The organism is Streptomyces sp. URMC 124 (assembly GCF_051386455.1).
GTDB lineage: Bacteria > Actinomycetota > Actinomycetes > Streptomycetales > Streptomycetaceae > Streptomyces.
In genome coordinates this window covers 1-52,786 of the sequence record NZ_JBPQTS010000029.1, presented here as the reverse complement: position 1 = coordinate 52,786, position 52,786 = coordinate 1, and the positions used below count along the sequence as shown (strand labels likewise).

Here is a 52,786-nt window from a genome sequence, read left to right as displayed (position 1 = left end):
CGAGGGGACCGGTGGCGGGGACGGGCCCCGGCCGGGGCGGGGGTGCCGGGGCACGGTGCGCCCGTGCGCCCCCGTGCTCAGACGGCCATGCCGTAGACGATGGTGAAGAGGGTGCCCAGCGAGCCGATGATGAAGACGCCGGTGAGCCCGGCGACGATCAGACCCTTGCCCTGCTCCGCGCTGAAGGTGTCGCGCAGGGCGGTCGCGCCGATCCGCTGCTTCGCCGCGCCCCAGATCGCGATGGCGAGGCACAACAGGATCGCCACGGCCATGATGACCTCGATCATCACGCGAGCCTCGTTGCCCAGGCTACCGAACGGCCCCCAGTTGGGGGCGATTCCGCCAATAATGGTGTTGATGTCGCCCTTGCCGGCCGCCAAAAACATGTGTAACTCACCGCCCCTAATGGGTTGTTGTCATCGCCCTCACCGCTGGGCAAAGGTCGGGACCTATCTTCGCCGAAGATCCCGCCCCAGCATGTCGACTTGGCGGCATTTCTTGGCGGAACTCGTACGCATGCTCCCCGTAGGCCTCTGACCTGCGACGCAAGGCGATGTCAGTGGGTACTCCTAAGGTGACTCTGTGTATCACGGGTGTCGGCGGCGGGCAATCGTCGGCGGAGCGGGGGAGCGTGGGGATGTTCGGACGACTGTGTGTTCGGTCGGTACGCTGTCCCGAGCGCCGCCCGGGTGCGGATCGCACCTCGGGGCCGTCGGGCCGGCTCGCGCGCTACGGGGGCATCGAGATCAAGGGTGGTACGGGTGCTGGTTGCCGATCGCTACCGGCTGGAGGAGCTGCTCGGCCGCGGTGGCATGGGCGAAGTCTGGCAGGCGCAGGACGAGGTGCTGGGCCGTCAGGTGGCCGTGAAGCTGCTGCTGGGCGACGACGGCGACGAATCCGCCGCCTCCCGCTTCCGGCTCGAGGCGCAGACCGCCGCGCGCCTGAATCATCCTCAGGTCGTCGCCGTCTACGACTTCGGCTCCTGGGACGGGCGCTTCTATCTGGTGATGGAGCTGGTCAGGGGGCCCAGCCTGGCGCAGGAGCTGTCCTCGCGCGGCCCGCTCGCCCCGCGCCGCGTGGCCCGCATCGCCGCGCAGTCCGCGGCCGGCCTGGCCGCGGCGCACCGCCAGGGCGTCGTCCACCGGGACATCAAGCCGGGCAATCTGATGCTCGACGCCGACGACACCCTGAAGATCGGCGACTTCGGCATCGCCCGCTTCGTGGACGAGACCTCCGCCGCGTTGACGCGCGTCGGCCAGATCGTCGGCACGAGCACCTACCTCGCCCCGGAGCGGGCCCTGGGCCGCGTCGCGGGTCCCGCCTCGGACGTCTATTCCCTGGGCTGTGTGCTCTACCAGCTCCTGGCCGGCCAGCCGCCCTTCTGGGCGGACAGCCCCACCGCCCTGCTCTACCTCCACGTGGACGCGCCGCCCGTGCCGCCCCGTCAGCACCGGGCCGACCTGCCGGCCGCCTTCGAGGCGTATCTGCTGCGGATGCTCGCCAAGAAGCCGGAGGACCGGCCGTCGGCCCAGGAGGTGGCCGACTGGTTCGCCGGGCCTTCGTGGGAGGAGCCGCCCCGGCCCGTGCGGACGCCGATGCCGGCCCCCGCGTCGGCTCCCGCGCCCGCGCCCGCAGCTTCGCCCGGTGGGCTGGGCGCGCCCGGCGGCGCGGGAGCGCCGCCCATGCCCTCGGCGCAGCCTTCCGTGCCGCGCGGCGCGCCCGCGGCCGGCCCCTCACCCCACGGCATGCCGCCCCGGGGGCCGATGCCTCCTCCTTCGCCCGCCGTTCCGGTGCCGGGTCACCGCCGGAGCTCCGGCGGCGGCAGGGGCCCCCGCGGCGCGGGCGCCCGGGCCTCCCGGGCCACGGGCATACGCAATCCCAAGGTGCTGCTCAGCGCCGTGGCCGGCGTCGTGGCGTTCCTGGTGGCGGCGTTGATCGGCGCGTCCTTGTTCGGCGGCTCGGGCGGCGGCACGGGCTCGCAGCGGCCCGAGGCCCAGCCGTCGGAGTCGGCGGAGCGCGCGCCGGGCGGGGAGCCCGCGCCGCCGAAGGTCGTGCCCGCCGAGGCGGTGCCGCCGTCGGCCCGGCCGTCGCCTTCCGGCTCCCGCAAGCCGAAGAAGGAGCGCAGCAAGAAGTCGTCCAAGGACAGCAGCAAGGACGACAAAGACGGCAAGGACTCCGGCGAAGACGACGACTGAGCCCGGCTCGCCGGCGGCCGGAGTCACCCGGCGGCGGCTGCCCTCACGGCCCGGCGACGTCCTCCACGAAGTGGTCGAACTCCCCGGCCCTGACCCCCAGGACGAAGGCGTCCCACTTGGCGGCGGTGGTCGTCACCACGGTGCCGGGTTCGGTGTTCGTCCGCAGGTGGACGTTGCCGTCGTCACCGAAGGCGATCTCCAGGTACTCGGTCTCGTCGCCCTCGGTCACCGGAATCCAGTTGAGCTCCGCCATCGGCCCTCCTCGTCACTCCCGTCACGGTCTCACGGTAGCGCGTCCCCCGTGACCGGGCGTGGTCTGCACGCTCGTTGACGGATCGATAGAAATTGCGGATACGCATCGGGTCGTTGGGGGAGGATGGCGGGGTGCGGAAGCTCTGGGTGGCCATGGGTGTGGGCATCGCGATGTGCCTGTGTTTCATCGGGCTGCTCGTGATCGGCGTGTACACCGCGGCGTCCCATCTGCTCGGGGGCGGCGGCGGAGGCGGTTCCGTGGGGCTGGCCAAGGGCGCCGTGCCGGATCAGTACCAGAGCCTGGTGACGAAGTGGGGCAGTCTCTGCCCCGCGTTGAACCCGGCGATCCTGGCGGCGCAGATCTATTCGGAGAGCGGCTGGAACCCCAAGGCCGTGAGCCCGGCGGACGCGCGCGGGATAGCCCAGTTCATCCCGGGCACGTGGGACGCCCACGCCATCGACGCCAACAACGACGGCCGGAAGGACATCTGGGACCCGCAGGACGCCATTCCCTCGGCGGCCGTCTACGACTGCGAGCTCTCGAAGTACGTCAAGGACGTCCCCGGCGACCTCTCGGACAACATGCTCGCGTCGTACAACGCCGGTTCGTACGCGGTGATCCGGCACCGGGGCATCCCGCCCTACCGCGAGACGCAGGGGTACGTCCGTTCCATCCGCACGCTGGAGAAGAGCTTCGCCCGGCCCGTCGGCAGGGTCGCGCCCTCACAGCAGGCCGCCGGGGCGATCTACTACGCCCAGGAGAAGCTCGGCACGCCCTACTTGTGGGGCGGCGACGGCACCAAGGAGGACAACGGCCGCTTCGACTGCTCGGGCCTGACCAAGGCGGCCTACGAATCGGTGGGCATCACCTTGCCCCGCGTGGCCAACGACCAGTGGAACGCGGGCCCGCACCCCAAGCGGAATGAGCTCCTCCCAGGTGACCTCGTGTTCTTCGCCAACGACCTGAAGGACCCGCGCTCCATCCACCACGTGGGGATCTACGTGGGCGGGGGGCAGATGATCAACGCCCCTTACACGGGGGCCGTGATCCGCTTTGACAAGATCGACATGCCGGACTACATCGGGGCGACCCGGGTCACCCAGGATGGCGCGAAAGCATTGCCCGCGGCCAACGCCGCATGAACGCTCCAGGACGAACTGCGACGATGGGTCACCCTTCCATAACGTCCTGGTGATCATTGGGAGAAGAGTGGAACGCCCGGCCGGAGTGGGGCGTTCCATGAGAGTGGGAAAGCAGCGCCACTGGGCGGGGGCTACAGCGACGCACGGACCACGGGGGTCGGCAGCTGGACGTAGCGACAGGCGACAGATAAGGGGCCACGGCACATGGCTGGACTCGCGATGGGGTACCCCATGACGGAGGCCAGGGGCAGCTCGAACCCCGACACCAGCACGCTGTACGACATCAACGGCCTCGCCAAGGACGCGCCCGGCTGGCTCGACCGCACGGTGGAGTTCATCGGCGAGTACGGGATCATCCTCGGCCTCGGCGTCCTCATGCTCTTCGCCTGGTGGAGCATGCGCCGCCGGCCGGACGCCCCGGCCGCCGTCGCGGCGCTGCTCTGGGCGCCGCTCGCCGCCGGCATCGCCCTCCTCGTCAACATCCCGATCCGCGGCTTCGTCAAGCGGCCCCGGCCCTTCCTGGACCACACGGGACTGGAAGTGCTGGTCAAGGGCAAGACGGACTACTCCTTCGTCAGCGACCACGCGACGCTGACGATGGCGATCGGTGTGGCCCTCTTCGTCGCCCACCGCAAGTACGGCCTGATCGGAATCGGCCTCGCCCTCCTCGAAGGCTTCTGCCGCGTCTACATGGGCGTGCACTATCCGACGGACGTGATCGGCGGGCTCGCCCTGGGCACGGCCGTCGCCCTGCTCCTCGCGCCGCTGGCCATGATGCTGCTGACGCCGCTCACGCGCGGGGTCGCGCGGTCGCGCGCGGCCCGGCTCGTCCGCTCGGACCGGCCGCTCGCGGCGCCCCTCGCGGCGGCGGAGACCCCGGTCCCCGGAACCGCCGACTCCGAGCGCGGCCTGCCCCGGCACCGCGACAACGACCTCGCGGCCTAGCGCCCGCGCCTCGCCGGCGGCTCACGGGGTACGCACTCGGTGCGGGTGCTCCCGGTTCCGCCGGTCCGTCGCCGTCGTGGCTGCGCGCCGCGGCGGCGGTTTTTTGTTGCGCCGCAACGGGTCGGTCGAGCCGGGTCGCCCCAGTATCGGGACCGGGAGCCGGCGTCGGCTCACAGCGCCTGAGGGAAGTCGAACAGGCGGTTCGGGTCGTACTGCTGCTTGAGTTTGGTCAGGCGGCCCTCCGCGCCGCCGTAGTACGCCGTGCGCCAGTCCTTCAGGCTCGCGTCCGCGTAGTTCTGGTAGGCGGCGCCCGAGGCGTGCCGGCGCATCGCGGCGTGCGTGCCGTCCAGCCAGGACGTCTGGGCGCTGCCGGAGCCGTTCGCGGCCCAGTGGGTCAGGTACTGGGCGAGGAAGCGCGAACGGCGGTGGACGAAGGCCGTGGCCAGCGGCTGGACGCGGTTGACCGCGCCGCCCAGCGCCGTCAGCTGGACCGAGACGCCACCGCTGCCGCCCCCTCGGGCGAAACGTTCCACCTGGCCGGTGAGGGCCTGCAGGCCCGCCGCGTTCAGCGAGCGGTCGTAGAAGTCGGAGCGCGCCGCGTACGTCTCGCGCTCCAGCGTCCCGGCCGTCTCGCGGCCGGGCGTGCGCCCCGGGAGGTGGCACTGCGCCTGGGACCTGTCGGAGCAGCCCGCGTACGCGCGCACCATGTCGAGGTGGGCGCGGCGGCGCAGCCGTACGCCGTTGGACGGGCTGCCGCCGACCTTGCTCACCAGCAGGTCGAGGGCGTTCTCGAGGTCGCCGTGGGTGCCCAGGGAGTACGCGGAGACGGAGATGCGCGGGGTGCCGCCCGCGGCGGCGGACAGGTCGCAGGAGGACCAGATCTCGTCGGGCCGGCTCGGCCCCCACTCCTGCCAGGCGCGGATGACGTCCGCGGCCCGCGCCCAGGGCCAGGAGACGTAGCCGGTGACGCCGTCGGCCGCCTCGCGCGTGCGGAAGCGGAGCTCGGTGACCACGCCGAAGTTGCCGTTGCCGGCGCCGCGCAGGGCCCAGAAGAGGTCGGCGTTGCGCTCGGCGCTTACGTCGAGGACCTTGCCGTCGGCGGTGACGAGGGTGGCGCCGGTGAGGCTGTCGCAGGTCAGCCCGTACGCGCGGGAGGTGACGCCGTGCCCGCCGCCGAGGGCGAGGCCGGAGATGCCGACCGTCGGGCAGGAGCCGGAGGGGAGGGTGACGCCGTGTCCGGCGAGCCCGGTCTGGACGTCGATGAGCTTGGCGCCCGCGCCGATCACGGCGGAGCGCGAGTCCGGGGTGCGGACGGTCTTCAGCCGGGAGACGTCGACCACGAGCCGGTCGGTGCCGCTGGACCAGCCGGCGTAGCTGTGTCCGCCGTTGCGTATGGATATGAGGGTGCTGTAGCGGCGGGCGAAGGCCAGGCACGCGCGGACGTCCTGGACGTTTGCCACGTAGGCGATGCCGGCCGGGCGCAGGCCGTCGAAGCGGGTGTTGTAGAGCTGCCGGGCCGTGGCGTAGTCGGCGTCGCCGGGGCGGACGAGGCCGCCCGAGAGGCCTTTGCCGAGGGCGGCCCAGTCGGCGGCGGCCGGGCGGGGGCGCGGTGCGGCGGGCACGGCCCGGCCCGAGGTGACCATGCCGCCGGGGCGCTCCTGGCCGCTGCTGTCGGTGCAGGAGGCCGCCCAGGTGCCGGCCGCGGCCAGCCCGGCGCCGGCGGTCAGCAGCTTCCGCCTGGCCGGGAACCCGCGTGCGCCGCCCGGCCGTGCGCCGTCGCCCACCCGGGCGTCGCCCATCCGTTCGCCCGCGCCCGTGTTCGTTCCCGCGTTCGTGCGCGCGCCCGTCGCCATGTCCTGCGCGCCCGCACTCGTCCCGTTTTCGTCAACGGACATGCCCGCCCCCGTCACCCGATGTGCTGCCGGTTTCCCCCCGTCGCCCAGACAGATGGCGCGGGGGTGGCGGTGGTTCCGCCTACCCGGGCGGGGCGGGTTCAGGCGTCGGGGAGGGCCGGCCGCTCAGGCTCTGCCGGCCTCGGCCTCGTGGCTCGCGGCGTCGTCGCGGGCCAGGGAACGGGCGCGGCGGGCGGGGCCGCGCCAGCCGCACGTACAGCGGGCGGAGCAGAAGGACCCCCGCTCGCTGGTGCTCGTGAGGTGGGCCGCGGACGGCTCCACGGGCAGGCGGTCGGATACGCGGTCGGACACGTGACCACGCTACCGGGCCGTGACGGCCGCGCCCACGCCGTCGTTGGCAGTAACGGGTTCCACAGCGGGTCGGTGGCAGGGGGCTGGCAGGGCATGGTGGCGCGGAGAGAGAGACGCGGGAAAGAAGGACGCGGCGGACGGGTGCGCGGCAGGGGCGCGGCGGCCGGCCGCGCGGCGGCGGCGGGCCTCGTCCTCGGCCTCCTGATGTCCGGCTGCACGCTCCGCGGCCCGGCCGCCGGCGAGGCCCCCGAGCTCCGCGACAGCCTCAAGAGCCTGAGCGGCCAGGCCCGGCAGGCCGGCGACGGCGCCGACCCCGGGCAGGCGCGCGCCGTGGTGCGTGGTGCCGCGCGGACGCTGGCCCGGGCGGGCCGGGCGCTGGTGCGCACGTCCATGGAGACGGTCAGCGGCGGCACGCGGCTGACCATCCACGGCTCCGGCGGGTACGACTTCGCGCGGCCCGCCGGGCGGCTGACGGTCCTGGTGCCCGAGGACGCGGCGGGCGCGGCCGAGCACCGCCCGATCACGGAGGTCTTCGCCCCGGGCGAGCTCTTTATGAAGAACCGTGGCGCGGGCGTCCCGGCCGACAAGTGGGTGCGGCTCGCCACGGCCTCGCTCGCCGACGGGAATCTCCTGACGAGCGGCGCCACCGACCCCCTCGCCGCGGCCGAACTGCTGGGCGGCGCCCGCGAGGTGACGTACATGCGGGACGAGCGGGTCGGCGGGGTGCGGGTGCGGCACTACTGGGGCACGATCGACCTGGGGCAGGCGGCCCGTTCCGCCCCGGTGCGCGACCGGGAGCCGCTCGCCACGGCGGCCAAAGGTTTCTCCAGCGGCACGGTGGCCTTCGACGCCTATCTGGACGAGCAGGGCAGGCCGCGCAGGCTGCGCCACCGCTTCAGCGTGGAGGGCACGGGCCCGTCGGCGCCGCCGGCCCCGATGACGGTGGTCTCGACGGTCGAGCTGTACGCCTTCGGCACGGATGTGGCCGTGGACCTACCCGAAGCCGCCGATATCTATGCGGGGAAGGTCGGATCGCCGCGGAAATGACGCGGCAGGGCGTAGTTGGCCATGGAAATGGTCCTTCTGTGCCATGCGCGCCATGTGTACCGATCACTACGCTGGTAAGCCGAGGAATCGAAAGACCCAGACCCGAGCGAAAGACCCGAGGAGGTGAATCACGTGGTTTCGCGACGCGGTTCGTCGGGCGGGCCGGATCCCGTGGCCCTCATCGAGATCGATCTCTACGGTGATTTGATGATCGCCGCGTCCAGTGCGGATGAGGATCGGCTGAGCGCCGATCGCATCGACGAGGTTTTGCGGGTCGTCCCCGCAGGGGGAAAGCGCGAGGACTGACGGTCCCGGTGCGTCCGGCCCTGCCGGGCCGGACGGGCTCCGGCGGGGCGCCCGAGCGCCTCGAGGCCCCCGGGGCCCTTCGGGCAGGCAGCCCCTCAGGTCCGCAGCAGGCGTGCGATGGCCGCGCTGGCCTCCGCGACCTTGGCGTCGATCTCGTCCCCGCCCTTGACCGCCGCCTGGGCGACGCAGTGCCGCAGGTGCTCCTCCAGCAGCTGCAGGGCGAAGGACTGCAGGGCCTTCGTGCTCGCCGACACCTGGGTGAGTATGTCGATGCAGTAGACGTCTTCCTCGACCATGCGCTGGAGGCCGCGGATCTGGCCCTCGATCCGGCGCAGGCGCTTGAGGTGCTGGTCCTTCTGGTGGCTGTAACCGTGGGGGCCGGGGTGTCCGGCCCCGGCGGGCGCCTCGGCGTGGCAGGCGGCGGGCGCGCCGGCCACCGGTGTGTCCTCACCGCCGGCCGGCGGGGCTTCCGTGGTCGTCATGGCGTCCGTCCTCCTACCGTGCGGGCGGGCCTGCGGCCCGGGGATTCGCCCCTGCTGCTGCGTATACCCCACTCGTATACCCCCAGCGGGTATATGGTACCGAATTTTGCCCGCTGTGGCGGTACCTGGCTTCGTGAGCACTCTGCCCGATGGGCGACACTGAGGGAATGCCAGTTAGCTGTGGCTGGATGATGCGCCTAGCATCAACGAGACCGAATCCGCTGCACCCCGAGGATCCCACGTGCGCTTTCGTCTGACCCCCAGGGAGACGAGCTTCTACGACATGTTCGCCGCCTCCGCGGACAACATCGTCACGGGCTCCAAGCTCCTGATGGAACTGCTCGGAGCGGATGCGTCCGCCCGGGCCGAGATCGCCGAGCGGATGCGCGCAGCGGAGCACGCGGGTGACGATGCGACGCACGCGATCTTCCACCAGCTGAACTCTTCGTTCATCACGCCGTTCGACCGCGAGGACATCTACGCCCTCGCCGGCTCGCTCGACGACATCATGGACTTCATGGAGGAGGCCGTCGACCTGGTCGTGCTGTACCAGATCGAGGAGCTCCCCAAGGGCGTCGAGCAGCAGATCGAGGTCCTCGCGCGGGCCGCCGAGCTGACCGCCGAGGCCATGCCGAACCTGCGCACCATGACCAATCTCACGGAGTACTGGATCGAGGTGAACCGTCTGGAGAACCAGGCGGACCAGATCCACCGCAAGCTCCTGGCCCAGCTCTTCAACGGCAAGTACGACGCCATCGAGGTGCTGAAGCTCAAGCAGATCGTGGACGTGCTGGAAGAGGCGGCGGACGCGTTCGAGCACGTCGCCAACACCGTCGAGACCATCGCGGTCAAGGAGTCCTGACCCCCGGTGGACACCTTCGCTCTCGTCGTGACCATCGGGGTCGCGCTCGGCTTCACCTACACCAACGGCTTTCACGACTCCGCGAACGCCATCGCGACCTCGGTCTCCACGCGGGCGCTGACCCCGCGCGCGGCCCTCGCGATGGCGGCCGTGATGAACCTCGCCGGTGCCTTCCTGGGCAGCGGAGTGGCCAAGACCGTCAGTGAAGGACTGATCGAGTCGCCGGTGGGCGACAAGGGGATGGGCATCCTCTTCGCGGCCCTGATCGGCGCGATCGCCTGGAACCTGATCACCTGGTACTTCGGCCTGCCCTCGTCCTCCTCGCACGCCCTCTTCGGCGGCATGGTGGGCGCCGCGCTCGCGGGCGGCACCGGCGTCATCTGGTCGGGCGTCGTCGAGAAGATCGTCATCCCGATGTTCCTCTCGCCGTTCGTCGGCCTGATCCTCGGCTATCTGGTGATGGTCGCGATCATGTGGATGTTCCGCAGGGCCAACCCGCACAAGGCCAAGCGCGGCTTCCGCATCGCCCAGACGGTCTCGGCCGCCGGCATGGCGCTCGGCCACGGTCTGCAGGACGCCCAGAAGACCATGGGCATCGTGATGATGGCCCTGGTCATCGGCGACGTGCAGCAGAAGGGCGACGCCATCCCGGTCTGGGTCAAGCTCTCCTGCGCGATCATGCTCTCGCTCGGCACCTACGCGGGCGGCTGGCGCATCATGCGCACGCTCGGCCGGAAGATCATCGAGCTGGACCCGCCGCAGGGCTTCGCGGCCGAGACCACCGGTGCGTCGGTCATGTTCACCACGGCGTTCATGTTCCACGCGCCGATCTCCACCACGCACGTGATCACCTCGGCGATCATGGGCGTCGGTGCGACCAAGCGGGTGAACGCGGTCCGCTGGGGCGTCGCGAAGAACATCATCCTCGGCTGGTTCATCACGATGCCGGCCGCGGCGGCCGTCGCCGCGCTCAGCTACTGGGTGGTCAACCTCGCCTTCGGCTAGCCGGAGGCGCACGAACGCGGACGGGCCCGCCCCCTGGTACGAACAGGGGGCGGGCCCTTCGCCTTGCGGCGGCACCGCCATGCAGCGCCGTAAGGCGGCTCAGGGGGAGGCGGCTCAGGGGGAGACGGCTCAGGAGGAGGCGGCCTAGCCGAACCGGCCCGAGATGTAGTCCTCCGTGGCCTGGACGGAGGGGTTGGAGAAGATCCGCGCCGTCTCGTCGATCTCGACCAGCTTGCCCGGCTGACCCACGCCCGCCAGGTTGAAGAACGCCGTGCGGTCCGAGACACGCGCGGCCTGCTGCATGTTGTGCGTGACGATCACGATCGTGAAGCGCTCCTTCAGCTCCCCGATCAGATCCTCGATCGCCAGCGTCGAGATCGGGTCGAGCGCCGAGCAGGGCTCGTCCATCAGCAGGACCTGCGGTTCCACCGCGATGGCCCGGGCTATGCACAGCCGCTGCTGCTGACCGCCGGAGAGGCCCGCTCCCGGCTTGTTCAGCCGGTCCTTGACCTCCTTCCAGAGGTTCGCGCCCTGCAGGGACTTCTCGACCACCGCGTCCAGCTCGGACTTGCGCACGCGCCCGCCGTTGAGCCGGATGCCCGCCGCCACGTTCTCGTAGATCGACATGGTCGGGAAGGGGTTCGGCCGCTGGAAGACCATGCCGACCGTGCGGCGCACGGAGACCGGGTCGACGCCCGCGCCGTAGAGGTTCTCGTCGTCCAGCATCACCTTGCCCTCGACCCGGCCGCCCGGGGTGACCTCGTGCATGCGGTTCAGCGTGCGCAGGAAGGTGGACTTGCCGCAGCCGGAGGGGCCGATGAAGGCGGTCACGGAGCGGGGCTCGACGGTCATCGAGATGTCGTCGATGGCCTTGTGGGTGCCGTAGTACGCGGAGAGGCCGCTGACGTCGATTCGCTTGGCCATGGGGATCACTACTTCTTTCGGGGAAACCGCGTCAGCGGCCGGTCTTGGGGGCCTTCCAGCGGGCGATGCCGCGGGCCACCAGGTTGAGGATCATGACGAAGGCGATGAGGACGAGCGCGGCCGCCCAGGCGCGGTCGTAGCTGGCGTCGTTGCCGGCCGCCCACTGCTCGTAGATGTAGTACGGCAGGGAGGACTGCGCGCCTTCGAAGGGGTTGTTGTTGATCACCTGGGAACCGAAGACCAGGAGGACGATCGGGGCGGACTCGCCGGCGATGCGGGCGATGGCCAGCGTGACGCCGGTGGCGATGCCGCCGATCGCGGTGGGCAGCACGACCTTGAGGATCGTGCGCCACTTGGGCACGCCCAGCGCCAGCGAGGCCTCGCGCAGCTCGTTGGGGACGAGCTTGAGCATCTCCTCGGTCGAGCGGACCACGACCGGCATCATCAGGATCGCCAGGGCCATCGACCCGGCGAAGCCGGAGTAGCCGAAGTCGAGCATGAGGATCCAGAAGCTCAGGACGAACAGACCCGCGACGATCGACGGGATGCCCGTCATGACGTCCACGAAGAACGTCACCGCCTTGGCCAGCCGGCCCCGGCCGTACTCGACCAGGTAGATCGCCGTCAGCAGGCCGACCGGGGCCGCGATGGCCGTGGCGATGCCCACCTGCTCCAGGGTGCCGATGATCGCGTGGTAGACGCCGCCACCCGGCTGGATGGTGAGCACCCCGGCCATGGAGTGCGTGAGGAAGTTGCCGTCGAGGACCTTCGCGCCGCGGGCGACGGTCTCCAGGACCAGGGAGACCAGCGGCACGACGGCGAGCAGGAAGCACACCCAGACGAGGCTGGTGGCCAGGCGGTCCTTGGCCTGCCGGCGGCCCTCGACGCGGGCCGCGAGCGCGTACATCACGAGGACGAAGAGGCCGGCGGCTATCAGGCCCCACTGGATCCGGCTGCTCAGCTCGGCGCCGAGGCCGATGCCGCAGCCCGCGGCGATCGTGCCGGCGGCGACGGCGGCCGGGGTCCAGCGCGGCAGGCGCGGCTGGTGCAGGGAGACCGGGCGCGGCTGCGGGGCCTTGTCGGCGACCAGCGGCTGGTCGATGGTCACGTCGCTCATGCCCCGCTCCTTTGGTTCGCTTCTCCGCCCGCCCGGCGCAGAGGTGCGCCCATCAATGTCGTCTGCGGCCCGGCGGCCGTGCGTGCGACGCTCACGAGTACTCCTTGCGACGCGCGATGATCAAGCGAGCTGCGCCGTTGACCAGCAGGGTCAGGACGAAGAGGACGAGGCCGGAGGCGATCAGGGCGTCCTTGCCGATCTCACCGGACTCCTTGAAGCTGCTCGCGATGTTCTGCGCGAACGTGCCGCCGCCCGGGTCCAGCAGGCTCGTGCCGATGACGAAGCTGGGGGAGAGGACCGTGGCGACGGCCATCGTCTCGCCGAGGGCACGGCCGAGGCCCAGCATCGAGGCGCTGATGACTCCGGAGCGGCCGAAGGGCAGGACGGACATCCGGATGACTTCCCAGCGGGTGGCGCCGAGCGCGAGCGCGGCCTCCTCGTGCATCTTCGGGGCCTGCAGGAAGACCTCGCGGCTGACGCTGGTGACGATCGGCAGGATCATGATCGCCAGCAGGATGCCGATGGTGAACAGGGAGCGGGCCGCGCCGTCGTGGTACTCGAAGATGCCGGTCCAGCCGAGGTAGTCGTTCATCCAGCTGTAGAGCCCGCCCAGGTGCGGCACCAGGAAGAGGGCGCCCCACAGGCCGTAGACGATGGACGGCACGGCGGCCAGCAGGTCGATCACGTACGAGAGCGGGGCGGCGAGCCGGCGCGGGGCGTAGTGCGAGATGAACAGCGCGACGCCGATGGCGACGGGCACCGCGATGAGCATCGCGATCAGCGAGCTGACGATGGTGCCGAAGGCCAGGACGCCGATGCCGAAGGCCGGCGGTGTGGCGTTGGCGCTCCACTCGAAGGTGGTGAAGAAGTTGCCTTCGTTGTGGCTGAGGGCGTTGGTGGCCCGGACGGTGAGGAAGGCCGCGATGGCGGCCATGATCACCAGGAGCAGGAGGCCGGAGCCGCGGGAGAGGCCGAGGAAGATCCGGTCGCCCGGGCGGGTGGCGGCCGACGGCCGCTCCTTGTCCGGGGGAGGCTGCGGTCCGGCTGTGGTGGCTGGGGTTATGTCCATGGGGTTCTCCGGTCTGCGGGGCCGCCTGCCGGCGGGGAGGCGGCCCTGGTGCGGCGGTGCACCGGATGGTGCGACCGGGCTCCGGCGGCGGAACCCGGTCGCGCCCGGGTCAGGAGAGGCTCGCGACCGTCTCGCGGACCTTGGTGGCGATCTCGGCGGGCAGCGGGGCGTAGCCCATGTCCTTCAGGACCGACTGGCCGTCCGCGCTCGCGATGTAGGTCAGGAAGGACTTGACCGCGGGGAGGGTCTCCGCCTTGTTGCCCCGGTCGCCGACGATCTCGTACGTGACCAGGGTGATCGGGTAGGCGCCCTCGGCCTTGGTGGTGTAGTTGAGCTTGAGGGCGAGGTCCTTGCCGGAGCCGGCGATCTTCGCCTCGGCGATGGCCTTGGAGGCGTTGTCGGAGGTGGCCTCGACCGGGGCGGAGGCGCCGGTGTTGAGCTTCACCGTCTTGATCGAGTTGGCCGTGGCGTAGGACAGCTCGAAGTAGGAGATCGCGCCGTCGGTCTGCTTGACCTGCGAGGAGACGCCGGCGGAGCCGTCGGCCGCCTGGCCGCCCTTGGCCTTCCAGGCCTTGGCGGGTTCGTACGGCCAGGACTTGTCGGCGGCGGCCTTGAGGTACTTGGTGAAGTTGTCGGTGGTGCCCGACTCGTCCGAGCGGTGGAACGCCTGGATCTTGAGGTCCGGGAGCTTGGCGTCCGGGTTGAGCTTCTTGATCGCCTCGTCGTTCCACTTCTCGATCTTCGAGTCGAAGATCTTGGCGAGGGTGTCGGCGTCCAGGACCAGGTTGTCCACGCCGGGCACCTTGTAGCCCACCGCGATCGGGCCGCCGAGCAGGGGCAGGTTGATGCCCTGACCGCCCTTGACGACCTCCTTGGACTTGGCGACCTCCTCCGGCTTGAGCGCCGAGTCGGAGCCCGCGAAGGCGGTCTTGCCCTGGAGGAACTCCTGGATGCCCGCGCCCGAACCGGTGGGCTTGTAGTTGATCTGGATGTCCTTGCAGGCCGCCGTGAAGTTCTTGACCCACAGGTCCATGGCGTTCTTCTGCGCGGACGAGCCCGAGGCCAGGAGCTGGCCCTTGCCGTCGCACTTGATGTTGCCCGCGGCCTTGGTGGAGCCGCCACCGGTGGAACCGCCACCGCTGTTGTCGTCGGAGCCGCACGCCGTGAGGACCAGGGCACCGGAGACGGCGATGGCGCCGAGAGCGACGGCGCGGAGCCGGTTCTTGCGCTGAAGCTTCACTTTCGGGTGTTCCTTCCGGGAGCCGCCGCTCGGGCGGCGTGCGAGAGGTGATCGGCGCGGGCGTTCCTGCCCGCACCCTCATTGGCGAAATTAGGCAGATCAGGTGAAGCGGTCGATGGGGCAGGGTGAACGGAGGGTGAACCTCATCCGTCAGGGTGGTGGCCCTCCAAGGGATCTTGAAACGACCCCATTCCGCCGATCTTCGCGAGTGTGACGCAGATCTCTGTCGGTTTGAGGGAGGTCATGGCAGCATCCCTTCCTCGCGTGACGGTATGTCAGACGTGGGGGCGGTAGCCGCGGAGGTGGCCTGTGGGGCGGAACGGCTGGAGTGCGGGCACGGCGAACACTGGGAGCATGGCGGTCGGCAGAGACGAGGGCTGCGGAGGCAAGCGCGTGATCTCGGTGACCGCACTCATATGCGTCCTGGCCGTGGCCGGGGTGGTGGCGACCATGCCCGGCACGGCCTACGCGGAACCGAAGCCGCCGCGCACTCTGGAGGACGTCCACAAGGAGGTCGAGGGCCTCTACCGCCAGGCGGAGGCCGCCACCGACGCCTACAACGCGGCCGGCGAGGCCCAGCGCCGCCAGGAGAAGTCGATCACCGAGATCGCGAAGTCCGCGGCCGAGGCCCAGGAACGGATGAACCGCCTGAAGAACCAGGCCGGCTCCCTGGCCCGCGCCCAGTACCGCGACGGCACCCTCCCGCCCCAGGTCCGGCTCCTGCTCTCCGGCTCCCCCGAGGGCTTCTTCGACGGCGTGGCCCTCACGCACAAGGGGCAGGCCGCCACGCGCGGCCTGATCACCGAGGTCGCCGCGGTCCAGAAGACCCTCGACGGCTACGCCAAGGCCGCCGGCGAGCGCTGGAAGACCCTCGACGGCGAGCGCCGCAAGAAGGAGGGCGCGAAGAAGGAGATCGAGGCGAAGCTCGCGGCCGCCAAGGAGCTGGAGTCGAAGCTGGAGGCGAAGGAGAAGGAGCGGCTGCGGCTGCTGGAGGAGGAGCGGGCCCGCCAGGCCCAGCAGAAGTGGCTCGCCTCGGACGCGGTCAAGGGCGCCGCCCTCAAGGGCTCGGGCGCGGCCACGGGCGACGGCAAGCGCGCGGTCGAGTTCGCCACGGCCCAGATCGGCAAGAACTACGTCTGGGGCGCCGAGGGGCCGGACACCTACGACTGCTCCGGGCTCACCCTCAAGGCGTGGGCGGCCGCCGGCCGCCCGATCCCGCGCACCTCGCAGGACCAGTGGCGGCAGCTGCCGAAGGTGGACCTGAAGGACATGCGCCCCGGCGACCTGATCATCTACTTCGCCGACGCGAGCCACGTGGGGATGTACGTCGGCGACGGGGCGATCGTGCACGCGCCGCGGCCGGGCCGGCAGGTGACGGTCGCGGGCGCCGGGTCCATGCCCGTGCTGGGGGTCGTACGGCCCGGATAGCGCCCGCCCGCGTGTGACGCGCGTCGCGTGGAGCGCCCCCCGGCGGGGTGATGTTTGTCATCGCCCGTCCCTCCCCGCACGCACCAAAAGCCGCCCTGGCTGGGGCATATGACAGCGGCGAGTGGCTCCGCTCCATTCCGTTGGGCAGTGCCCTGCCGCTATGGTCGCGTTCGGTACCCGCCGGGCGGCGGGGCGCCATGCCTTCAGGGGGGCGGAGGCACCTCCGGCGGTCGCCGGGGGAGGAAGGAAACCGTGACCATGTCCGTACCCGCGCCGAGGGCCCCGGAGCAGGCTGCCGCACCGGCACCCGACGCCGGGCTGAACCTCCTGGTGATCGAAGGCGACCCCGCCGGGCCGCTGTCGATGCCGGACATCACCGAGATGTCGGGGGCCGAGGGCAAGCCGGTCCGCATCCGCACCGCCCGCAACCTCACCGAGGCCGAGCGGCTCCTCACCGACGACGTCCACTGCATCCTCCTCGACCTCGCCGACGCCGGAGCGGCCGCGGGCGGCCCCTCCGGCGGCGTGCCCGGCCGCCCCGACGAGCTGGACACCCTGCGCCGGGTGCTCGAGCTCGCCCCGGACCACGCCGTGCTCGCCCTGACCGCCGAGACCGACACCGACCGCGCCGCCGAGGCCGTGCGCGTCGGCGCCCAGGACTACCTCTCGCGCGACGAGCTCGACGGGCGCGTCCTCGGCCGGGCCATCCGCTACGCCGTCGAGCGCAAGCGCGCCGACGTCGCCCAGCGGCAGCTCACCGAGTCCCGGCTGCGCGCCCAGGAGAACGCCCGCCTCGAGCGCGGCCTGCTGCCCACCCCGCTGCTCGCCGGCTCCGGCCTGCGCTTCGCCGCCCGCTACCGGCCCGGCCGCAGCCGCGCCCTGCTCGGCGGCGACTTCTACGACATGGTCCGCACGCCCGACGGCACCGTCCACGCGATGATCGGCGACGTCAGCGGCCACGGCCCCGACGAGGCCGCCCTCGGCGTCGAACTGCGCATCGCCTGGCGGGCGCTGACCTTCGCCGGGCTCTGCGGCGACGAGCTCCTCGCCACCCTCCAGCAGGTCCTGGAGCACGAGCGCGCGGACGACGAGACCTTCGCGACGCTGTGCGCCGTCGACATATCGGCGGACGGGCGCCGGGCGGGCCTCAGCCTCGCCGGCCACCCCGCCCCGCTGCTCGTACGCCCCGGCGCGGCCCCGCACCTGCTGCCGCAGGAGGACGGCGGCCCGGCGCTCGGCCTGCTCCGGCGCGCCCGCTGGCCGCGCCGCCAGGTCGAACTGGGCGGCCTGTGGAGCCTGCTGATGTACACCGACGGCCTGATCGAGGGCAGGGTCGGGGCCGGGACGCGGCGCCTGGGCCAGGAGGGCATGGTCGAGCTGATCGGCCGCCGGCTCGCGGAAGGGCTGCGCGGCGAGGAGCTCCTGGACGCGGCGGTCGCCGAGGTGCAGGACCTCAACGGCGGGGAGCTGACCGACGACCTCGCGGTGCTCCTGCTCGACCGGGGCACCCGCGCTCCCGCGGAGGGCGAGCGGCCCCACTGGCCCGCGGGACGGGCGTCCGCACCGCCGGTGCGGACCTGAGCGCCGCGGACCTGAGCGCCGCGGACCTGAGCGCCGCGGACCTGAGCGCCGCGGACCTGAGCGCTGCGCCCCGGGCGGTCAGCGACGGCCGTTGTACGGACCGTAGGGGCCGTCGGAGCTGGAGCCGCCGCCGCGGCGGCGCGGGCCGCGGCCGCCCGAGACCTGCTTGAGCGCCGGGCGGACGTCCACGACGTAGACGATCGTGGCGATCAGGCCGAGGACCGGCAGGAAGCTCATGATCCCCATGAACAGGTTCACGGCGACGGCCAGGCCGAGGATGATCAGCCAGAAGGGCTTGGACTGCTTGTCCGCCGCGCGGTAGGCGTCCTCGCGGTGGACGGCGGCGTTGACGAACGCGAACAGGCTGAAGACGAGCAGGCCGATCGACACCCAGTACATGACTTCGCCGAAGGCTTGCAGAAGCACGTCGCTCACCTTGCCCGTCTCGTTCGGTGCGTCCTGTCCGCCACCGTACCCGGAGAACGGCCCGGGCACGCGAAATGTGCCCGGACCGTACGGGGACCGCTGCCGCGGGCCGGCTACTCGCCGGTCTTGGGCTCGGTCTTCTTCGCGGCGGCCGTCTTCTTGGCCGGGGCCTTGCGGGCGGCGGCGGGCTTGTCGCCGGCGTCCTCGGAGGCCTCGGCGGGCTTGTCCTCCGCGGCCTTGTCCTCCGTGGCCTTCTCTTCGGCGGCCTTGTCCTCGGCCGCGGGCTTGGCCGGCTCCGGCTCCGGCTCGATGGCCACGGCGATGTCCTGGAACTCGTCCGCGGCCTCGCCGCGCCACTGCTTCACGGCCACCCGGCCGCGCTCGGTCAGCTTCTCGAACTGCTCACCCGCCACTGCCGCATAGCCGACGGCCTGGCCGACGCCCTTGAGCGCCAGGTCCTGGGCGGTCTGGCTCAGGTTCTTCACGTCCGTGTCGAGCGAGCCGACGACCTCGTTGAACTTCGCGGTCAGCGTGGCCTGGGCCTCCTTGGCCTGCTGCTTCGCGCGCTCGCCCACGGCCTTGGGGTCGGTCTTCTTCAGCTTCTCGAAGCGCTCGGGCGCCTCGGTGATGAACTGCCCCACCTTCTCCGCCGCAATGTCGGCGGCACCCGCGGCGGCGTAGGCCGTGTCGGTGGCGGCGGTGAGGACGTCCTGCTTGGTAATGGCCATGGCGAAGGATCTCCCGGATCAGCTGGAAGGTTTGCTGGCGTCGTCCGTCGCGAGCCCGTTCTCCTTGCGGAAGGACTCGTAGATCTGGAGCAGCACCTGTTTCTGCTGCTCGTTGATCGAGGGGTCGGCGAGGATCACACTGCGGACCTCCGCCTCGTCCCGGTCCCGCTCGTCGAGGATCCCGGCCTGCACGTACAAGGTCTCGGCGGAGATCCGCAGCGCCTTGGCGAGCTGCTGCAGGATCTCGGCGCTCGGCTTGCGCAGGCCGCGCTCGATCTGGCTGAGATACGGGTTGGACACCCCGGCGGCATCGGCGAGCTGCCGCAAGGTGAGCTGCGCATTGCGCCGCTGCTCGCGCAGATACCCGCCGAGATTGCCGACGTTGAGTGATGCCATGTCCCCAGGCTGCCCCACGCTGCTAACTTTTGCAAGCAGCTGCTTGCAAAAGTTAGGGCTACGTCAGGGGCCGTCCTCCTTGCGGAGGACGGCGTCCCCGGCCGGGTGGGTGGTGAGCGGTTCGTCGCGGCGCGGTGTCAGCGGTCCAGGGCCGTGAGGTCCAGGCGGCGCAGGCGGTCGGGGTCGGAGAGGACGTCGATGGTGGTGATCCTGCCGTCCGTGACGGTGAAGGCCATGACCGACAGCGGGTTGCCCTTCGCGATGACCACGACGCCAGCGGTTCCGTTGACCAGGGCCGGCCGGGCGAACGGGGAGAGGCTGCTGAACGAGGCGGCCCGGGCGGCCACGTTCCGGGCGCCGGAGAGCGTGACGGTGTGGTGGGCGCGGGCGGCGCCGCCGTCGGCGCGCAGGACGACGTCGGGGTCGAGCATGGCGACGAGCGCCTCGAAGTCGCCCTGGTGGGCGGCGGCGAAGAAGGCGTCGACGGCTTCGCGCTGCCGCGCGAGGTCGGGCTCGGGCGGCGTCGTCCGGCTCTGCACCCGGCGCCGGGCACGGCACGCGAGCTGCCGTGTCGCGGCCGTGGTCCGTTCGATCATCGGGGCGATCTCGTCGAAGGGCACGGCGAACATGTCGTGCAGCACGAACGCGACGCGCTCGGCCGGCCCCAGGGAGGCGAGCACGACGAGCATCGCCAGCCCGACCGAGTCGGCCAGCAGCGCCTTCTGCTCGGGGTCGACGCCGGACTCGTGGCTGATGAGCGGCTCGGGCACGTGGACCTCGAGCGGGTCCTCGCGGCGCGCCTCGCGCGAGCGCAGCATGTTCAGGCACACGCGCCCCGCCACCGTGGTCAGCCAGCCGCCGAGGTTCTCGACGCCGGAGGTGTCGGTGCGGCCGTAGCGCAGCCAGGTCTCCTGGACGGCGTCGTCCGCCTCGCTCACGGAGCCGAGCATCCGGTAGGCCACCGCGCGCAGATGGCTCCTGTGCTCCTCGAACCGCTCCGTGCGTTCCTTCAGGAGATCGTTGGCGTCCACGTGTCACATTCCTTCGTCGCGGCGGGTCATGGCAGCAGAGGCACACGAAACAGCGAGGCGACCGGAAGATCAACTCCCGGCCCGGAACGAACTTGGAGAAGCCATGACCGCGACGCCCACCATCCTGGTCACCGGCGGCACGGGCACCCTCGGGAGCCACGTCGTCCCCCTCCTGCGGGAGGCCGGCCGCACCGTCCGCGTGCTCACCCGCACCGCCCGCCCGGCCGGGGAGGGCGTCGAGTACGTGGCCGGGGACCTGCTCAAGGACGAGGGGATCGAGGCCGCCGTGGCCGGCGCCGAAACCGTCCTGCACCTGGCGGGCGGCCCCAAGGGCGACGACGAGGCCACCCGGAACCTGGTGCGGGCCGCGCAGCGCGCCGGGGTGCGGCACCTGGTCTACATCTCGGTCATCGGGGCCGACCGGCTCCCGCTCGGTTACTTCCGCGCCAAGTTGGGCGCGGAGCGGGCCGTCGCCGAGTCGGGCCTGCCGTGGACGACGCTGCGGGCCGCCCAGTTCCATGACCTGGCCCTGAAGGTGGCGCAGTCGATGGCGAAGCTGCCGGTCGTACCGGCCCCGGGCGGGCTGCTGTGGCAGCCCGTCGACGCGCGGGAGGTCGCCGCGCGTCTCGTGGAGCTGGCGCTCGGCGAGCCGGCCGGGCGGGTGCCCGACCTGACCGGGCCGAAGCTGTACGGGCTGGCCGAGCTGGCCCTCGGCTACCTCAAGGCGCAGGGCAGGAGCCGGCTGACGCTGCCGGTGCGGATGCCGGGAAAGACGGGCCGCGCCTACCGGGCCGGTGAGAACCTGACGCTCGAAGGGGCCCTCGTGGGCGAGCGCACCTGGGAGGAGTTCCTGGCCGAGCGGGTGGGCGCGGCGCGCGCGGGCCGGAAGTGATCGCCAAATCAACCCCGTCCGGGGGTATCTGACGGCCCCTTGGTCGGAGGAGGGTGATGAGGCGTTGCCCGCTCGGCACGATGTGCCTGCCACCGGCCCCAACGGGGGTAGGGCCGGGGGCAGGAGTTCGGGTGCGCTGCTCGGACGGGTCCGCCGGGGCGTCGGCGGACCGGTCGTCCGGTCAGGCGCCGTACGGGCGGGCGGCGCGCGCCTCGCGCAGCGACAGGGCCCACCAGGTCAGCTGGTCGATCAGGACCTTCGCCGCGCCGGCGGCCTGCTCGCCGGCCTCCGCGTCCAGGTGGCGGCCGTCGTCGTCGAGCTTGCCCCAGGGGTTGTGGAAGCTGACCTGCTCGCGGATGGGGACGGCGTGCAGCTCGGTGAAGACCGGGCGCAGGTGCTCGACCGCGCGCAGACCGCCGGAGAGGCCGCCGTACGAGACGAAGCCGACGGGCTTGGCCTGCCACTGGGTGTAGTGCCAGTCGATGAGGTTCTTCAGGGACGCCGGGTAGCTGTGGTTGTACTCGGGCGTCAGGACGACGAACGCGTCGGCCTGCTCCAGGCGCGGCGTCACCTCGGCGAGCGCGGCGGTGTCCTCCGCGGTGGGCTCGGAGCTGAGCCGCATCGGCAGGGGGTGCAGGCCGAGGTCGACGAGGTCGACCTCGATGTCACCGTGCCGGGCGACCTGCTCGGCGAACCACTTGGCGACGGTGGGGCCGAAGCGCCCGTCGCGGGTGGATCCGACGATGACGGCGAGTCGGTAGCTGCTCTCGGACACGATGGGCCCTTCTGGGAGAAGCGGGCGGGTGAGTGGCGGCCCGTGAGCCGTTGACCAGAAGTCTGGAATCTCAAGTCCGGTTGAGGTCAAGGGTGGTTGACCAGGCTGGGGGGTTTGCCGGGAAAGTGGCGAAATTGAATGTCACTTTTCCGCGCCCCGGAACCCCGCCCCCGCCGCCCGTCAGCGCCTCAGAAGACGTCGGCGCACCACGCCCGTCGACCCGTCCTGAGCAGGGCGTCCGCGCGGCCCAGGGCGCCGGGGCGCTCCTCGTCCACCCGGCCCAGGGCCGCGAGCCGCACGGCCGACTCGTCGCCGAGCACCAGGCTCCCCAACTCCGCGACGGACAGGATGAGATCGGCCGTCCGGCGCGTGGGTGCGCACGAGGCGCCGCCGGGGCCGGCCTCCAGCAGGAAGCGCCCGCCGGCATGCCCCGAGGGGTCGGTGACGTCGAGGACGAGCGACCCGGGGACGGCGTAGGTGCGCGCCCGCAGCAACTCCGGTACGTCCAGCGGCCGCACCCACAGGAAGTCGGCGTGCGTGACCACGCGCGCGGCCCGCGGGTCCGGCAGCAGCAGCGGCAGGAGGTCGTCCGGCGCGCGGTGGCCGGTGCGGACACGGGTGATCCAGTCCGCCGACAGCAGGAACAGCCACAGGGCGCGCTCGGCGGCCGGGGTGGCCGCGACGAGGTCCAGGACGGTCGCCGTCTGGTGCGGCAGCTTGGCCTCCCACCGGTCGTCGGACACGAAGGCCAGCAGCCCGTCGACGCTGCCCTCCGCCGACCGGTGGAGCACGAAGAACGGATCGGCCCACGGGGCGTCGTCCATCGGCAGCGCACCGGTGTTCCGCCGCCACCACAGCTCCGTACGGTCCACGAGGCCGTGCCGCACGGCCCGTACCCGCTCGTACAGCGCGGGCCCGTGCGCGCGGACCTCGGCGGCGTCCGCGTAGTCGACCCGCCCGCCGTCCCCCGGGCCCGAGTGGCGCGGATCCAGGCCCGTGCGGGCCACGTCCACCTCCCACTCCGTGACCCAGGCGGCGGGCCCGAAGCCGAAGCGGCCGTAGATGGGGTACTCGGCGGCGATCAGCGTCGCGGCGGCGTCACCGCGCTCCTTGGCCTGCCGCAGGTCGCGGTCCGTCATGCGGCTGAGCAGGCCGCGGCGGCGGTGGGTGGCCGAGACGCTCACGTTGCTGACGGCGTTCGCGGTCACCGAGGCGCCGCCCGGGACGCTGAGCCGCTGCGCGAAGCTGCGGTACGTGGCCACGCAGCGGCCGCCGTCGAACGCGCCCTGGGCGCGCTCGAGGTCCATGAGCTCGCGGCGGTAGGCGAGCTCGGTCTTGCTCACGGTGGGCGGGAGGAGGTAGCCGGCGCGGCGGGCCCGCGCCCAGTCCGGCAGGTCGGCGTCGGTGATCGTCCGGATGTCGAGGCTCATGACCGCGACGCTAGGGTCCCGCCCGCGAGCGCCGCACGCGGATTTTCCCGGCCCTGCGCGGCCCCGTCACCGCGGCCCCGTCACCGCGGCCCCCTCACCGCGGCACCGCCTCAGGCGAGGAGGTCGTCCACCTGCGCTTCCCCCTCGCGGTACCTGCGGGCGATCTCGGCACTGCAGTCGTCCGCCGTCCGCTGCAGATGCTGGCGCCGCACCGACACCTGCCGCTCGTACGACGCCAGGCGGCCCATGGCCTCGTGCAGCTCGCCGTCCGTCCGGGCGCCCAGGTCCGACAGCTCGACCTCCGACAGCATGTCCTCGGCCAGCCGCCGGTACTCCTCGCTGTGCGGCGTGCCCACCGTCACGTGGCGGGCGGACGAGCGGTGGTCCGAGGGGCCGTCCGCGAGGATCTCCGACAGCCGGTCCACGACCAGGCGGGCCATGACCGGGGAGCCCGGCGAGGAGCGGCGGGCCAGCTCGGCCCGGAGGATGTCGACGCGGCCCTGGAGCAGCCGCCGCACGTAGCTGAGGTCCGCCTCGTTGCGCCGGGCGTCCCCGCGCAGGGCGCGCAGCTCCACCAGGCTCAGCTCACCGAGGGCGCGGCCGGGGACGTCCGCCTGCCGGCCGGAGCGCTGGCTCGGCGGCCGGGGCTGCAGGCTGTCCGCTGCCTTGAGCATGGGGCCGTCCTCAATGGGTGTGGTCATGCGCGTCTTCCGTTCCCCTCGGGCGGTGTGCGACCGCATCACGTTTGCCCGCACAAGGCACCGCCTGCACGCATCGTGCCACTGTGTGAGGTCCGGGCGCAGGGTCTCCGCACCCGAACGGACCTGGATGGACGCAGGGCATCATGGTCCGTATGCGTGCAGTGGTGCAGAGGGTGGACGGAGCGCGGGTCGTCGTGGACGGCGAGACCGTCGGGGAGATCATCGGACAGGGGCTGTGCGTCCTCGTCGGAGTGACGCACGACGACACCCCGCAGAAGGCGGAGCAGCTCGCCCGCAAGCTGTGGTCCGTACGGATCCTCGAAGAGGAGAAGTCGTGTTCGGACGTGGGGGCGCCGCTGCTGGTGATCTCCCAGTTCACTCTCTACGGTGACGCCCGGAAGGGGCGGCGCCCCACGTGGAACGCGGCGGCGCCGGGCCCGGTCGCCGAGCCGCTCGTCGACGAGGTCGTCGCGCGGCTGCGGGCGCTGGGAGCGACGGTGGAGACGGGCCGCTTCGGCGCGGACATGAAGGTGTCGCTGACGAACAACGGCCCGTTCACGGTGATCGTCGAGGTCTGAGGCGCTTCCCGGGGCTCTGCCCCGGCCGCCCTGCGCAACCCCGCCGGAGGCGTTACGGCTCGACCACGGTCTCCTGGGAGGCCGCCGTCTTCTCGCCCACCAGCAGCGGCGCGTCCACCGGGACGTTGCGCTTGACCAGGGCCAGGGCGATCGGGCCCAGCTCGTGGTGGCGGGCCGACGTCGTCACGAAGCCCAGCTGGCGGCCCTCGGGGCCGTCCGAGGCGAGCCGTACGGGGGCGCCGTGCGGCGGCAGGGACACCTCGCTGCCGTCGAGGTGGAGGAAGACCAGGCGGCGCGGCGGCTTCCCCAGGTTGTGGACGCGCGCCACCGTCTCCTGGCCGCGGTAGCAGCCCTTCTGCAGGTGGACGGCGACCCCGATCAGGCCCAGCTCGTGCGGGATCGTGCGGTGGTCGGTCTCCCGGCCGAGCCGCGGGCGGTGCGCCTCCACGCGCAGCGCCTCGTGGGCGAGGACGCCGGCGGCGGGGCCGTGCGCCGCCGCGAAGGTCTCCAGCGTCGCGCGCGGCAGGAAGAGGTCCCGGCCGTGCGCCGTCTCGCGCGCCTGCACTCCCTCGGGTGCTTCCACGATCGAACCCGCGGGCAGGTGCACGACGGCGAAGTCGTCCGTACGGTCGGCGACCTCGACCCGGTAGAAGAACTTCATGCTCTCCAGGTACGCCAGGAGCGCTTCCTGGGTGCCCGGCTCGACGTGGGCCCAGGTGGTCTCGCCGTCGTCCACGAGGGACAGGGCGTGCTCGATGTGCCCGTTGGCGGAGAGCACCAGCGCCTCGGTGGCCTCGCCGGGCGGGAGCGCGCTGACGTGCTGGGTGAGCAGGAGGTGCAGCCAGCTCAGGCGGTCGGGCCCGGTGACGGTGACGACCCCGCGGTGCGAGAGGTCGACGAAACCGGACCCGCCGGCGAGCGCGCGCTGTTCGCGGAAGAGGTCGCCGTAGTGCGCGGCGACGCCCTCGTCGGGGGCCTCGGCGGCGACGGCGCCGGGCAGCGACAGCAGCGGGCTGGCTTTCGATTCACGCGGCATGCGGTCAAGCCTACGGCGCGGCCGGAGGCTCCTTCGAGGCGCGCCCGGCGGAGCAGTCCGCGCACCGGCCGAAGATCGCGAAGTGCTTCATGTCCGTTTCGAAGCCGAAGTCCTTGCGCAGCTTGTCCGTGAAGGCGGCGGCCACCGACAGGTCGGCCTCGATGACCTCCGTGCAGTCCCGGCAGACGAGGTGTATGTGGTGGTGCCGGTCGGCGAGGTGGTAGGTGGGGGCGCCGTGCCCGAGGTGGGCGTGGCTGACCAGGCCCAGCTCCTCCAGCAGCTCCAGGGTCCGGTAGACGGTGGAGATGTTCACGCCGCCCGCGGTGCGCCGCACCTCGGTGAGGATGTCGTCCGGGGTCGCGTGCTCCAGCCGGTCGACGGCCTCCAGGACGAGCTGACGCTGGGGCGTCAGCCGGTACCCGCGCCTACGGAGGTTGCTCTGCCAGTCGGTGTCCACCACCCTCCCAGTCTAGGCAGCGTCACCCCTTCCGGACCCCGTTCAGGTAGTGGGCGAGTGCGGCGATGGCCGCCGGGTTGCGGGGGCTCTCGACCAGGTCGACGTAGTCGAGGACGAAGATCCGGTCGTTCTTGACGGCGGAGACGTCCGCGAGCGGCGGGTAGCTCTTGAGGAAGGCCTTCTTCTGCTCGGCGGTCACGTCGCCGTAGTTGTTGATGACGATGACGTCGGGGTTGCGCTCGACGACGGTCTCCCAGCCGACCGTGGGCCAGCTGTCCTTGAGGTCCTTCATCACGTGGTCGCCGCCGGCCTTGGTGATGATGTCGTGCGGGCCGGCGAAGGATCCGGAGGTGGTGGCCTTGTCGCGGCCGTCGTCGTAGAGGAAGACCGTGGGCCGCTTGCCGTCCTGCGGCACGGTCGCCTGCGCGTCGGCGACCTTCTTCTTGAAGTCCGCGACGAGCTTCGCCGCCCGGTCCTCCACCCCGAAGACCTTCCCGAGCGTGGTGAGGTCCGTGTAGAGGGCCTCCAGGGGAGGCATCACGCCGCGCGCCTTGCCCGCGCCGCCGTTGCGGCAGGACTCGGTGAGGACGTACGAGCCGACGCCGAGCTTCTTCAGGGCGTCGGGGGTGAAGCCGTTGCCCTCGTTGAAGCCGTAGTTCCAGCCCGCGAAGACCATGTCGGCCTTCGCGTCCAGGACGAGCTCCTTGGTGATCTCCTTCTTGGACAGCCACTTCACCTTCTCGTAGCCGTCCTTCCACGGCACCGACGCGCGGTCGGCGCGGTAGTCCGGGGCCACGTAGCCGGCCATGCGGTCCTCCAGGCCGAGCGCGAACATGATCTCGGCGATGCCGACGTCGTTGGTGACCACGCGCTCGGGCACCTTGTCGTACGTCGTCCTCACCCCGCAGTTCTCGATCGTCACGGGGTGGTGGCCGGACGCTTTCCGGTCCGTCTTCTGCGCGTCGCCGCTCTCGGTGACCTTCGCGCCGCAGCCGGTGGCCAGGGCGAGGACGGCCGACAGGGCGAGCGCGGTGCGGGCGGTGCCGGCCGTGCGGGAGGTACGGAAGGTGCGGGCGGGGCGGGAGATCATGCGGCGTCCTTACGAGGTCGGCAGGCGGTCGAAGAGCAGGCGCGTCGCGCCGGTCTCGGGGTGCGGCACGCGGTGCGCGCGGACGCCGAAGACGTCGGCGAGCAGAGCGGCGGTCAGCACCTCGTCGGGCGGCCCGGAGGCGACGATGCGGCCGCCCCGGATGACGTAGAGCACGTCGCAGTGCGTGGCGGCGAGGTCGAGGTCGTGCAGGGCGGCCAGGACGGTCGGGCCCGCGTCCCGCACGAGCGCCAGCACCTCCAGCTGCTGGGCGATGTCCAGATGGTTGGTGGGCTCGTCCAGGACCAGCACCCGCGGCTCCTGGGCCAGGGCGCGGGCGATCAGGACGCGCTGCTTCTCGCCGCCGGACAGCGTCGGGAAGCTCCGGCCGGCCAGGTGGGCCGCGCCCACGCGCTCCAGCGCCGCCGCGCACACCCCGGCGTCGCGGGCCGTGGCCCGGCCGGCGGAGCTCTGGTGCGGCAGCCGGCCCATCGCCACGACCTCGTCCACGGTGAAGTCGAACTCGCTCGCCGACTCCTGCGGCAGCGCCGCCAGGCGGCGCGCCCCCTCGCGGGCGCCGAGGGCGTGGAAGTCGTCGCCGTCGAGGCGGACGGTGCCCGTGGTGGGACGCAGCGCCCGGTAGGCGCAGCGCAGCAGGGTCGACTTGCCGCTGCCGTTGGGGCCCACGAGCCCCACGAACTGCCCGCTCCCGGCGCGCAGCGCGACGTCCGACACCAGCCGGGCGCCCGCGACCTCGACCGACAGGTCCTCGATGTCGACCCGCATCAGGCACCTCCGAAGGTGTAGCGGCGGCGCCGCATGAGCAGCACGAAGCAGGGCACGCCGATGAGGGCGGTGATCACGCCGACGGGCAGCTCCACGGGCGCGAGCAGCAGCCGCGAGGCGATGTCGACCCACACCAGCAGCACGGCCCCCAGCAGCGGGGCGACGGCGAGGACGCGGCGGTGGTCGGCTCCCACGAGCATGCGGGTGACGTGCGGGACCATCAGGCCGACGAAGCCGATCGCGCCGCTGACGGCCACCACGGCGCCGGTGACGGCCGCGGCCAGGACGAACAGGCCGCGCCGCAGCCGCTGGGGGTCCACGCCCAGCGCGGCCGCCGTCTCGTCGCCCATGGCCAGCGCATTGAGGCTGCGCGCCGTCCACAGCAGGGCGCCGATCCCGGCCAGCACGACGGCCGCGGCGATCGGCACGGACGCCCAGGTGGCCCCGCCGAGGCTGCCGAGCAGCCACATCATGGCGGAGCGGGAGGCCTCGCCGCGGTCCGCACTGAAGATCATCAGGGTGGTGACGGCGGAGAACCCGTAGTACATCGCCGAACCGGTGAGGACCAGCCGCAGCGGCGTCAGGCCCTGCGGGGTGCGGGCCGCCAGGTAGACCAGCACCATCGCGGCGAGCGCCGAGACGAACGCCGCCCCCGACAGCGCCCAGACGCCCAGGGCGCCCAGCGCGCCGAAGAGCAGCACGGCGTTGGCGCCGATCGCGGCGCCCGAGGAGATGCCCAGCACGAAGGGGTCGGCGAGGGCGTTGCGCACCATGGCCTGCACGGCCACGCCGACGGCGGAGAGCCCCGCGCCGACGACGGCGGCCAGCAGGGCGCGCGGGAAGCGCAGCTCCCACACGATCGTGTAGGCGGAGACCTCGCCGGGGGAGATGCTCCCGCCGGTGAATCCCGCCCGCAGGAAGCGCAGCGTCTCGCCCCAGGTGACGCCCGCGGCGCCGAAGCCGGTGCCGCAGAGGACCGAGAGCAGCAGGGCCGCGGTCAGGGCGGCCAGCAGCGGGGGCAGCGGCAGGCGCCGGGCAGGGGCGGCGCGGCCCGGCGGCGGTGCGCCGGGCGCGGGCCCGGACCCGGGTTCGTTCGAGCCCTGCGGGCGGGCGGCCGGGAGATCTGTGGACACGGAGTACGTACGCCTTCGCCTCGGGCCGCGACCCTACGTACGGAGGAGCGGCCCGAGGCGAAAGGCGGTCGTGCGTGTGCCCGGGTGGTTCCCCTCGCAGTCCACGGCGAGTTGTGCGGGGAGCGTGCGCCGCCGTGGGTGATCGGGCTTACGGAAAAGGCCCCGAAGGGCCTTCCGTCCACCGTTGCGGGTCAGCGCCGGAATTCGACCGGACTTCCCCCACGGGGCGCTGTGAAGTTGTGGATCTGCGGGCCTGCGGGCCCTGCGGCTCAGCCGGTGTAGGGCGTGCCGTCCGGGTTGTAGAAGGCGACGCCGTCGGGCGCGTCCTCGGGCAGGCTCGCGGCCCACTCCTGGAGGCTCTTCTGGTCGGCGATCTTCTTCAGGTGCGCCGACATGTAGGGGCGCAGCGGCACCTCGGGGGTGGCCTTCTCGCCGACCCACATCAGGTCGCCCTTGACGTAGCCGTACAGGCGCTTGCCGCCGCTGTACGGGCCCGACGCCCCGGTCCGCGCGACGGCGTCCGTGGCCAGGTCGATCTGCGGCTTCTGGTCGGCCAGCTCGCCGTACCAGACCTCGGCGACGCCCTGGTCGCGGACCATGACGATCTCGACCTTGCGGTCCTTGTCGATCCGCCAGAAGCCGGACTCGGTCTCCAGCGGGCGCACCATCTTGCCCTCGGCGTCGAGCACCCAGCTGTGCGACGTGTACTCCAGGAAGTCACGGCCGTCGTGGCTGAAGACGACCTCCTGCCCGAAGTTGCACTTCTCGGCACCCGGGAAGTCGGCGACGCCCGCACCTTCCCACTTACCGAGGAGGAAGGCGAGGGGGACGAGGTCCGGGTGGAGGTCGGACGGAATCTCGATCATGGGCTCAGACGATCTGTGCGAGGACGGGTAACGGGCGGGTCAGCGCTGGCCCTGGTACAGCTTCTTCCAGGTCAGCCCGGCGAAGGCGACGACGCCGACGGCGACCAGGACGAGCAGGGTGGTGAAGACTGCCTCAAGCACGAGCGCGCTCCTCGTCGGGAGTGAGGGTGTACGGACCGGTCACGGGTGTACGGACCGGTCACGAGTCTAGTCGTCCCCGATTCGCACGGCGCTGTGAGGTGGATCGTGCCCGCCCGGCCTTGCGGCCGCGGGGCTAGAGTGCCGCCATGGCCAAGAAGCTGGTGATCAAGGTGACGGCGGGCGCGGACGCGCCCGAGCGGTGCTCCCAGGCGTTCACGGTGGCGGCCGTCGCCGTCGCGAGCGGCGTCGAGGTGTCGCTGTGGCTGACGGGCGAGTCGTCGTGGTTCGCCCTGCCGGGGCGCGCGGCGGAGTTCGAGCTGCCGCACGCGGCGCCGCTGCCGGACCTCATCGAGGGCATCCGGGTCGGCGGCGGCATGATCACGGTGTGCACGCAGTGCGCGGCGCGCCGCGACATCGAGGAGAAGGACCTGATCGAGGGCGCGCGCATCGCCGGCGCCCAGGTCTTCGTCCAGGAGGCGATGGCGGAGGGCGTGCAGGCGCTCGTCTACTGAGCCGTCGCTCCTGGAGTGAGCCGGCGCTCGTGTGCTGAGCCGTCTACCGAGCCGTCGCTCCGCTACGGCTTCTTCTTGCCGTCGAGCTCGTCCCACCACTCGTCCGACTTCGGATCGCCGGAGGGGTCGTCCCACCAGCGGTCGTCGGGCCCGCGGCGGTTGGCGACGATGGCCGCGACGGGCGGGATGACCATGGCGAACAGGCACAGGCCCACCGCCGCGGGCACGGACCACAGGCGCACGACGGACCACGCCAGGACGAACAGCCCGATGCAGGTGCCCATCATGGCGAAGTACAGGTGGCGGCGCCGCGCGTACATGTGTCCACGGTACGGCGGTGGGGGCACGGCGCGAAGGGCCGCATCCGTGTGGCGTCCAACCCCTGGATGCGGCCCCCGGCCGGTTGAGGAGACCCTCGCCGGAGGGCCCGGGCGGCTCAGACGGCGATGGCGACCTCGGTCAGCCCGCCCTGCTGGGCGACGACCTTGCGGTCGGCGCTCGCGCCGGGCACCAGCGCGCGCACCGTCCACGTGCCTTCCGCCGCGTAGAAGCGGAACTGCCCGGTCGCGGACGTGGGCACCTCGGCGGTGAACTCGCCGGTCGCGTCCAGCAGGCGCACGTAGCCGGTGACGGGCTCGCCGTCCCGGGTCACCGAACCCTGGATCGTGGTCTCACCGGGCTTGGCGGTCGAGGCGTCGGGGCCGCCGGCCTTTGCTCCACACATAAGCGTTCCTTCTGTGTCCTGTTGCCTGTGTTGCAGGGGGAGACGGGTCGTGTCAGTTGGCGCCGAGCTCGATCGGCACGCCGACCAGGGAGCCGTACTCGGTCCAGGAGCCGTCGTAGTTGCGGACGTTCTGCTGGCCGAGCAGCTCGTGCAGCACGAACCAGGTGTGCGCGGAGCGCTCGCCGATCCGGCAGTAGGCGATGGTGTCCTTCGACAGGTCCACGCCCTCGCCCTCGTAGAGCGCCTTCAACTGCTCGTCGGACTTGAAGGTGCCGTCGTCGTTGGCCGACTTCGACCAGGGGATGTTGCGGGCGGTCGGCACGTGGCCGGGGCGCTGCGACTGCTCCTGCGGGAGGTGCGCCGGGGCGAGCAGCTTGCCGCTGAACTCGTCGGGGGAGCGGACGTCGACCAGGTTGAGCGAGCCGATGGCCGCCACGACGTCGTCGCGGAAGGCGCGGATGGAGGAGTCCTGCGGCTGGGCGCGGTACGCGGTGCGGGGCCGCTGCGGGACCTCGGCGACCAGGTCGCGGGAGTCCAGCTCCCACTTCTTGCGGCCGCCGTCGAGGAGCTTCACGTCCTGGTGGCCGTAGAGCTTGAAGTACCAGTAGGCGTACGCGGCGAACCAGTTGTTGTTGCCGCCGTAGAGGACGACGGTGTCGTCGTTGGCGATGCCCTTCGAGGAGAGCAGCTCCTCGAAGCCGGCCTGGTCCACGAAGTCGCGGCGGACGGGGTCCTGCAGATCGCTCTTCCAGTCGATCCGGACGGCGGTCCTGATGTGGTTCTTGTCGTAGGCGGACGTGTCCTCGTCGACCTCGACGATGACGGTCTTGGCGTCACCTGCGTCGATGCGGGCCTGTACCCAGTCGGCGTCCACCAGGACGTCACTGCGGCTCATGTTCTTCTCCTCCGGGGCAGTTGCGGACGTGCGCAAACGCTTGCCGGCACGCGGCGAGGGCAGCGCGCGGCGCTGCGCAGCGGGTGGGATGGGAGACGAGGCGGGGACGACTTCCCGGTAAGAGGGGGAACGTTCCCGCGTCAGACATGACGACAGAGCATGGCGGCGACGCGGCACAGGTCGACTGCCCGCCGCTTCGTGAGATCCGCCTGTCGCTTCATGCCCACGATCGTAGGGACGGCGGGTTGGCGTGTCACCGGTGTGTTGGATAGTGAGACGAGATCTTCCGGATAGTGGGACCAGGAAGACCGGAGGGGCGCTGGGGGTGCGCCCGAGGGGCGGTCGCGTGCCGCCCCTCCGGGGTCCGCGTCACGGGGAAGTCTGCCCTCCGGACACCGCGTCTCGCTGGGTGGACCGAAGGGGCGGAGGGCCCGTCCGTCAGCCGGCCAGGTTGACGTTCGAGCCGGTCAGGGTGATGTCCACACCGTCCTGCGTCGCCACGACCTTGTCCAGCTTGATGCCCTTCGGCAGACCGCTGATGCGCCGGTCGAAGTCCGTCTTCTGACGGATCGCGCGCTCCAGGCCCGGGAAGGCCTGGGCCTCGTCGGGCATCTTGTCCGCCCGCACCCGGACGGTGTCGCCGTTCACGATCGTGACGGTGGAGACGACGCTGCGCTCGATGGGCAGCCCCGCGAGCTGCACCTTGCCGGTGACCTTGACCTGGCTCTTGCCGGCGGAGCCCTGCCCGCCGAAGCCGACCTTCACGGTCGGGTCGTTGGTGGCCTTGCTGAGGTCCTCGTACGACAGGTGCGCCGTGCCCGTCGCCCGGCTCGCGACGGCGGAGCTGAAGCTGCTGTCGATCTTGACGTCCTGCAGCTTGGCGTCGAAGCCCGACACCCGGATCGACTGCCCGCCCGAACTCGCCGTCGCGCCGTCGAGCTTGACCTCGACTTCCTCCAGCGTGGAGTCGGCGATCTGCGTCAGGAAGGGAAAGCCCTTGATGGAGACCTCGGGCGTACCGGTCAGCCCCTGGCTGCTGCGGATCTTCTCCGCCGCCTGGTCCTCGGCGAAGTACACCGCAAGGCGGTCGGCGCCCACGAAAAGGGCCCCCAATATCACCGCGATGATCAGGGTTATGCGTATCGCGCGCATTCGGTCTCTCCAGCTCCCCCGGTCTCGGTCAGGCCCCTGCACTGGCCGTGCAATGCCAGGAGCCTAACCGGACCGCTGCGGAGGGAGGGACGGGCGATCAGCCCAGGACGCGGCCGAGCACGTAGACCGCCGGGGCCGCGGCCGCCAGCGGCAGGGCCACGCCCGCCGTCATGTGCACGAACCGCGACGGGTAGTCGTAGCTCGCCACGCGCAGGCCGATCAGCGCGCAGGCGCCCGCGGCGAGACCCAGCAGGGCGGCGGACGTGCCCAGGTCCGTCAGGCCGCCGGTGGCGACGCCCGAACCCGCGGCCGCGAGCAGCGCCACGACGGGCGCCGCGAAGGACGGCAGCGGCAGCGCCCGGGCCAGCGCGGCCGCGGCCACGGCCGTGGCGCCGACCACGACGGCGTCCGAGGAGGCCGCGAGGTGACCGGCCGCGATGACCGTCAGCGCCGAGGATCCGGCGGCCGCCGTCAGCCCGTACAGCCGCTCGTCCGGCGAGGCGTGGCTGCGCAGCTGCAGAACGATGACCAGCAGGATCCACACGCCCAGCGTGCCGATGACGACGGTCGGCGCCTGCACGGACTCCGTGGCGAGCATCCCGATGTCGGCGGCGACGCCGCCCAGGAACGCCAGGGCGATGCCCTGCCGGGCGGGCCACATGCCGTTGAGCCGGAACCAGCCCGCCGCCGTCACGGCCTGCAGCAGCACCAGCGGCACCGCCAGCGCGAACTGGCCGAGCGGCGCGGTCAGCGCCAGCAGCGCGGCGAGCACCGTCGTGACCAGGGCGGGCTTGAGGCCCGGCGAGAGGATCTGCGCACGGCCCTCGGCCTTGGCCTTCTCCGCGGCCGTCATCGGCCGGTCGGCCACCTCGCCCGGCACGGGCTCGCGCACCGGCTCCGCCACTCGGGCCGGCTCGTGCGGAACGGGCAGGGCCCCGGCGCGCTCCTCGGGCAGCGCCCGGCGGCCGGCGTACGGCTCGGCGGGCTGCTGGGGGAGCGGGCTGCCGGGCCACGACGCGTCGTAGGAGTGGTCCTCGGCGGGGACGGGCGGCTGCTGCCACGTGCCCGTGTCCCACGTCGGCGTCTGCCAGGTCTGCGTGGGCGGGTCCTCCTGCTGCGCGGCGTAGCCCTGGCCGCCGTTGGTCGGCCACTGGTACGGCTGCGGCTGGGCCTGCTGCTGCGGCTGGGGCTGGGACTGCTGGGGCTGCTGCGCGTACGCGTCGTAGGAGTCGTAGGAGCCGTACGTCTCGCCGTACGCTCCCTGCCCCTGCTGACGGGGCTGCTGCTGCGCCTGCTGCGGGTGCTGGGCCTGCTGCTGGTGCTGCTGCTGGTCGTACGCGCCGTAGGCCCCGCCCTGGTCGTAGGACTGCGCGTCGTAACGCCGGGTGCGGGCGTCGTACTGGTCGTACGGGTCCTGCGGATCGTACGTGTGGTGCGGCTGGTTGCTCATGCTGCCGGGGTCACCCTCCTGCGAAGGGCGGGAGCACCTCGACGGTGCCGCCCTCGGCCAGTTGGACCGATGCGTGGTCGCGGGTGCCGACCGGGGCGCCGTCCACCAGGAACGAACAGCGCGCCAGCACCCGGGCGAACTCGGGGGACCCCGCGTGCCGCCGGCGGGCCGCGTCCAGCGCCTCCGCGAGCGTCCGCGCCGCGTACGGCTCCTCGGCCGTACCGGTGGCGGCCTTCGCCGCGGCCCAGTACCGCATGGTGCCCACCGGTCCCGGCTGCGCCGGCAGGGCCGGTTTCACCGGTTGTGCCGGTTCTGTCGTCGCCACGGCGACCCCTTTCCTTCTTCTGCCGCCTCCCATGATGACGGGTGCCGGGCGGGGGGCCGCCCGCCCCCGTAAATACGGAGGCCGCACGGCGAGGCGCTCGCTTACGCTGCCCAGTGTGCTGGTCCGACTATCACGGGCGTATCTGAGGCCCTACTCCACATCGATCGCGCTGATCGTGCTCCTGCAGCTCGTCCAGACGCTTGCCACGCTCTACCTACCCTCACTCAACGCAGACATCGTCGACAACGGTGTCGTCAAGGGCGACACCAGCTACATCCTCGCCCTCGGCGGCGCGATGCTCGCGGTCACCCTCGTACAAATCGTCTGCGCGATCGGCGCGGTCTACTTCGGGGCCCGCACCGCCATGGCGGTCGGCCGCGACCTGCGCGCGGCCGTCTTCGACCGCGTGCAGTCCTTCTCCGCGCGCGAGATGGGCCACTTCGGTGCGCCCTCCCTGATCACCCGCACCACCAACGACGTCCAGCAGATCCAGCTGCTGGTGCTGATGGCGTTCACGCTGATGGTCTCCGCGCCCATCATGTGCGTGGGCGGCATCCTGATGGCGCTCGAACAGGACGTGCCGCTGTCCGCCCTGCTGCTCGTCATCGTCCCCGTCCTCGGCGTGATCGTCTCTCTGATCATCTGGCGGATGCGACCGATTTTCCGCGGCGTCCAGGACAAGATCGACACCGTCAACCGGGTGCTGCGCGAGCAGATCACCGGCATCCGCGTCATCCGCGCCTTCGTCCGGGACGCCCACGAGCGGGAACGTTTCGACGGCGCCAACGCCGACCTGATGGACGTCTCCCTCAAGGCCGGCCGGCTGATGTCGCTGATGTTCCCCTCCGTGATGCTGGTCGTGAACCTCTCCTCCATCGCCGTCCTGTGGTTCGGCGGCCACCGCATCGAGGGCGGTGACATGGAGATCGGCGCGCTCACGGCGTTCCTCAGCTACCTCATGCAGATCCTGATGGCCGTCATGATGGCCACCTTCATGTTCATGATGGTGCCGCGCGCCGAGGTCTGCGCCGAGCGCGTCCAGGAGGTCCTCGCCACCGACTCCAGCGTGGTGCCCCCGGCGAACCCGGTCACCGAGCTGCGCAGCGGCGGCCACCTGGAGCTCGACGGCGTCGGGTTCCGCTACCCCGGCGCGGAGGAGCCCGTCCTGCGCGACGTCTCCCTCGTCGCCCGGCCCGGCGAGATCACGGCCGTCATCGGCTCCACCGGCAGCGGCAAGTCCACGCTGCTCGGCCTGATCCCGCGGCTGTTCGACGCGACCTCCGGCACGGTGCGGGTGGGCGGCGTGGACGTCCGCGAGCTCGACCCCGCCCGCTCCGCCGAGGCCGTCGGCCTCGTCCCGCAGAAGCCCTACCTCTTCACCGGAACCGTCGCCTCCAACCTGCGCTACGGACGCCCCGACGCCACCGACGAGGAGCTGTGGCAGGCGCTGGAGACGGCGCAGGCCCGCGACTTCGTCGAGAGCATGGACGGCGGCCTGGAGGCCCCGATCGCCCAGGGCGGCACCAACGTCTCCGGCGGGCAGCGCCAGCGCCTCGCCATCGCCCGGGCCCTGGTCCGCAAGCCCGACATCTATCTCTTCGACGACTCCTTCTCCGCCCTCGACTACGCCACCGACGCCCGCCTGCGGGCCGCGCTGGCCCGCGAGACGGGGGAGGCGACCGTCGTCATCGTCGCCCAGCGCGTGTCCACGATCCGCGACGCCGACCGCATCGTCGTCCTGGACGAGGGCCGCGTCGTCGGCACCGGCACCCACACCGAGCTGATGGCCGGCAACGAGACCTACCGGGAGATCGTGCTCTCCCAGCTCACCGAGGAGGAGGCGGCGTGACGACCCCGGAGAAACCGGCTTCCCCGGGCGGCGGCAAGCCGGACGCCCCGGCACCCGGCGGCAAGCCCGGCGCCCCGGCACCCGGCGGCCCCGGCCGCCGCGGGCCCGCCCCCGCCACCGGCATAGCCCGCTTCATGGGCGGCCAGCCCACCGAGCGGTCCATGGACTTCGCGGGCTCCGCCAAGCGGCTGCTGGGCAGCCTCAGACCCGAGCGGGCCCTGATCACCGTCGCGCTCGTCCTGTGCGTGGCGAGCGTCGCCCTGTCCGTCCTCGGCCCGAAGATCCTCGGCCGGGCCACCGACCTGATCTTCGCGGGCGTCATCGGGAACAAGTTCCCCGACGGCATCAGCAAGGCCGAGGCCGTCGAGCAGATGCGCCGGCAGGGCGAGGGCACCGTCGCCGACCTGCTGGGCTCGGTCGACTTCACCCCCGGCCGGGGCATCGACTTCGACGCCGTCGGCGAGGTGCTGCTCTGGGTCCTGCTGATCTACGTCGGCGCGTCCCTGTTCGGCCTCGTCCAGGCGCGGATCGCCACCACCGTCGTCCAGCGCGCCGTCTTCCGGCTGCGCCGGGACGTCGAGGAGAAGCTCGGCCGGCTGCCGCTGAGCTACTTCGACAGGCAGCCGCGCGGCGAGGTCCTCTCCCGCGCCACCAACGACATCGACAACATCGCACAGACCCTCCAGCAGACCATGAGCCAGATCGTCACCTCGCTGCTGACGATCACGGGCGTGCTGGCCGTGATGTTCTGGATCTCCTGGCTGCTCGCCCTGGTGGCGCTGGTCACCGTCCCGGTGTCCGTGGTCGTCGCCACGAAGATCGGCAAGCGGGCGCAGCCGCAGTTCGTCGCCCAGTGGAAGACCACCGGCAAGCTCAACGCCCACATCGAGGAGATGTACACCGGGCACGCGCTGGTGAAGGTCTTCGGCCGCGAGAAGGAGTCCGCGGAGATCTTCCGCAAGGAGAACGAGGACCTCTTCCAGGCCGGCTTCAAGGCCCAGTTCATCTCGGGCGTCATCCAGCCCGCGATGATGTTCATCGGCAACCTCAACTACGTGCTCGTCGCCGTCGTCGGCGGCCTGCGGGTCGCCTCCGGCGCGCTGTCCATCGGTGACGTGCAGGCCTTCGTGCAGTACTCGCGGCAGTTCAGCCAGCCCCTCACCCAGGTGGCCTCCATGGCCAACCTCGTGCAGTCCGGCGTCGCCTCCGCCGAGCGCGTCTTCGAACTGCTCGACGCCGAGGAGCAGTCCCCGGACGCGGCCGACGCGCCCCGGCCGGAGCGGGTGCGCGGCGAGGTGGCCTTCGAGGAGGTCTCCTTCCGCTACGAGCCCGACAAGCCGCTCATCGACGGCCTGTCGCTGACCGTCCGGCCCGGCCAGACCGTCGCCATCGTCGGCCCCACCGGCGCCGGCAAGACCACGCTGGTCAACCTGCTCATGCGGTTCTACGAGGTCGGCGGGGGCCGCATCACCCTCGACGGGACCGACATCGCCGCCATGTCGCGCGAGGAGCTGCGCTCCCACATCGGCATGGTCCTGCAGGACACCTGGCTCTTCGGTGGCACCATCGCGGAGAACATCGCCTACGGGGCGCCCGAGGGCACCTCCATGGACAAGATCGTGGAAGCGGCGCGCGCCACGCACGTCGACCGCTTCGTGCGCACCCTGCCCGACGGGTACGGGACGGTCATCGACGACGAGGGCTCCAACGTCAGCGTCGGCGAGAAGCAGCTCATCACCATCGCCCGGGCGTTCCTGGCCGAGCCGGAGATCCTCGTCCTGGACGAGGCGACGAGCTCCGTCGACACCCGCACGGAGGTCCTCATCCAGCAGGCGATGGGCCGCCTGCGCGCGGGCCGCACGAGCTTCGTGATCGCCCACCGCCTGTCCACGATCCGCGACGCGGACGTCATCCTTGTGATGGAGTCCGGCCACATCGTGGAACAGGGCACGCACGACGGCCTGCTGGCGGCGGGCGGCGCGTACGCGCGCCTGTACGAGGCCCAGTTCGCGGAGCCGGTCGCCGAGCAGGCGTAGCGCCGTGCCGGCGGACCGGGGCTTGCCGCTTGCGGCGGCCCCGATTCCGCCGGCCCCTCGCCGTGGTGGTCACGCGCCGCGGCGGCGGTTGCGAGAGGCTGGGCCCCTCAAGCCTGTGCCGCCGCGGCGGCGCGCCACCACGAACGCGGCTGACCGGCGGTTGCGAGGGGCGGAGCCCCTCGTTCTCTTGCCGCCGCGGCGGCGCGCAGCCCCTACGCGGGAGACCGGCGGTGCCCGGCCGTCGCCCAGTCCGCGATGCGTGCCAGCAGCGCAGCGTTCGCCGCGCTCTCCGCGTGGCCGAAGCCCCGTTCGATCCACAGTTCCGTGGACTGTGGATCGCCCGCGCCGGCGAGGGCGTACGGGTGGTCCAGCGGGAAGTACGCGTCGCGGTCGCCGTGCACGATCAGCAGCGGCCGTGGCGCGATCAGCGGGACGGCCTCGACGGGGGAGAGCGGGACGGGGTCCCAGTCCTCCGCCTGGACCCGCGTCCCCAGCCCGTAGCGCGCGATCAGCCGCCCCGCGGGGCGGCTGATCGCCCAGTGCAGCCTGCGCATGGGCGCGGTACCGCGGTAATACCAACGTGACGGCGCACTGACCGCCACGACCGTGTCGGCATGTGCGTCCGTGCGCCCCGCGTGCTCCCCGTACTCCGCACGCGCCTGCGGGCCGTAGAGCGCGGCGTGCCGCAGCACCACGGAGCCGCCCATCGAGAAGCCGACCGTGGCGACCCGCTCGTGCCCGAGCGAGCGTGCCCACCGCACCGCGGCGGCCAGGTCGAGCACCTCGCGGTCGCCGACCGAGGAGTGGCCGCCCGAGTCGCCGTGTCCCCGGAACGAGAACGTGATCACGGCCGCACGCTGGGCGAACACCCGCGCCGCCCGGCGCAGCCCGGGCCGGTCGAGGGCCCCGGTGAAGCCGTGCGCGAGCACCACCGCGGGGGTGTCCGGCGGCGGGAGGCGCGACTCCGCACAAGGCTCGTAGGCCGCTTCCACGCGGACCCCGTCGGCTGTCAAGAGCGCGATGCGATGACCACTCGAAGTGATCGACGAAACACAAGGTCGTGCAAAATCGTCCGGACCTCGGAAAGTCATGTGGGTTATTCTGCTGGGCAGAGAGGATCCGGGCAGAGTAGCCCCCGGGTCCTTTTGTGCATTCATGTGCTGAGACAAGTGCTGGGACGCACGCAACCGTACGAAGCAGTGCCGCACTCTCCCCCAGAGCAAGGCCCTGGGTGGTACCCCTTCGCAGGGACCGAGGAGGAACCGACGTCATGGGCGAGCGAAGCGCGCGGGTCCGCAAGGACCGTACGACCAGTGAGGCGGGTGGCAGCCGATGAGTTCCCTGCTGCTCCTGACCAATGCCCTCCAGCCCTCCACGGAGGTGCTCCCGGCGCTCGGCCTGCTCCTGCACAGCGTGCGGGTGGCCCCCGCCGAGGGCCCGGCCCTCGTGGACACCCCCGGTGCCGACGTCATACTGATCGACGGCCGCCGTGACCTTCCGCACGTGCGCAGCCTCTGCCAGCTGCTGCGCTCCACCGGCCCGGGCTGCCCGCTGATCCTCGTCGTCACCGAGGGCGGCCTCGCGGCCGTCACCGCCGACTGGGGCGTGGACGACGTCCTGCTCGACACCGCGGGCCCGGCCGAGGTCGAGGCGCGGCTGCGGCTGGCGATGGGCCGCCAGCAGATCTCGACGGACGACAGCCCGATGGAGATCCGCACGGGTGACCTGTCGGTCGACGAGGCGACGTACAGCGCGAAGCTCAAGGGGCGGGTGCTGGACCTGACCTTCAAGGAGTTCGAGCTGCTGAAGTACCTCGCCCAGCACCCGGGCCGGGTCTTCACGCGCGCCCAGCTGCTGCAGGAGGTCTGGGGCTACGACTACTTCGGCGGCACCCGCACGGTCGACGTGCACGTGCGGCGGCTGCGGGCGAAGCTCGGGCCCGAGCACGAGTCGCTCATCGGCACCGTGCGGAATGTCGGATATCGGTTCGTTGTGCCCGAGAAGATCGACAACCCCGGCGAGGGCAAGCAGAAGGACTCGGCCACGGCGCAGCGGACGGAGGAGCCCAAGGCCGCGAAGAGCGGGGCAGCTCGCCCGGCCGAGCGGTGAGTGGACCCGCGTAGACTTCCGCGCGTGGCCAAGGTGACGCGGGACGATGTGGCGAGACTGGCGGGGACGTCGACCGCGGTGGTCAGCTATGTCATCAACAACGGACCGAGGCCGGTGGCACCGGCCACGCGCGAGCGCGTGCTGGCCGCGATCAAGGAGCTGGGGTACCGCCCGGACCGGGTCGCCCAGGCGATGGCGTCCCGCCGCACGGACCTCATAGGCCTGATCATCCCCGACGCCCGCCAGCCCTTCTTCGCGGAGATGGCGCACGCGGTCGAACAGGCCGCGGCCGAGCGCGGCAAGATGGTGCTCGTCGGCAACTCCGACTACCTCGACGAGCGCGAGGTGCACTACCTGCGCGCGTTCCTGGGCATGCGGGTCTCCGGCCTGATCCTCATCAGCCAGGGCCCGAGCGAGCACGCGGCCGCCGAGATCGACGCCTGGGACGCCCGGGTGGTCCTGATGCACCGCCGCCCCGACGCCATCGACGACGTGGCCGTCGTCACGGACGACGTCGGCGGCGCCCAGCTGGCCACCCGCCACCTGCTGGAGCACGGCCACCCCTACGTGGCCTGCCTCGGCGGCACGGAGCGCACCCCGACCATCGGCGACCCCGTCACCGACCACGTCGAGGGCTGGCGCCGCGCCATGCGGGAGGCCGGGAAGTCCCTGGAGGGCCGGCTCTTCCCGGCCCCGTACAACCGCTACGACGCCTACAAGGTCGCCCTGGAGCTGCTCTCCGGGCCCGACCGCCCGCCGGCGCTGCTCTGCGCCACCGACGACCAGGCGATCGGTGTCCTGCGGGCGGCGCGGGAGCTGCGCATCGACGTGCCCGGCGAGCTCGCCGTGGCCGGCTTCGACGACGTCAAGGAAGCCGCCCTGACCGACCCGCCGCTGACGACGGTCGCCTCCGACCGGCAGGCCATGGCGCGTGCCGCGGTGGACCTCGTCCTGGACGACTCGCTGCGGGTGACGGGCACGCGCCGCGAGCGGCTCAAGCAGTTCCCGTCGGCGCTGGTGGTCCGGCGCTCCTGCGGCTGCGGCGACTGACGGACAGGCCCTACCCGCGGCCGCGGCGGGCCTTATACGGAACCGACGGACTTCTCGGCCCGTTTTCAGTGCTCCCTCAGACAGTTCTCATCTCCGGGCAGCAGAGTCGTGCCCATGACGGACAGCACTCGCCCCTACGGCGCCCAGGACCCGCAGCAGCCGCAGCACCTGCAGCACCCGCAGGAGCCGCAGTACTCCTCGTACCCGCAGCCGCCCGCGCACCCGCCGCAGCAGCCCGTCACCACCGCGAGCGGGGTGACCGTCTGGCCCGGTGACGGCGCCGGGAACGGCGGGGGCGGGAACGGCGGCGGGACCCCGTACGCCGGCTTCGCCGAGCCCGCCGCCCCGGGGCCGCGCGGCGCCCACCGCGCCCGCAAGCCCGCGACGCTGCTCGCCGCCGTGGCCCTCATCGCCGCGGTCGTCGGCGGCGGCTCCGCCGCCCTCGTCGGTGAGCTCACCAGCCGCGCCGACCGCGTCAGCCAGTCCACGCCCGTCCAGAACGCCTCCTCCAGGAGCAACGGGGGAGTGGCCGCCGTCGCGAAGGCCGTGAGCCCGAGCATCGTCGAGATCAAGGCGTCCACCACCAGCGGGCAGTCCACCGGCTCGGGCGTGATCATCACGGCCGACGGCGAGATCGTCACCAACAACCACGTCGTCGCGGGCGCCGACACCGTGCAGGTCGGCTTCAGCGACGGCAGCACCAAGACCGCCAAGGTCGTGGGCACCGACCCCGGCAAGGACCTCGCCCTGATCAAGGTGCAGGGCGCGAGCGGGCTGAAGGCCGCCAAGCTCGGGGACTCCGGCAAGGTCAGGGTCGGCGACGAGGTCGTCGCCATCGGCTCCCCCGAAGGCCTCACCGGCACCGTCACCAGCGGCATAGTCTCCGCCCTCGACCGCGACGTGACCGTCGCCAAGGAACAGGGCGGGGGCGGGCAGGGGCAGGGGCAGGAGCGGCAGCGCCGCGGCGGCCCGCAGTGGCCCTTCGAGTTCGGCGGCAACCAGTACAACGGCGACACCGGCTCGTCCAAGACCACCTACAAGGCCCTCCAGACCGACGCCTCCCTCAACCCCGGCAACTCCGGCGGCGCGCTGATCAACATGAACGGCGAGATCATCGGCATCAACTCCGCCATGTACGCCCCCAGTTCCGGCGACTCCGCGGGCAGCGTCGGCCTCGGCTTCGCCATCCCCGTCGACACGGTCAAGGCCGACCTCGCGAAGCTCCGGGCGGGTGGCGACGGCAGCTGAGCGCACGGCCGTGCGAGGCTGAGAAGCACCCTGCCCCCTCCGTACCCGTGAGGTAAGCCGATGAGCCCCGCCGACCACGGCGACCAGCCCGCCCGCATCCTGATCGTGGACGACGAGCCCGCCGTCCGCGAGGCCCTGCGCCGCAGCCTCGCCTTCGAGGGGTACGCCACCGAGCAGGCCGTCGACGGGCTCGACGCGGTCGCCAAGGTCGCCTCCTTCGACCCGGAACTGATCGTGCTGGACGTCCTCATGCCCCGCATGGACGGCCTCACCGCCGCCCGCCGCCTGCGCGCCTCCGGCGTCACCGTGCCCATCCTCATGCTGACCGCCCGCGACACCGTGGGCGACCGCGTCACCGGCCTGGACGCCGGCGCCGACGACTACCTCGTCAAGCCCTTCGAACTCGACGAGCTGCTCGCCCGCATCCGCGCCCTGCTGCGCCGCAGCGCCTACGCCACGGCCGCGCCCGCCGCCTCCGCCACGCTCTCCTTCGCCGACCTGCGGATGAACCTCGACACCCGCGAGGTCACGCGCGGCGAGCGGGCCGTCGAGCTGACCCGTACGGAGTTCACCCTGCTGGAGCTGTTCCTGGCGCACCCGCGGCAGGTCCTCACCCGCGAACAGATCCTCAAGGCCGTCTGGGGCTTCGAGTTCGAGCCGTCCTCCAACTCCCTCGACGTGTACGTGATGTACCTGCGCCGCAAGACCGAGGCCGGCGGCGAGATGCGCCTCGTCCACACCGTGCGCGGCGTCGGCTACGTCCTCCGCGCGGACGGCGCCGAATGATCGCGAGATTCCAGCGGCTGCCGCTGCGCTCGCGGCTGGCGCTGCTGACCGCGGCCGCCGTCGCCGTGGCCGTCGCCGCCGCGGCCGTCGCGTGCTGGCTGGTCACCCGGCAGGAGCTGGAACACCAGCGGGACACGACGCTGACGAGCGTCCGCGCGGACGACGCCACCGTCAAGACGCTGCTGCGCACCTGCGGATCCGTGCCCACCGGCCCGTCCACGCTCTTCCGCCCCTACACCGTGCAGATCATCACCGGCGAGGGCTTCGTCTGCAGCACCGTCGGCAAGTCCCCCATCAAGGTGGAGGCCGACGACCTCCTCGTCGCCCGGCGGCAGCAGGACCGCACCCTGCACGACGCGCAGGCCGAGGACGGCACCGAGATGCGGGTCGCGACCTCGCCCGGGCCCGTGCCCGGCACCGCCGTCTCCATCGCCCAGCCGCTCAGCGAGATCGACCGGCCCCTGAACGCGCTCGCCATCGTCCTCGCCATCACCGCGGGCGTCGGCGTCCTCCTCGCCGCCACCGCCGGCGCCGGCATCGCCCGGGCCGGGCTGCGGCCCGTCGACCGGCTCACCGGAGCCGTCGAACACATCGCCCGCACCGAGGACCTGGCCGTCCGCATCCCCGTCGAAGGCGAGGACGAGATCGCCCGCCTCTCGCGCTCCTTCAACGCCATGACCGCCGCCCTCGCCTCCTCCCGCGACCGGCAGCAGCAGCTCATCGCCGACGCCGGACACGAACTGCGCACCCCGCTCACCTCGCTGCGCACCAACATCGACCTGCTCGTGCGCAGCGAGGAGACCGGGCGCGCGATCCCTCCCGAGGACCGCAAGGAGCTGCTTGCCAGCGTCCGGGCCCAGATGACCGAGCTGGCCGCGCTCATCGGCGACCTGCAGGAGCTCTCCCGGCCCGACGCCGGGCCCGGCAGCGAGCCCGTGCAGGTGATCGCCCTGCACGAGGCCGCCGGGCGGGCGGTGGAACGGGCCCGGCTGCGCGGCGCCGGGCTGACGTTCCGGGTGGACCTGCAGAGCTGGTACGTCCGCGCCGAACCGGCCGCCCTGGAACGGGCACTGGTCAACCTGCTCGACAACGCCGTGAAGTTCAGCCCGCCGGGCGGAGCGGTGGAGGTCTCCCTGTCCTCCGCCACGGGAGAGCTGACCGTCCGCGACCACGGCCCGGGCATCGCCCCGGACGAGCTCCCCCACGTCTTCGACCGCTTCTGGCGCTCCCCGTCCGCCCGCAGCATGCCCGGCAGCGGCCTGGGCCTGTCCATCGTCGCGCGGACGGTGCAGCAAGCGGGCGGCGAGGTGGCCCTGCGACCGGCACCGGGCGGCGGAACTGTGGCGTCCGTACGCCTCCCGGGGGCGCCGGTGGCTCCGCCGGCGCTGCTATGAACGCGTGATTGCGTGGCCCCGCCCGTCAATATCGGTGCGGTCGCCATCATTTCCGGCGGATCCCGGGCGCTTCGTACTTGTGGGACCGACCGGCCCCTCTAGCGTGATCGGCATGTCATGCGATCCGTGCAACCGGGACGACCACGCGACCGCCGCGACCTCCCGCCCCCGGCCGTACGACACGGTGATCCCGACGCCCAGCGGCGGGAGATGGGTCAGCCGGAGCTGCGTGGCGGGGAATCGGTCCCGGTAGTCCGCGGTGAGCAGCTCCTCAGTCAACCGCGCTGCCTCGGCGGTCAGTTCTTCCAGGCCGTACGCCTCCAGGACGGTGCGGACGGTGGATTGCGCTACGGCGTGCGCTGCGTGGGCGGAGCGCGGGTCGTGGGGCAGGTCGAGCGCGTACGACCAGGGGGTCTGCGGCGATACCGTGGCCATGCTGGCTCCTCTGACGAGGCGAGCAGGTGAGTGGGCGCTGCTCACCACCGTACGCCGCTCGGCCAAAGGTATTTAGCGGCGTTGGCAGAACTACTTCGGTAAGCACCCATGTGGGTGACGCGCGGGAGAGGCGTGGAGATGCCGGTGAGGAGCAGTCCGACGGCACGTCAGCTCCGTCTCGGTGCCGAGCTGCGCAAGCTGCGCGAGCGCGCGGGACTGACGTCGACCGAGGCCGGGCGCCTCCTGGGCACCAACCAGGCGCAGATCAGCAATATCGAGGCCAGCCGCTACGGGGTGAGCGCCGAGCGCCTGCGCGCCCTCGCGCGCAACTACTCCTGCTCCGACGAGGCGCTGGTGGCAGCCCTGATCGAGATGGCGGGAGAGCGCAAGCGCGGCTGGTGGGAGGAGTACCGCGAGATCCTCCCGGCCGGACTGCTGGACCTGGCCGAGCTGGAGCACCACGCGGTGGCCCTGCGCGCCTCGTACGTCGCCCACCTGCCGGGGCTGCTGCAGACGGCCGAGCACTGCCGGGAGATCTTCCGCCAGGTGGTGCCGCCGCTGAGCCCGCCCGAGGTGGAGCACCGGGTCTCGCACCGCATCAAGCGCCAGGCCGTCCTCTACCGGGACGACCCCACCCCGTACACGGCGATCGTCCACGAGGCCGCCCTGCGGATGCGCTTCGGCGGGCCGCCGGTCGCGGGGCCGCAGCTGCGGCACATCCTCGCCATGAGCGAGCGCGAGCACATCAGGGTGCTGGTGATCCCCTTCGACGCCGGGGCGTTCCCCGGCTCGGGGCAGTCGACGCTGTTCGCGGTCGGTCCGGTGCCCCAGCTGGACACGGTGCACGTCGACCGCGAACACGGCTCGGAACTGGTGGACGCGGCGGCGCAATTGGACCGCTACCGCATGGTGCTCGACCGCATGGAGTCCGTGGCTCTGGACGAGCGGAAGTCCAGGGACCTGATCCTGGACATCGTCCGCGCCCTGGAGGGCAGGTGAACGGGTGAACCTGGGCGTCCGCGGCCCTCGGGCGCCCGCCCGGGGGGTAGGGCTCAGGTGTACGGCTCGTCCGGTTCACGAAAGGCGGCGGCTATGAGCAATGACCTGGGGAGTCTGCTCGGCGGACTGCTCGGCGGCGGATCCGGCCGGGGCGGTGCGCTGCTGGGCGCGCTGCTCACCTCGCTCGGCGGCGCCGGCACGCACGGCGCGGGCAGCAACCCGCTCGGCGCCCTGCTGGACACCCTCAAGGAGGGCGGCCTGGGGGAGAAGACCGACTCGTGGGTCGGCAAGGGGGCGAACCAGGAGGTCAGCGGCCCCGAGGTGGCCCAGGCCCTGCCGTACCAGGCGCTCGACCACGTGGCGCAGCAGGCGGGCGTGAGCCCGGAGGAGGCGGCCGACGAGCTCGCCCGGACCCTGCCGCAGGCGGTCGACAAGCTGACCCCGGCAGGCGAGGTGCCGGAGGGGTCGCTGGAGGACCTGATCCGGCAGCAGTCGTAAGGGAGCGGACGGCCCCGGCGTGCTCCGGGGCCGTCCTCGGCGTTACTTGACGATCGCGATGCGGTCCGCGGCCGGCGGGGCCAGCGGGGCCGCCTTCGAGGAGTGCGCCGTCAGGTAGGCGTTGAAGGCGTCCAGGTCGGAGCCGCCGACGCGCTTGTTGGTGCCCTCCTTGAAGGCGGGGAAGCCGTCGCCGCCGCCCATCAGGAACTCGTTGCCCGTGACGCGGTAGGTCTTCGCCGGGTCGAGGGCGGTGCCGTTGAGCTTGACCGACGAGGCCACGACGCGGTCGGCGCCCTTCTTCGTCATGTCCAGGGTGTAGGTCAGGCCCTTGCTGATCTGCAGGATCTTCGGCTGGTCCGTGTTCGGGCCGCTGACCTGCTGCTGGAGGGCCGCGATGACCTGTGCGCCGGTCAGGTCCTTGGTCTGCATCATGTTGGTGAACGGCTGGACGGTGAACGCCTCGCCGTACGTCACGACGCCGTCGCCCTCGCCGCCCGAGGCCTTGAAGGCCAGGTCGGAGCGGATGCCACCGGGGTTCATGAAGGCGATCTGGGCGCCGCCCTTGTCGGCCGGGGCCATGGCCTCCAGCTGGGCGTCGGCGAGGACGTCACCGAGCGGCTTCTCGTAGGCCTCGCTCCCGCGGCCGTTGACGTCGGCGGTGATGTAGCCGACGGGCTTGTTGGCCACCGGTGCCGCCAGGGCCTTCCAGCGGTCGATCAGCTTGGTCATGTCCGCGGCCTTGGGCTGCGTGCGGTCGACGACGTGGTTCTTCGCGCGCGGGCTCTTGACCGCGGTGCGGACGATGTCCTTCGTGCGGCGGTCGTACGTCAGTGTCGTGTCGGTGAAGACGCGGCCGAAGGAGGCGGCCGAGGTGACCGTGCGCGGGGCGCCCGACGGGTCGGGGATGGTGCAGGCGTAGGCCTGGTGGGTGTGGCCCGTGACGAGGGCGTCCACCTTCGGCGTGACCTTCTTCGCGATCTCCACGATCGCGCCGGAGATGCCCGCGCCGACGCCCGGGGTGTCGCAGTCGTAGTTGTACGCGCCGGAGGCGGGCATGCCGCCCTCGTGGACGAGGGTGACGATCGCCTTCACGCCCTGGCGGTCGAGCTCCTTGGCGTACTTGTTGATCGTCTCGACCTCGTCGGCGAACTTCAGGCCCTTGACGCCCTCGGCCGTGACGACGTCCGGGGTGCCCTCCAGGGTGAGGCCGATGATGCCGATCTTCACGCCCTTGTGCTTCCACACCGTGTAGGGCTTGAGGATCTGCTTGCCGGTCTTCTCGTCGGTGACGTTGGCCGCGAGGTACGGGAAGTCGGCGCCCTGGAAGGTCTTGCCCTTCTCGAAGCAGCCCTCCTTGGGGTGGCAGCCGCCCTTCTGCATGCGCAGCAGCTCGGCACGGCCCTCGTCGAACTCGTGGTTGCCGACGGAGGTAGCGTCCAGCTTGATCTTGTTGAGCGCCTCGATGGTCGGCTCGTCGTGGAAGAGGCCGGTCATCAGCGGGCTCGCGCCGACCATGTCGCCGGCGGCCGCGGTGATCGAGTACTCGTGCCCCTTGCGGGCGGTGCGCAGCGAGTTGGCGAGGAACTCGACGCCGCCGGCGGGCACGGCCTTCGTCGTGCCGTCCGGCTGGGCCTCGGTGACGGTGCCCGAGGAGCCCTGCGGCGGCTCGAGGTTGCCGTGCAGGTCGTTGAAGGAGAGCAGCTGGACGTCCACGGTGCGGCCGTGGGTGCGGGCGTCGGCCGGGGCGGCGGTGGCCAGGACACCGGCGGTGGCGGCGAGCGCGGCGGCGGTCGCGGTCAGCCGTCTCGCCAGGCGCTTGCGTGGCGGCGTCGCGTGCATGTGTTCCCCTTTATGCATGTTTGCGGGTGAGAGGTGGCTGGAATGGTCTGCGGCAGCCTAGATCAACCCGCGTAGAACGTCAGCACGGTTGGCTGTGACGATTCGGCGTCACCCGCGTCGTAGGCTCGCCCCATGAGCGACGTCACGAACAACGCGAACGGGCAGCGGTCGGTCGAGGTGCTGGAGGAACTCCCGCCCGAGGTGGCGCGGGACGTGCTGCAGCTGGTGACGGAGGCGGCGGCGGTCGACGGGCAGCCGGCCGTCTCCGAGCAGGGGCGGCTGCAGCTGAAGGGCCGTCGGCCCGGCGTGCGGCACGTGCTGCTGCGCACCGGCGAAGGGCAGCTCGTGGGCTACGGGCAGCTGGAGGACAGCGACCCGGTCGAGGCGCCCGCGGGCGAGCTCGTGGTGCACCCCTCCTGCCGCGGCCGGGGGCACGGGCGGGCCCTCGGGTCGGCGCTGCTGCACGAGTCGGGCAAGCGGCTGCGGATCTGGGCGCACGGCGGCCACCCGGCGGCGCGGCACCTGGCGCAGGTGCTCGGCCTGAGCCTCTTCCGCGAGCTGCGGCAGATGCGGCGCTCGCTGCAGGACCTCACCCTCGCCGAGCCGGTGCTTCCCCCGGGCGTGACCGTCCGGACGTTCCTGCCCGGCGAGGACGACGCGGAGTGGCTCGCGGTGAACGCGGCGGCCTTCGCCCACCACCCCGAGCAGGGCTCGCTCGTCCAGCGCGACCTCGACGACCGCAAGGCCGCGAGCTGGTTCGACCCCAAGGGCTTCTTCCTCGCCGAGAAGGACGGCCGGATCATCGCCTTCCACTGGACGAAGGTGCACGCGGAGGAGGGCCTGGGCGAGGTCTACGTCCTGGGCGTCGCCCCGGGCGCGCAGGGCGGCGGCCTGGGCAAGTCCCTCACCGCCATCGGCCTGCGCCACCTGGCCGCCCAGGGCCTGCCCACGGCCATGCTCTACGTCGACGCCGACAACGCGGCGGCGGTCGCGGTGTACGAGGGCCTGGGGTTCCAGATCCACGAGACGGACCTGATGTACCGGACGGAGAGCTAGGCGGGGCCGGGCGGGCCGGGTGCCCGTGCTGCGCTCCCTGGCGTCGAGGGCGCAGGTGACGGTATGAACGCGAACTCACGCCGGGTGCTCTACCTGATCGTCTGTGCCGCGGGCCCGGCCGTGGACGCCGTGCGTCCGGTGGCCGCGGCGCGGGACCGCGGCTGGGACGTGTGCGTGATCGCCACTCCGGCCGCCGCCGAAGGAGACTTCATCGACCGGCCCGCCCTGGAGACCGCCTCGGGCAGACCCGTGCGCAGCACGTGGCGCCGGTCCGGCGAGGAGAAGCGCAACCCACCGGCCGATGCCGTCGTCGTGGCGCCGATGACCATGAACACTGCCAACAAATGGGCCGCCGGGATCGCCGACACCTACGCCCTGGGTCTGATGGCCGAGGCGGTCGGTCTCGGGCTGCCCGTGGTCGCCCTGCCGTTCTGGTCGACGGCTCTGGACTCCCACCCCGCCACGCGGCGTGCCGTGCAGACGCTGCGGGGAACCGGCGTCCGGGTCCTGTACGGAGAAGGGGAGTGGACCCCCCACGCGCCGGGCACGGGCGACGAACGGCGCCCGGCCTTTCCGTGGGGCCTCGCCCTGGACGTCGTGGAGGACGTGGTGCCCCGACCCTAGCCGCGAGCGCGCCCCCCCCGTTTGACAGGCCGTGTCCCCATCCCGCACCCTTTCACTAGTCAAGTAGTGAAAGGGGCCCGCGTGGTCGAGTTCCGCATCGACCGGCGCAGTGGGGTCGCCACGTACCTGCAGATCGTCCAGCAGGTCAAGCAGGCCCTGCGCCTGGGCCTGCTCGCGCCCGGCGACAAGCTGCCCACGGCCAAAGAGGTCGTCGCGGCCACGGCCATCAACCCCAACACCGTCCTCAAGGCCTACCGCGAGCTCGATCGCGAGGGCCTGGTCGAGGCGCGCCCCGGGCTCGGGACGTTCGTGCGGCGCTCGCTGGCACGCCCGCAGGCCGCCGCCGACTCGCCGCTGCGCGCCGAGCTGACCGGCTGGATGGAGCGCGCCCGCGAGGCCGGACTGGAGCGGGAGGACGTGGCGGCGCTGCTCGCCTCCGTCCTGGAGGAAGGGTTCGACGGGCCCGGGGGAAGTGCGGGGCAGGGGCGCGGCCCGCGCGAGACGAACAAGGGGAGCGGATGACCGGGATGGCTGGGGTGGCCGGGACGACCGGGGCGGCGGAGGCGGCCGAGAAGGCCGAGATGACCGAGATGGCCGGGCTGACCTTCCAGCCCGACCGCACCGCCGTGGAAGCGGTCGGCCTCGGGGTGGCCTACCGGCGCCGCCGGGCGCTCGACGGCTGCTCCTTCCGGCTCCCCGCGGGCCGCGTCTGTGCGCTCGTGGGGCCCAACGGTGCGGGCAAGTCCACGCTGCTGTCGCTCGCCGCCGGGCTGCGCCGCCCCGCCGAGGGGTCCCTGACCGTCTTCGGCGGCCGGCCCGGGTCCGCGGACGTCCGCCCCCGCGTCGCCTACCTCTCCCAGGACAAGCCGCTCTACCCGCAGTTCACGATCGCCGACACCCTCCGCATGGGCCGTGAGCTCAATCCCGGCCGCTGGGACCGGGCTGCCGCCGAGCGCATGGTCGCCGACGGCGGGCTGTCGTCCACGGCCCGCGTCGGGGACCTCTCCGGCGGTCAGCGCACGCGCGTCGCCCTCGCGCTCGCCTTCGGCAAGCGGCCCGAACTCCTGCTGCTGGACGAGCCGATGGCCGACCTCGACCCGCTCGTGCGGCACGAGATGACGGCCGCGCTCATGGGCCAGGCCGCCGAGCACGCCACCACCGTCGTGATCGCCTCCCACGTCCTCGCCGAACTCGACGGGATCTGCGACTACCTGCTGTTGCTCGCCGACGGCCGCGTCCGGCTCGCGGGCGAGGTCGAGGACCTGCTCGCCGCGCACACTGTCCTCGTCGGCCGGCACGAAGGCCCGGGCCTGCCGCGGGAGTTCGCCACGCACACCGTCGTGGAGGCCCGCGCCACGGGGCGGCAGCTGACCGCCCTCGTCCGGCCCGACGGCCCGCTCCCCGAGCGCTGGCGCGCCGCCGAACCCTCCCTGGAGGAGCTCCTCCTCGCCCACCTGCGGGCACCCGCCGCGCCCCCGCTGTTCACCCCCAGCGCGGAGCCGCGGGCTGTCCAACGGCCGTAAGCCCGGGGCCGGGTGGGCG

At 72.2% G+C, this 52,786-nt stretch carries 57 protein-coding genes; 26 read left to right on the top strand and 31 right to left on the bottom strand.

Annotation, left to right across the window (positions count from 1 at the left end; genetic code table 11):
* Positions 1-77 precede the first annotated feature (77 nt).
* Complete coding sequence (locus ACSNOG_RS08905; protein WP_030367101.1) at positions 78-386, bottom strand: hypothetical protein; 309 nt, start codon at positions 384-386, stop codon at positions 78-80.
* A 426-nt stretch (positions 387-812) separates the two neighbouring features.
* On the opposite strand from ACSNOG_RS08905, the gene ACSNOG_RS08900 reads away from it, so the two are divergent.
* On the top strand, positions 813-2,195 hold the full coding sequence (locus tag ACSNOG_RS08900) for a serine/threonine-protein kinase (RefSeq protein WP_436752016.1): 1,383 nt from the start codon (positions 813-815) through the stop codon (positions 2,193-2,195).
* A gap of 43 nt (positions 2,196-2,238) precedes the next feature.
* Here the strand turns inward: ACSNOG_RS08900 and ACSNOG_RS08895 are convergent, their stop codons facing one another.
* Positions 2,239-2,448, bottom strand: a complete 210-nt coding sequence (locus ACSNOG_RS08895) for a DUF397 domain-containing protein (RefSeq protein WP_436752007.1) — start codon at positions 2,446-2,448, stop codon at positions 2,239-2,241.
* A gap of 131 nt (positions 2,449-2,579) precedes the next feature.
* On the opposite strand from ACSNOG_RS08895, the gene ACSNOG_RS08890 reads away from it, so the two are divergent.
* Both ACSNOG_RS08890 and ACSNOG_RS08885 read left to right on the top strand, forming a co-directional pair.
* Positions 2,580-3,590, top strand: a complete 1,011-nt coding sequence (locus tag ACSNOG_RS08890) for an NlpC/P60 family protein (RefSeq protein WP_436752006.1) — start codon at positions 2,580-2,582, stop codon at positions 3,588-3,590.
* Positions 3,591-3,794: 204 nt separating this feature from the next.
* Positions 3,795-4,535, top strand: coding sequence for a phosphatase PAP2 family protein (locus ACSNOG_RS08885; protein WP_436752005.1), 741 nt, complete (start codon positions 3,795-3,797; stop codon positions 4,533-4,535).
* Positions 4,536-4,705: 170 nt separating this feature from the next.
* Here the strand turns inward: ACSNOG_RS08885 and ACSNOG_RS08880 are convergent, their stop codons facing one another.
* Both ACSNOG_RS08880 and ACSNOG_RS08875 read right to left on the bottom strand, forming a co-directional pair.
* Positions 4,706-6,334, bottom strand: coding sequence for an FAD-binding oxidoreductase (locus ACSNOG_RS08880; protein ID WP_436752015.1), 1,629 nt, complete (start codon positions 6,332-6,334; stop codon positions 4,706-4,708).
* Positions 6,335-6,553: 219 nt separating this feature from the next.
* Entirely contained in the window at positions 6,554-6,739 is a 186-nt protein-coding gene (locus ACSNOG_RS08875) for a hypothetical protein (protein ID WP_436752004.1), read from the bottom strand.
* A 93-nt stretch (positions 6,740-6,832) separates the two neighbouring features.
* Between ACSNOG_RS08875 and ACSNOG_RS08870 the strand changes: the two genes are divergently transcribed.
* Together ACSNOG_RS08870 and ACSNOG_RS08865 are read left to right on the top strand one after the other, a co-directional pair.
* A complete protein-coding gene (locus tag ACSNOG_RS08870) occupies positions 6,833-7,786 on the top strand; it encodes a hypothetical protein (RefSeq protein WP_436752014.1) in 954 nt (317 codons plus the stop codon).
* Positions 7,787-7,918: 132 nt separating this feature from the next.
* The gene (locus ACSNOG_RS08865) at positions 7,919-8,092 is read left to right on the top strand and encodes a hypothetical protein (protein ID WP_168092826.1); all 174 of its coding nucleotides are present in this window, start codon (positions 7,919-7,921) and stop codon (positions 8,090-8,092) included.
* 95 nt (positions 8,093-8,187) lie between these two features.
* On the opposite strand, the gene ACSNOG_RS08860 is transcribed toward ACSNOG_RS08865, so the two are convergent.
* On the bottom strand, positions 8,188-8,574 hold the full coding sequence (locus ACSNOG_RS08860) for a metal-sensitive transcriptional regulator (RefSeq protein ID WP_436752003.1): 387 nt from the start codon (positions 8,572-8,574) through the stop codon (positions 8,188-8,190).
* 241 nt (positions 8,575-8,815) lie between these two features.
* Here ACSNOG_RS08860 and ACSNOG_RS08855 point away from each other — a divergent pair, with 241 nt between their 5' ends.
* Complete coding sequence (locus ACSNOG_RS08855; protein ID WP_436752002.1) at positions 8,816-9,436, top strand: DUF47 domain-containing protein; 621 nt, start codon at positions 8,816-8,818, stop codon at positions 9,434-9,436.
* A gap of 6 nt (positions 9,437-9,442) precedes the next feature.
* Positions 9,443-10,441, top strand: coding sequence for an anion permease (locus ACSNOG_RS08850; protein WP_436752001.1), 999 nt, complete (start codon positions 9,443-9,445; stop codon positions 10,439-10,441).
* Between the two features lie 144 nt (positions 10,442-10,585).
* Here ACSNOG_RS08850 and pstB read toward each other — a convergent pair whose 3' ends face one another.
* The 4 genes from pstB to pstS all read right to left on the bottom strand — a co-directional run bounded on the left by pstB (position 10,586) and on the right by pstS (position 14,791).
* The gene (gene pstB, locus ACSNOG_RS08845; RefSeq protein WP_436752000.1) at positions 10,586-11,365 is read right to left on the bottom strand and encodes a phosphate ABC transporter ATP-binding protein PstB; all 780 of its coding nucleotides are present in this window, start codon (positions 11,363-11,365) and stop codon (positions 10,586-10,588) included.
* A gap of 31 nt (positions 11,366-11,396) precedes the next feature.
* Positions 11,397-12,482 carry a phosphate ABC transporter permease PstA gene (gene pstA / locus ACSNOG_RS08840; RefSeq protein WP_436751999.1) on the bottom strand — a complete coding sequence of 362 codons (1,086 nt, stop codon included), beginning with the start codon at positions 12,480-12,482 and terminating at the stop codon, positions 11,397-11,399.
* 91 nt (positions 12,483-12,573) lie between these two features.
* Entirely contained in the window at positions 12,574-13,551 is a 978-nt protein-coding gene (gene pstC / locus ACSNOG_RS08835; protein ID WP_436751998.1) for a phosphate ABC transporter permease subunit PstC, read from the bottom strand.
* A gap of 109 nt (positions 13,552-13,660) precedes the next feature.
* Positions 13,661-14,791, bottom strand: a complete 1,131-nt coding sequence (gene pstS, locus ACSNOG_RS08830) for a phosphate ABC transporter substrate-binding protein PstS (RefSeq protein ID WP_436751997.1) — start codon at positions 14,789-14,791, stop codon at positions 13,661-13,663.
* 354 nt (positions 14,792-15,145) lie between these two features.
* Between pstS and ACSNOG_RS08825 the strand changes: the two genes are divergently transcribed.
* The 3 genes from ACSNOG_RS08825 to ACSNOG_RS08815 all read left to right on the top strand — a co-directional run bounded on the left by ACSNOG_RS08825 (position 15,146) and on the right by ACSNOG_RS08815 (position 17,970).
* The gene (locus ACSNOG_RS08825) at positions 15,146-16,219 is read left to right on the top strand and encodes an NlpC/P60 family protein (protein WP_436751996.1); all 1,074 of its coding nucleotides are present in this window, start codon (positions 15,146-15,148) and stop codon (positions 16,217-16,219) included.
* A gap of 258 nt (positions 16,220-16,477) precedes the next feature.
* Complete coding sequence (locus ACSNOG_RS08820; protein ID WP_436752013.1) at positions 16,478-17,800, top strand: PP2C family protein-serine/threonine phosphatase; 1,323 nt, start codon at positions 16,478-16,480, stop codon at positions 17,798-17,800.
* Entirely contained in the window at positions 17,758-17,970 is a 213-nt protein-coding gene (locus ACSNOG_RS08815) for a pentapeptide repeat-containing protein (RefSeq protein WP_436752012.1), read from the top strand. The genes ACSNOG_RS08820 and ACSNOG_RS08815 overlap by 43 nt, the downstream gene beginning before the upstream one ends.
* Here the strand turns inward: ACSNOG_RS08815 and ACSNOG_RS08810 are convergent.
* The 4 genes from ACSNOG_RS08810 to sigJ form a co-directional block, all read right to left on the bottom strand.
* Positions 17,879-18,226 (bottom strand): DUF2516 family protein, encoded by a 348-nt coding sequence (locus ACSNOG_RS08810; protein ID WP_436751995.1) that lies wholly within the window; start codon positions 18,224-18,226, stop codon positions 17,879-17,881. The genes ACSNOG_RS08815 and ACSNOG_RS08810 overlap by 92 nt on opposite strands.
* A gap of 113 nt (positions 18,227-18,339) precedes the next feature.
* On the bottom strand, positions 18,340-18,954 hold the full coding sequence (locus ACSNOG_RS08805; protein WP_436751994.1) for a hypothetical protein: 615 nt from the start codon (positions 18,952-18,954) through the stop codon (positions 18,340-18,342).
* Positions 18,955-18,972: 18 nt separating this feature from the next.
* Complete coding sequence (locus ACSNOG_RS08800) at positions 18,973-19,350, bottom strand: helix-turn-helix domain-containing protein (protein ID WP_436751993.1); 378 nt, start codon at positions 19,348-19,350, stop codon at positions 18,973-18,975.
* Between the two features lie 137 nt (positions 19,351-19,487).
* Positions 19,488-20,381 (bottom strand): RNA polymerase sigma factor SigJ, encoded by an 894-nt coding sequence (sigJ, locus tag ACSNOG_RS08795; RefSeq protein ID WP_436751992.1) that lies wholly within the window; start codon positions 20,379-20,381, stop codon positions 19,488-19,490.
* 103 nt (positions 20,382-20,484) lie between these two features.
* Here sigJ and ACSNOG_RS08790 point away from each other — a divergent pair, with 103 nt between their 5' ends.
* Entirely contained in the window at positions 20,485-21,273 is a 789-nt protein-coding gene (locus tag ACSNOG_RS08790; RefSeq protein WP_436751991.1) for an SDR family oxidoreductase, read from the top strand.
* Positions 21,274-21,454: 181 nt separating this feature from the next.
* Here the strand turns inward: ACSNOG_RS08790 and ACSNOG_RS08785 are convergent, their stop codons facing one another.
* The 3 genes from ACSNOG_RS08785 to ACSNOG_RS08775 form a co-directional block, all read right to left on the bottom strand.
* Positions 21,455-22,048, bottom strand: a complete 594-nt coding sequence (locus tag ACSNOG_RS08785) for an NADPH-dependent FMN reductase (protein WP_436751990.1) — start codon at positions 22,046-22,048, stop codon at positions 21,455-21,457.
* A gap of 188 nt (positions 22,049-22,236) precedes the next feature.
* Complete coding sequence (locus ACSNOG_RS08780) at positions 22,237-23,478, bottom strand: GNAT family N-acetyltransferase (protein ID WP_436751989.1); 1,242 nt, start codon at positions 23,476-23,478, stop codon at positions 22,237-22,239.
* 110 nt (positions 23,479-23,588) lie between these two features.
* Positions 23,589-24,179: an RsiG family protein gene (locus tag ACSNOG_RS08775; protein WP_436751988.1), complete on the bottom strand. Its 591-nt coding sequence runs from the start codon at positions 24,177-24,179 to the stop codon at positions 23,589-23,591.
* A 152-nt stretch (positions 24,180-24,331) separates the two neighbouring features.
* Here ACSNOG_RS08775 and dtd point away from each other — a divergent pair, with 152 nt between their 5' ends.
* The gene (gene dtd, locus ACSNOG_RS08770) at positions 24,332-24,757 is read left to right on the top strand and encodes a D-aminoacyl-tRNA deacylase (RefSeq protein WP_436751987.1); all 426 of its coding nucleotides are present in this window, start codon (positions 24,332-24,334) and stop codon (positions 24,755-24,757) included.
* A 52-nt stretch (positions 24,758-24,809) separates the two neighbouring features.
* On the opposite strand, the gene ygfZ is transcribed toward dtd, so the two are convergent.
* The 6 genes from ygfZ to ACSNOG_RS08740 all read right to left on the bottom strand — a co-directional run bounded on the left by ygfZ (position 24,810) and on the right by ACSNOG_RS08740 (position 30,122).
* Entirely contained in the window at positions 24,810-25,793 is a 984-nt protein-coding gene (ygfZ, locus tag ACSNOG_RS08765) for a CAF17-like 4Fe-4S cluster assembly/insertion protein YgfZ (protein WP_436751986.1), read from the bottom strand.
* Between the two features lie 10 nt (positions 25,794-25,803).
* On the bottom strand, positions 25,804-26,253 hold the full coding sequence (locus ACSNOG_RS08760; protein ID WP_436751985.1) for a Fur family transcriptional regulator: 450 nt from the start codon (positions 26,251-26,253) through the stop codon (positions 25,804-25,806).
* Between the two features lie 19 nt (positions 26,254-26,272).
* Positions 26,273-27,340 (bottom strand): ABC transporter substrate-binding protein, encoded by a 1,068-nt coding sequence (locus ACSNOG_RS08755; RefSeq protein ID WP_436751984.1) that lies wholly within the window; start codon positions 27,338-27,340, stop codon positions 26,273-26,275.
* A 9-nt stretch (positions 27,341-27,349) separates the two neighbouring features.
* Positions 27,350-28,123 (bottom strand): ABC transporter ATP-binding protein, encoded by a 774-nt coding sequence (locus ACSNOG_RS08750; protein WP_436751983.1) that lies wholly within the window; start codon positions 28,121-28,123, stop codon positions 27,350-27,352.
* Entirely contained in the window at positions 28,123-29,151 is a 1,029-nt protein-coding gene (locus ACSNOG_RS08745) for a FecCD family ABC transporter permease (RefSeq protein ID WP_436752011.1), read from the bottom strand. Before ACSNOG_RS08745 ends, ACSNOG_RS08750 begins: the two co-directional genes overlap by 1 nt.
* 374 nt (positions 29,152-29,525) lie before the next feature.
* Entirely contained in the window at positions 29,526-30,122 is a 597-nt protein-coding gene (locus ACSNOG_RS08740; RefSeq protein WP_436751982.1) for an FABP family protein, read from the bottom strand.
* 287 nt (positions 30,123-30,409) lie between these two features.
* On the opposite strand from ACSNOG_RS08740, the gene ACSNOG_RS08735 reads away from it, so the two are divergent.
* Positions 30,410-30,775 carry a DsrE family protein gene (locus ACSNOG_RS08735; RefSeq protein WP_382040885.1) on the top strand — a complete coding sequence of 122 codons (366 nt, stop codon included), beginning with the start codon at positions 30,410-30,412 and terminating at the stop codon, positions 30,773-30,775.
* Positions 30,776-30,837: 62 nt separating this feature from the next.
* Here ACSNOG_RS08735 and ACSNOG_RS08730 read toward each other — a convergent pair whose 3' ends face one another.
* From ACSNOG_RS08730 to ACSNOG_RS08705, 6 genes are all read right to left on the bottom strand, one after another.
* The gene (locus ACSNOG_RS08730; protein ID WP_436751981.1) at positions 30,838-31,095 is read right to left on the bottom strand and encodes a DUF3099 domain-containing protein; all 258 of its coding nucleotides are present in this window, start codon (positions 31,093-31,095) and stop codon (positions 30,838-30,840) included.
* 116 nt (positions 31,096-31,211) lie between these two features.
* Entirely contained in the window at positions 31,212-31,499 is a 288-nt protein-coding gene (locus tag ACSNOG_RS08725) for a DUF1416 domain-containing protein (protein ID WP_436751980.1), read from the bottom strand.
* A 52-nt stretch (positions 31,500-31,551) separates the two neighbouring features.
* Positions 31,552-32,394, bottom strand: coding sequence for a sulfurtransferase (locus tag ACSNOG_RS08720; RefSeq protein ID WP_436751979.1), 843 nt, complete (start codon positions 32,392-32,394; stop codon positions 31,552-31,554).
* 438 nt (positions 32,395-32,832) lie between these two features.
* Positions 32,833-33,546 (bottom strand): LmeA family phospholipid-binding protein, encoded by a 714-nt coding sequence (locus ACSNOG_RS08715; RefSeq protein ID WP_436751978.1) that lies wholly within the window; start codon positions 33,544-33,546, stop codon positions 32,833-32,835.
* Between the two features lie 97 nt (positions 33,547-33,643).
* Positions 33,644-34,996 carry a hypothetical protein gene (locus tag ACSNOG_RS08710; RefSeq protein WP_436751977.1) on the bottom strand — a complete coding sequence of 451 codons (1,353 nt, stop codon included), beginning with the start codon at positions 34,994-34,996 and terminating at the stop codon, positions 33,644-33,646.
* Between the two features lie 10 nt (positions 34,997-35,006).
* Positions 35,007-35,252: a MoaD/ThiS family protein gene (locus ACSNOG_RS08705; RefSeq protein ID WP_179084776.1), complete on the bottom strand. Its 246-nt coding sequence runs from the start codon at positions 35,250-35,252 to the stop codon at positions 35,007-35,009.
* Positions 35,253-35,436: 184 nt separating this feature from the next.
* Here ACSNOG_RS08705 and ACSNOG_RS08700 point away from each other — a divergent pair, with 184 nt between their 5' ends.
* Both ACSNOG_RS08700 and ACSNOG_RS08695 read left to right on the top strand, forming a co-directional pair.
* On the top strand, positions 35,437-37,170 hold the full coding sequence (locus ACSNOG_RS08700) for an ABC transporter ATP-binding protein (protein ID WP_436751976.1): 1,734 nt from the start codon (positions 35,437-35,439) through the stop codon (positions 37,168-37,170).
* A gap of 134 nt (positions 37,171-37,304) precedes the next feature.
* The gene (locus ACSNOG_RS08695; RefSeq protein ID WP_436752010.1) at positions 37,305-39,206 is read left to right on the top strand and encodes an ABC transporter ATP-binding protein; all 1,902 of its coding nucleotides are present in this window, start codon (positions 37,305-37,307) and stop codon (positions 39,204-39,206) included.
* A gap of 212 nt (positions 39,207-39,418) precedes the next feature.
* Here ACSNOG_RS08695 and ACSNOG_RS08690 read toward each other — a convergent pair whose 3' ends face one another.
* Entirely contained in the window at positions 39,419-40,297 is an 879-nt protein-coding gene (locus ACSNOG_RS08690; protein ID WP_436751975.1) for an alpha/beta hydrolase, read from the bottom strand.
* A 241-nt stretch (positions 40,298-40,538) separates the two neighbouring features.
* On the opposite strand from ACSNOG_RS08690, the gene ACSNOG_RS08685 reads away from it, so the two are divergent.
* From ACSNOG_RS08685 to ACSNOG_RS08665, 5 genes are all read left to right on the top strand, one after another.
* Entirely contained in the window at positions 40,539-41,315 is a 777-nt protein-coding gene (locus ACSNOG_RS08685; RefSeq protein ID WP_436751974.1) for a response regulator transcription factor, read from the top strand.
* A gap of 24 nt (positions 41,316-41,339) precedes the next feature.
* Positions 41,340-42,365 carry a LacI family DNA-binding transcriptional regulator gene (locus ACSNOG_RS08680; protein ID WP_436751973.1) on the top strand — a complete coding sequence of 342 codons (1,026 nt, stop codon included), beginning with the start codon at positions 41,340-41,342 and terminating at the stop codon, positions 42,363-42,365.
* 114 nt (positions 42,366-42,479) lie between these two features.
* Positions 42,480-43,613 (top strand): S1C family serine protease, encoded by a 1,134-nt coding sequence (locus tag ACSNOG_RS08675; RefSeq protein ID WP_436751972.1) that lies wholly within the window; start codon positions 42,480-42,482, stop codon positions 43,611-43,613.
* A gap of 60 nt (positions 43,614-43,673) precedes the next feature.
* On the top strand, positions 43,674-44,399 hold the full coding sequence (locus ACSNOG_RS08670; RefSeq protein WP_436751971.1) for a response regulator transcription factor: 726 nt from the start codon (positions 43,674-43,676) through the stop codon (positions 44,397-44,399).
* Entirely contained in the window at positions 44,396-45,793 is a 1,398-nt protein-coding gene (locus tag ACSNOG_RS08665; RefSeq protein ID WP_436751970.1) for a sensor histidine kinase, read from the top strand. Before ACSNOG_RS08670 ends, ACSNOG_RS08665 begins: the two co-directional genes overlap by 4 nt.
* Here ACSNOG_RS08665 and ACSNOG_RS08660 read toward each other — a convergent pair.
* Positions 45,788-46,228 (bottom strand): hypothetical protein, encoded by a 441-nt coding sequence (locus ACSNOG_RS08660; RefSeq protein WP_436751969.1) that lies wholly within the window; start codon positions 46,226-46,228, stop codon positions 45,788-45,790. The two genes, ACSNOG_RS08665 and ACSNOG_RS08660, sit on opposite strands and share 6 nt — an antisense overlap.
* Before the next feature lie 138 nt (positions 46,229-46,366).
* On the opposite strand from ACSNOG_RS08660, the gene ACSNOG_RS08655 reads away from it, so the two are divergent.
* Together ACSNOG_RS08655 and ACSNOG_RS08650 are read left to right on the top strand one after the other, a co-directional pair.
* On the top strand, positions 46,367-47,227 hold the full coding sequence (locus tag ACSNOG_RS08655; RefSeq protein WP_436752009.1) for a helix-turn-helix domain-containing protein: 861 nt from the start codon (positions 46,367-46,369) through the stop codon (positions 47,225-47,227).
* A gap of 93 nt (positions 47,228-47,320) precedes the next feature.
* Positions 47,321-47,725, top strand: a complete 405-nt coding sequence (locus ACSNOG_RS08650) for a YidB family protein (protein WP_436751968.1) — start codon at positions 47,321-47,323, stop codon at positions 47,723-47,725.
* Between the two features lie 42 nt (positions 47,726-47,767).
* Here the strand turns inward: ACSNOG_RS08650 and ACSNOG_RS08645 are convergent, their stop codons facing one another.
* The gene (locus tag ACSNOG_RS08645) at positions 47,768-49,564 is read right to left on the bottom strand and encodes a bifunctional metallophosphatase/5'-nucleotidase (RefSeq protein ID WP_436751967.1); all 1,797 of its coding nucleotides are present in this window, start codon (positions 49,562-49,564) and stop codon (positions 47,768-47,770) included.
* 132 nt (positions 49,565-49,696) lie between these two features.
* Here ACSNOG_RS08645 and mshD point away from each other — a divergent pair, with 132 nt between their 5' ends.
* The 4 genes from mshD (at position 49,697) to ACSNOG_RS08625 (ending at position 52,767) form a co-directional block, all read left to right on the top strand.
* Positions 49,697-50,620, top strand: coding sequence for a mycothiol synthase (mshD, locus tag ACSNOG_RS08640; RefSeq protein ID WP_436751966.1), 924 nt, complete (start codon positions 49,697-49,699; stop codon positions 50,618-50,620).
* Positions 50,621-50,683: 63 nt separating this feature from the next.
* Positions 50,684-51,244 (top strand): flavoprotein, encoded by a 561-nt coding sequence (locus ACSNOG_RS08635; protein ID WP_436751965.1) that lies wholly within the window; start codon positions 50,684-50,686, stop codon positions 51,242-51,244.
* 81 nt (positions 51,245-51,325) lie between these two features.
* The gene (locus ACSNOG_RS08630; protein WP_436751964.1) at positions 51,326-51,766 is read left to right on the top strand and encodes a GntR family transcriptional regulator; all 441 of its coding nucleotides are present in this window, start codon (positions 51,326-51,328) and stop codon (positions 51,764-51,766) included.
* Positions 51,767-51,834: 68 nt separating this feature from the next.
* Positions 51,835-52,767, top strand: coding sequence for an ABC transporter ATP-binding protein (locus tag ACSNOG_RS08625; protein ID WP_436752008.1), 933 nt, complete (start codon positions 51,835-51,837; stop codon positions 52,765-52,767).
* The last annotated feature ends 19 nt before the right edge of the window (positions 52,768-52,786 follow it).

Bases quoted from the DNA above. Each gene is read 5' to 3' on its own strand.
- ACSNOG_RS08625 (WP_436752008.1), top strand. From the start codon at position 51,835: ATGGCCGGGCTGACCTTCCAGCCCGACCGCACCGCCGTGGAAGCGGTC.
- ACSNOG_RS08800 (WP_436751993.1), bottom strand. From the start codon at position 19,350: ATGGCATCACTCAACGTCGGCAATCTCGGCGGGTATCTGCGCGAGCAG.
- ACSNOG_RS08690 (WP_436751975.1), bottom strand. From the start codon at position 40,297: ATGACTTTCCGAGGTCCGGACGATTTTGCACGACCTTGTGTTTCGTCG.
- ACSNOG_RS08885 (WP_436752005.1), top strand. From the start codon at position 3,795: ATGGCTGGACTCGCGATGGGGTACCCCATGACGGAGGCCAGGGGCAGC.
- ACSNOG_RS08790 (WP_436751991.1), top strand. From the start codon at position 20,485: ATGACCGCGACGCCCACCATCCTGGTCACCGGCGGCACGGGCACCCTC.
- ACSNOG_RS08645 (WP_436751967.1), bottom strand. From the start codon at position 49,564: ATGCACGCGACGCCGCCACGCAAGCGCCTGGCGAGACGGCTGACCGCG.
- ACSNOG_RS08705 (WP_179084776.1), bottom strand. From the start codon at position 35,252: ATGCGGTACTGGGCCGCGGCGAAGGCCGCCACCGGTACGGCCGAGGAG.
- ACSNOG_RS08870 (WP_436752014.1), top strand. From the start codon at position 6,833: ATGGTGGCGCGGAGAGAGAGACGCGGGAAAGAAGGACGCGGCGGACGG.
- ACSNOG_RS08715 (WP_436751978.1), bottom strand. From the start codon at position 33,546: ATGCGCGCGATACGCATAACCCTGATCATCGCGGTGATATTGGGGGCC.
- ACSNOG_RS08675 (WP_436751972.1), top strand. From the start codon at position 42,480: ATGACGGACAGCACTCGCCCCTACGGCGCCCAGGACCCGCAGCAGCCG.
- ACSNOG_RS08860 (WP_436752003.1), bottom strand. From the start codon at position 8,574: ATGACGACCACGGAAGCCCCGCCGGCCGGCGGTGAGGACACACCGGTG.
- ACSNOG_RS08825 (WP_436751996.1), top strand. From the start codon at position 15,146: ATGGCGGTCGGCAGAGACGAGGGCTGCGGAGGCAAGCGCGTGATCTCG.
- ACSNOG_RS08895 (WP_436752007.1), bottom strand. From the start codon at position 2,448: ATGGCGGAGCTCAACTGGATTCCGGTGACCGAGGGCGACGAGACCGAG.
- ACSNOG_RS08905 (WP_030367101.1), bottom strand. From the start codon at position 386: ATGTTTTTGGCGGCCGGCAAGGGCGACATCAACACCATTATTGGCGGA.
- ACSNOG_RS08780 (WP_436751989.1), bottom strand. From the start codon at position 23,478: ATGAGCCTCGACATCCGGACGATCACCGACGCCGACCTGCCGGACTGG.
- ACSNOG_RS08655 (WP_436752009.1), top strand. From the start codon at position 46,367: ATGCCGGTGAGGAGCAGTCCGACGGCACGTCAGCTCCGTCTCGGTGCC.
- ACSNOG_RS08730 (WP_436751981.1), bottom strand. From the start codon at position 31,095: ATGTACGCGCGGCGCCGCCACCTGTACTTCGCCATGATGGGCACCTGC.
- ygfZ (WP_436751986.1), bottom strand. From the start codon at position 25,793: ATGCCGCGTGAATCGAAAGCCAGCCCGCTGCTGTCGCTGCCCGGCGCC.
- ACSNOG_RS08635 (WP_436751965.1), top strand. From the start codon at position 50,684: ATGAACGCGAACTCACGCCGGGTGCTCTACCTGATCGTCTGTGCCGCG.
- ACSNOG_RS08805 (WP_436751994.1), bottom strand. From the start codon at position 18,954: ATGGCCATTACCAAGCAGGACGTCCTCACCGCCGCCACCGACACGGCC.
- ACSNOG_RS08900 (WP_436752016.1), top strand. From the start codon at position 813: ATGGGCGAAGTCTGGCAGGCGCAGGACGAGGTGCTGGGCCGTCAGGTG.
- ACSNOG_RS08735 (WP_382040885.1), top strand. From the start codon at position 30,410: ATGGCCAAGAAGCTGGTGATCAAGGTGACGGCGGGCGCGGACGCGCCC.
- ACSNOG_RS08670 (WP_436751971.1), top strand. From the start codon at position 43,674: ATGAGCCCCGCCGACCACGGCGACCAGCCCGCCCGCATCCTGATCGTG.
- ACSNOG_RS08725 (WP_436751980.1), bottom strand. From the start codon at position 31,499: ATGTGTGGAGCAAAGGCCGGCGGCCCCGACGCCTCGACCGCCAAGCCC.
- pstB (WP_436752000.1), bottom strand. From the start codon at position 11,365: ATGGCCAAGCGAATCGACGTCAGCGGCCTCTCCGCGTACTACGGCACC.
- ACSNOG_RS08775 (WP_436751988.1), bottom strand. From the start codon at position 24,179: ATGACCACACCCATTGAGGACGGCCCCATGCTCAAGGCAGCGGACAGC.
- dtd (WP_436751987.1), top strand. From the start codon at position 24,332: ATGCGTGCAGTGGTGCAGAGGGTGGACGGAGCGCGGGTCGTCGTGGAC.
- mshD (WP_436751966.1), top strand. From the start codon at position 49,697: ATGAGCGACGTCACGAACAACGCGAACGGGCAGCGGTCGGTCGAGGTG.
- ACSNOG_RS08820 (WP_436752013.1), top strand. From the start codon at position 16,478: ATGTCCGTACCCGCGCCGAGGGCCCCGGAGCAGGCTGCCGCACCGGCA.
- ACSNOG_RS08660 (WP_436751969.1), bottom strand. From the start codon at position 46,228: ATGGCCACGGTATCGCCGCAGACCCCCTGGTCGTACGCGCTCGACCTG.
- ACSNOG_RS08880 (WP_436752015.1), bottom strand. From the start codon at position 6,334: ATGGGCGACGCCCGGGTGGGCGACGGCGCACGGCCGGGCGGCGCACGC.
- ACSNOG_RS08695 (WP_436752010.1), top strand. From the start codon at position 37,305: ATGGGCGGCCAGCCCACCGAGCGGTCCATGGACTTCGCGGGCTCCGCC.
- ACSNOG_RS08665 (WP_436751970.1), top strand. From the start codon at position 44,396: ATGATCGCGAGATTCCAGCGGCTGCCGCTGCGCTCGCGGCTGGCGCTG.
- ACSNOG_RS08710 (WP_436751977.1), bottom strand. From the start codon at position 34,996: ATGAGCAACCAGCCGCACCACACGTACGATCCGCAGGACCCGTACGAC.
- pstC (WP_436751998.1), bottom strand. From the start codon at position 13,551: ATGGACATAACCCCAGCCACCACAGCCGGACCGCAGCCTCCCCCGGAC.
- pstA (WP_436751999.1), bottom strand. From the start codon at position 12,482: ATGAGCGACGTGACCATCGACCAGCCGCTGGTCGCCGACAAGGCCCCG.
- ACSNOG_RS08720 (WP_436751979.1), bottom strand. From the start codon at position 32,394: ATGAGCCGCAGTGACGTCCTGGTGGACGCCGACTGGGTACAGGCCCGC.
- ACSNOG_RS08650 (WP_436751968.1), top strand. From the start codon at position 47,321: ATGAGCAATGACCTGGGGAGTCTGCTCGGCGGACTGCTCGGCGGCGGA.
- ACSNOG_RS08755 (WP_436751984.1), bottom strand. From the start codon at position 27,340: ATGATCTCCCGCCCCGCCCGCACCTTCCGTACCTCCCGCACGGCCGGC.
- ACSNOG_RS08685 (WP_436751974.1), top strand. From the start codon at position 40,539: ATGAGTTCCCTGCTGCTCCTGACCAATGCCCTCCAGCCCTCCACGGAG.
- ACSNOG_RS08750 (WP_436751983.1), bottom strand. From the start codon at position 28,123: ATGCGGGTCGACATCGAGGACCTGTCGGTCGAGGTCGCGGGCGCCCGG.
- ACSNOG_RS08740 (WP_436751982.1), bottom strand. From the start codon at position 30,122: ATGATCGAGATTCCGTCCGACCTCCACCCGGACCTCGTCCCCCTCGCC.